Genomic DNA, 56122 nt, shown 5'->3' with positions numbered 1-56122 from the left:
GATAGGCCCAGCTGAACAGCAACCCGCCGACAAAGGTCATGATGGCGACAATCCAGCTCCAATACATCAGATGCGCGAAGGCGAAGATGGCCGCATTCAGCAGGTCTGCCCTGCGCCCGTCCGGCAGGATGGCGTGGTAGCGGCGGAAAACAGCGGGCGGAATAATAGCTCTTGCGGCAGGGCGGACAGAAGCGGATAGCCGATCCAGATGAAGGCCAGCATCTCGGGTCGGTTTCTCAGCAGAAAAAAGGCCGCATCTGGCCGGGTCAGGTAGATCAGCGCGGTACAGAATGCAGCAGTCACCAGTGTGAATACCGCCAGTTCGCGAAATGACCAGTTTGCCCATTCGTATCGCAGTTCCGCCCACTGAAAGCCGGGCGTTGCGTGCAGCAGAACGATGCCCAAACCGGTAAAGGCAAACAGCGCCGGGAACATCCAGTTGGGCGGAAAAAGCACCGCGATCACCAGCGGGGCAATGATGAAAAACAGGCCAAACTCAATCCGTAATCGCGCTGCCGCCACCGGCGGGGCGACCATCGTGCTGTCTTTGCTCACAGGTTCACCAACTCCACCGGTATCAGGCCGCGTAACGAATTTCCCATGAAAACAGATTGGGCCTCTTTCAGATCATTCAAGGTCAGAGCCGCCTCGGCAAACTCTTCTTGTTCCAGCAATTCTTCGCGCAGGATACCCGGCAAAAGCCCGCTGGACAGGGGCGGAGTCAGCCGTTGCCCTTCGCGCGTTTCGATAAACAGGTTGGTGATGGAGCCCTCGCACAGCTCATCCCGTTCGTTCAGGAACAATAATTCATCGACACCCTTAGGCATCGCAGCGCGGGCGGTGTCATAGAGATCACGCCGGGTGGTTTTGTGGCGCAGCCATATGTCGTCAGAGGTTAACCGGGTCTCCGACACCCCCAACCGCCAGATCGGCGGGCTGTCGGCCAGTGCCGCACTGGTCAATTCGAACTGACCCGCAACATCCATGGTCAGACGACAGCGCAAGGGGGCCTCACTGGCCCCTTCGGACAACATCGCCACAGCGGCAGATCGGTCGAAGGGCAGGTCCAAGGTCTTGGCAGTGCGCGCCATTCGGTTCAGATGCCGGTCCTGTCGGACAAACCCCTGCCCGGGCCTGAAGCCCAGCGTTTCAATCAGGCGGAAATCAGGCTCAACTGGTGGGCAAAGCGGGCTTTCCATAGGGCTTCCTCGTATTCAGACGGGGCCGTGCTGTCCCAGACCACCCCACCGCCGACATTCAGCGTTGCAGCGGCACCGTCCACCATCAGCGTGCGGATGGCAACGTTGAACTCGGACCGCCCGTCCGGCGCAGCCCAGCCGATCGTGCCGCAATAGATGTCGCGGGGCCAGGGTTCGAGGTCGGACAGGATCTCCATCGCGCGGATCTTGGGTGCGCCGGTGATGGACCCGCAGGGGAACAAAGCGGTCAGGATATCGGACAACCCGGCCCCGATCTGCAACTGCGCCCGCACCAGCGACACCATCTGATGCACGGTGGCATAGGTTTCGACCTTGAACAGTTCGGGCACATGAACCGATCCGGGCAAGGCCACGCGGCTGATATCGTTGCGCAGCAGATCGACGATCATCAGATTCTCGGCCCGGTTCTTTTCGTCGCTGGACAGGAAGTTTCGGCGGCGGGCATCCTCGGCCATATCCTCACTGCGGGGCTGGGTGCCCTTCATCGGTCGGGTCTCGATGCGCCCGGATTCATCCGTGCGGAAGAACAGCTCGGGCGAGCGGCTGAGCAAATCGGGCAACCCCTCTTGCTGGATCAAAGCGCCGTGGCCCACGGGTTGACCGGAGGTCAGGGCCGCGTAAAGCGCCACGCTGTCCCCTTCGACCTTTAGATCGATTGGGAAGGTCAGATTGGCCTGATAAATGTCCCCGGCCCCGATGGCATCATGCACGGCCTGAAACGCCCGACTGTATCGGGTCTCATCCCAGCGCGGCTGGAACTGGGCAATGCCGCCCGACGCTTTGGGCAGATCGCTATGATCCGGTTGGTCATAGACCCCGAAACACAGCAACGGCAGTGTCCGGTCGCCCGGCAGACGGGACAACAGGCGCGGCTCCAATGCATAACCAAGCTCGTAACAGGCGTACCCCGCCAGCCAGCCACCCGCCGCGCGCGCCTCATCCAATGCCGCCAGCGCCTGGGGCACCTCGTCCGCCGTGTCCGCGCGGATGATGTGGGATGGCCGGTCGAACCGGGTTCCCGGACCGGCTGGCCCCTGATCGAAACGAATACGCAAGTGCATCCTCATAACCCGTGCTGCGCGATATAGAGAATACGCCGCCAAGGGAAAGAGGGGAAAGCGGCAATTTCGCACCTGTTTCCGATACCTCTTGCACCTTTTCGCGCGGTCCCTATAACGCAGGACAATTTGGGCGCTGGGGCGGTGCCCTGACTCGCGGACAATCGAAGGAACAAGGCCATGCCGAGAAGAACCGACATCCAGTCGATCATGATCATCGGGGCGGGCCCCATTGTCATCGGGCAGGCGTGTGAGTTCGACTATTCCGGCGCTCAGGCCTGCAAGGCGCTGCGCGAGGAAGGTTATCGGGTCATTCTGGTGAACTCGAACCCCGCGACGATCATGACCGACCCCGGTCTGGCGGATGCCACCTATATCGAGCCGATCACGCCCGAGGTTGTCGCCAAGATCATCGAGAAAGAACGCCCCGACGCGCTGCTGCCCACGATGGGCGGACAGACCGGCCTGAACACCTCGCTGGCGCTGGAAGAGATGGGCGTGCTTGAGAAGTTCGGCGTCGAGATGATCGGCGCCAAGCGCGACGCCATCGAAATGGCCGAGGACCGCGCCCTGTTCCGCGAGGCGATGGACCGGCTGGGCATCGAAAACCCCAAGGCCGAGATCGTGACCGCCCCCAAGGACGAAGACGGCAAGAAAGACCTGGATGCCGGTGTCGCCTTGGCGCTGGAAACCCTGGAAACGGTGGGTCTGCCCGCGATCATCCGCCCTGCCTTTACACTTGGCGGCACCGGCGGCGGCGTGGCCTATAACCGCGAGGATTATATCCATATTTGCCGCTCGGGCATGGATGCCAGCCCCGTGGGTCAGATCCTGATCGACGAAAGCCTGCTGGGCTGGAAAGAATACGAGATGGAGGTGGTGCGCGACACTGCCGACAACGCCATCATCGTCTGTTCCATCGAAAACGTCGATCCAATGGGCGTACATACGGGCGACTCGATCACCGTGGCCCCAGCCGTGACGCTGACCGACAAAGAATACCAGATCATGCGCAATCACTCGATTGCCGTGCTGCGCGAGATCGGCGTGGAAACTGGCGGCTCGAACGTGCAATGGGCGATCAACCCGGTCGATGGTCGCATGGTTGTGATCGAGATGAACCCCCGCGTGTCGCGCTCTTCGGCGCTGGCGTCCAAGGCGACCGGTTTCCCGATTGCCAAGATCGCGGCCAAGCTGGCAGTGGGCTACACGCTGGACGAGCTGGACAACGACATCACCAAGGTCACGCCCGCCTCGTTCGAGCCGACCATCGACTACGTCGTCACCAAGATCCCGAAATTCGCGTTCGAGAAATTCCCGGGCTCGGAACCTTACCTGACCACCGCGATGAAGTCGGTGGGTGAAGCCATGTCCATCGGCCGCACCATCCACGAATCGATGCAAAAGGCGCTGGCTTCGATGGAATCCGGGCTGACCGGTTTTGACGAGGTCGAAATCCCCGGCCTGAATGTCGGTGTCTGGGACGAGGCCACCGACAAGGCCGCAGTGATCAAGGCGATCAGCAAACAAACGCCCGACCGCCTGCGCACCATCGCGCAAGCCATGCGCCACGGTCTGAGTGACGACGAAATCTTCGGTGTCACCAAGTTCGACCCGTGGTTCCTGGCCCGCATCCGCGAGATCATCGATGCGGAACGTCAGGTCCGTAAAGACGGCCTGCCCGTGACCGAGGATGGCATCCGCAAGCTGAAAATGCTGGGCTTCACCGATGCGCGTCTGGGCAATCTGACTGGCCGCGACGAAGACAACGTCCGCCGCGCTCGCCGCAATTTGGGCGTCAATGCTGTCTTCAAACGCATCGACACCTGCGCGGCCGAATTCGAGGCGCAGACGCCCTATATGTACTCGACCTACGAAGCCCCGATGATGGGCGAGGTCGAATGCGAAGCCCGCCCAAGCGACCGCAAAAAGGTCGTCATCCTTGGCGGTGGCCCGAACCGGATCGGTCAGGGCATCGAGTTTGACTATTGCTGCTGCCACGCCTGTTTCGCGCTGACCGAAGCGGGCTATGAGACCATTATGGTCAACTGCAACCCCGAGACAGTCTCGACCGACTATGACACCTCGGACCGGCTGTATTTCGAGCCGCTGACCTTTGAGCACGTCATGGAAATCCTGACGAAAGAGCAGGAAAACGGCACGCTGCATGGTGTGATCGTGCAGTTCGGCGGTCAAACCCCACTGAAACTGGCCAACGCGCTGGAGGCCGAAGGCATCCCGATCCTCGGCACCACGCCCGACGCCATCGACCTGGCCGAAGACCGTGAGCGGTTCCAGGCGCTGGTCAATGATCTGGGTCTGAAACAGCCCAAAAACGGCATCGCCTCGACCGACGCGCAAGCGTTGGAGATTGCCGACGAGATCGGCTTCCCGCTGGTGATCCGCCCCTCTTACGTTCTGGGTGGCCGAGCGATGGAAATCGTGCGCGATATGGATCAGCTGCGGCGCTACATCAACGAGGCCGTGGTGGTCTCGGGCGACAGCCCGGTTCTGCTGGACAGCTATCTGGCCGGTGCGGTGGAACTGGACGTGGATGCGCTGTGTGATGGCACCGATGTTCACGTTGCGGGCATCATGCAGCATATCGAAGAGGCGGGCGTGCACTCGGGCGACTCGGCCTGTTCGCTGCCGCCCTATTCGCTGTCGGATGAGATTCTGGAACAGATCAAGGATCAGACGTTCAAACTGGCCAAAGCGCTAAACGTCGTCGGCCTGATGAACGTGCAGTTCGCCATCAAGGATGATGAGATCTACCTGATCGAGGTGAACCCGCGCGCCAGCCGCACCGTGCCCTTCGTGGCCAAAGCGACCGACAGCGCGATTGCCTCCATCGCCGCGCGTGTCATGGCGGGTGAGAAGCTGTCGAACTTCCCGATGCGCCCGCCCTATCAGGAAGGTCAGGATACAAAAATTGCCGACCAGATGACGCTGGCCGACCCGAACATGCCGTGGTTCTCGGTGAAAGAGGCGGTCCTGCCCTTTGCCCGCTTCCCCGGCGTCGACACGATCCTGGGCCCGGAAATGCGTTCGACCGGCGAGGTCATGGGCTGGGACCGCGACTTCCCGCGCGCCTTCCTCAAGGCGCAGATGGGCGCGGGTATGGTCCTGCCGTCCTCGGGTCGTGCGTTCATCTCGATCAAAGATGCCGACAAGACCCCCGCGATGCTTGAGGCCGCACAGGTTCTGGCCGCGCAGGGCTTTGTCCTTGTGGCAACCCGTGGCACACAAAGCTGGCTGGCCGAACAAGGCGTTGCCTGCGATCTGGTCAACAAGGTCTACGAAGGCCGCCCGGATGTGGCCGACATGCTGAAAGACGGTCAGGTGCAGCTGGTGATGAACACCACCGAAGGCGCGCAGGCGGTCGAAGACAGCAAGGTCATCCGCTCCATCGCGCTCTATGACAAGATCCCCTACTTCACCACCGCCGCCGCCAGCCACGCCGCCGCGCTGGCCATCAAGGCGCAGGCCGAAGGGGATGTTGAGGTGATGTCGCTGCAGGGGTGATCCTTCACCCCAAAGGGAACAAAGCAAAACCCCCGGTCCGTGACCGGGGGTTTTTCAATTAAACAGCGGATTGCGCGGCCATTTGCCTTGCCTCCTCCCGCCTGAAGAACAGCAGGTAGAACACTGGCGCGGCGACCATGGTCAGGACTGTGGCAAAGGCCAGACCGCCCATGATCGTCACGGCCATCGAGACGAAGAACGCGTCTGTCAGCAGCGGGGCCATCCCAAGGATCGTGGTGATCGCGGCCAGCATGACCGGGCGCAGACGCGAGACCGAGGCTTCGATGATCGACTCTTGCAGGGGTTTACCGGTGGCCCGGACCAGATCGATTTCCTCGACTAGAACAATGCCGTTCTTGATCAACATCCCCGACAGGCTCAGCAGGCCCAGCAGGGCGGTGAAGGTGAACGGCAAGCCGGTTCCCAGCAGGCCAATCACCACACCGTTGACCGACATCGGCACCAGCAGCCAGATGATGATCGGCTGACGGATCGCATTGAACAGCAGGACCGAGATCAGCACCATGATCAGTAAGCTTAGCGGCAATTGCCTGCCCAGACTTTCCTGCGCGTCGCGCGAGTTTTCGAACTCGCCCCCCCACTCCATCTTGTAGCCGGGCGGCAGATCGATTGCCTCAATCGCGGCGCGCACCTCGGTATGGACCTGAGCGGCGGTAAAGCCCGCCGGGATGTCGGCTCCGACCGTGATGGTCAGAACCCGGTCGCGCCGGTGGACCAGCGTGTTCAGGGCCTGGTATTCAAACCCGTCCACCATCTGTTCGATGGGCACGAAACGTTGCGATTGATCCGAATAGACGACCTGATCGACGATTGAATAATCCCCGTCCGCCGGGCGGCGCAGGATGATCGGGATCAGGCGGTCACGCTCGCGCAGGACCCCGCCGGTGATCCCATCGGTCGAGAATTGCAGCGTGGCAGCAATATCTTCGCGGGACACGCCAGCGGTCTGGGCGCGTTCGGTCGCATAGATTGGCTGCACCGCCAGTTCCTTTTCACGCCAGTCGTGATGGACATGCAGCGCGTTGGGCGAGGCGGCGGCCATGCGCTGGACCGCCTCATCCGCCAATCGCCGCAGAACTTCCGGGTCGCTGCCCGAGAACCGAGCCTGGATCGGATCGCCGCCGCCGGGGCCAAAGACCAAGCGCCTGGTGCGGAACTCGCTTTCGGGAAACTGCACCGAGCCGAACGCCTCAAGATCCGCCTGCAAAGCAGGGATATCGTCCAGCGTTTCGGTGCGGATGATCATATGGCCGTAGCTGGGGTTCGGATCTTCGGCGGCATAGGTCAGCATGAAACGGGTGGCCCCCTGCCCCACGAAGGTGGTGACGGACACAACGTCGTCGCGGTCATTCAGCCACTCTTCAAACACGGCCATATCTTGGGCGGTGCGGGCGATGGTGGTGCCCTGAGGCAGCTTGTAATGCACAAAGAACAGGGGCGTGTTCGAGTCCGGGAAGAACTGCTGCTTCATCAGCCCGAAGCCCGCGTAGCAAACCACCGTAACCGCAGCCAGCCCCACGACCACCAGCCAGCGAAACCGCAACGCGCCGCGCAGAACCGAGCCGTAGATACGGAACAGAATGCCGCTATAGGCGTCCACTTCGCCTTCCTTGCCCTGTTTGAAGAAGTAGTGCCCCAGCATCGGCGTGACCGTGATGGCCAGCACCCAGCTCAGCAGCAGCGAGATGCCGATCACCGCGAACAGCGAGAACAAAAACTCGCCAGTTGCATCGGGGCTGAGACCGATGCCCGCAAAGGCCATGATACCGATCACCGTGGCGCCAAGCAGTGGAGTTTGCGTTTTCGAAGCCACATCTTCCGCCGCATCGCGCGAGGATTTGCCGCGCAGCATGGCGATCTGCATCCCTTCGGCCACGACGATGGCATTATCGACCAGCATCCCCATGGCGATGATCAGCGCGCCAAGCGAGATGCGCTCCATCTCAATCGAAAACATCGCCATGAACAACAGCGTTCCGACCACCGTCAACAGCAGCGTCGAACCCACGACAACCGCCGCACGCCAGCCCATGAAAAGACCCAGAACCGCGACCACGATGGCCACGGACATGGCCAGATTGACCAGAAAGTCGGTCGAGGCTTGTTCGACCACCACATGCTGCTGGTAAATCGGCAGGATTTCGACGCCAAAGGGAATCGCGGTGTCCAACTCGTCAAACTTGGCATCCACGCGCTTGCCGACTTCGACAATGTTCTCGCTCGACAATCCGGCGATGCCCAGGGTGAACGCCTCGACCCCGTCAAAGCGGATCATGATGTCCGGGTCGGTCTGGCGCGCGCGGTAGACGTTGGACATATCGAACAGGTTGATCACCTGCCCCTGAGAGCCGACCGAAAGCCCGGCAATGGCGGACACACTGTCCGAACCTTCGGCGGTCAGGATTGTGGTTCGATCATCAGCAGACCGCAGCGAGCCGGATGAATTCACCGAATCCGCGTTCGAGATCGCCTCGTTAATTGCCTGAATCGGCACGTTCTGATTCACCGAGATGGCAAGGTCGGGCTCGATAAAGATCGCCTCTTGCGGCAGGCCCTGAACCTCGACATCGGCGACGCCGCTGACGGTCAGCAGCTCACGCCGAAGAAACGTAGCCAGTTCGTGTTTTTCCGCGTCCGAATAACCCTCGGCCGTCACCGCGTAGAACAGGCCAAAGACGTCACCGAAGCCGTCATTCACGTAAGGCTGGCCGACGCCCGAGGGCAGGCCGCGCGCCGCATCGCGGATCTGGGCGCGCAAACGGGTCCAGATGGCGGGCAGTTCGTCACCGTCATAGGTGGACTTGATCTCGACCTCGATCAGCGACCGACCGGGTTGGTTGACCGAGGTGATCGTGTCCACCTCGCCCATTTGCTGGATGGCGGATTCAAGCGGTTCCGAGACCTCAAGCGCCACTTGTTCAGCTGTTGCGCCGGGATATTGGGTGATGATGACGGCGTTCTTGATGGTGAATGCCGGGTCTTCGAGACGACCCAGAGACAGAAAGCCCCAGATACCGCCAAACAGGGCAATCAGGATGATCAACCACGTATATAGTGGCCTGTCGATCGAGGCGCGCGCGATGTTCATATCTCAGCCCCTCAGTTCCCAAAGCCGGAAAACCGGCGCACGGTTTGACCGTCGGCCAAGGCGGCGCCACCTGCGACAACAATCTCTTCCCCGCCAGACAGGCCGGTCAACACCCGAACACCACCCAACTGGGTCGGCTCGATGGTCACGGGGACGCGGCGAACGGTGCCCTCTTCTGCACCAACCGGTGAATAGACCATGACGCCCAACTCTCCGCCCGCGTCTGCGACGATGGCGGTGGTGGGTACGATGATGCCAACGCGCTGGTCCTGAACCTGTACATTCACGGTGACGGATGATCCGGGCAGAATCTGCAGCCCTTCTGGCGGGGTCAGGCCGAACTGGATGCGGAAGGTCTGACCCACGCTGGAGGTTTCAGCATCGAATTCGCGGATTTCCAGCGGAAAGACCTCGTCACTGGCGGGAAACTTGGCAGTGATCGTGATGTCGTCCTGCTGGCCGGTGCGTTGGAACAAAATTTCAGGAACATCCACTTCGATCCGCAACTCGGACATATCGTGGATGCGCACGATTGGTGTGCCTGCAGAGACGGTCGTAAACGCCTCGACCGTACGGCTGGAGACCAGCGCATCGAACGGGGCGGTCAGCGTGGCGTGTTCCAGTTCGTATTCCGCATCGCGTACGGCGATTGCGGCCAGTTGCGCCTCGGTCTCGGCGTCATCCACGGCGACCTGGCTTGCCGTGGTTCCCCGCAGGCGCGACAATCGGGCCTCGGTCCGGTCTGCCTGTTCCTTTTGCAGGCGCGCCCGGTCCAGGCGCAGCTGGAACGGCTCGGAATCAAGCTGGGCGATCAGCCCGCCTTTGGGAATAACGAAGCCCTCGGTGACAGGCATTTCGATAATCTGGCCTGACACCTGAAACGCCAGATCAACTGTCTGTCGCGCCGCCACACGGCCAAAGAACTGGCGCGAAAACCCCGGCGTGGTTTCCTGCACAAGCATCAGTTTGACCGGTTTTGCAACCTCTTGCGCGGCCATCGGCGATGCCAGAACAGCCAAAGCAAGGCCCAGAGAAGTCAGCAGTTTCATTTCTTCAATCCCTCGGGAATTCCCGTTTTCAGAATGGTGTCACGTATCTTACACGCCAGATGCGCGAATTGAGCGGTTTCTTCTTCGTTCAGGCCAGACGCGCGATGAAACAGCGCCCCCGCTTCGGCCACAAGCATATTGCGGGCATCTTCGCCCTGTTGGGTCAGCACCAGCAACCAGGCCCGCCGATCCTGCGGGTCACGTTCGCGTGTCAGATACCCCGCCTTTTCCAGACCGTCCGCCGTCGCCGTAATGGTCGAGGGAACGGTCATCATGTCCGTGGCCAGCACCCCCATGCGCTTGGGCCGATCCAGTTTGATCAGCATATGGCATTCCGGATGGCTCAGATCGGTCTCCATCGAATCGAAGACTTCTTCGAGTTTCCAGTACAGCGCATAGACGCCCATGATCGCCTGTATCTCGGGGCTAAGGCGGCCCAACCTTGTGCTAATGTCGTCCTGCACGGTGCGTCTCCTGCGTGATTTTTGGCCATATACTTCAAAATTTGAACTATTCAAGATATGAAGTTGAAATCGACCCCTCAGAGTGTATTCCCTTAGGTTAACAACTCTTGATCAAATGCCGCTGTGACTGCATTTTAGGCGGATTCGAAACCTTCAGGACCCGTCATGTATACGCCCGCCATCACCGGTACCGGTGTTTTCACGCCAGAAAACGTCATCACAAACGCTGAGCTTGTGGAAGCATTCAACGCCTATGCCGATAAGCAGAATGCCGAAAATGCCGAGGCCATCGCCGCCGGTCAGATGGAACCGATGCAGCATTCCTCGGAAGAGTTCATCGTCAAGGCCTCGGGCATTCAAAACCGCTATGTGATGGACAAGACCGGCGTTCTGGATCCGGACATGATGTTCCCTGCCCTGCGTCAGCGCAGCGATGACGAGCCGGGGATCATGACCGAGATGGCAGTGGACGCCTGCAACAAGGCGCTGGCGCAGGCCGGTCGTACGGCCGCGGATGTGGATCTGGTCATCTGTGCCGCGTCGAACCACGAACGCGCCTATCCGGCGATTGCGATCGAGATTCAGCAGGCCCTGGGCATTGACGGGTTCGGGTTTGACATGAATGTGGCCTGTTCCTCGGCCACTTTCGGCATTCAGGCGGCGGCGGACATGGTGCGGTCCGGCTCGGTCCGGGCGGCGCTGGTGGTCAACCCCGAGATCTGCTCGGGCCATTTGGAATGGCGCGACCGCGATTGCCACTTTATCTTCGGCGACGTTGCCACCGCCACGCTGATCGAACGGATCGAAGACGCCCAAGGCCCGCATTTCGAGGTCCTGTCGACCCGTTGCGCCACCGCCTTCTCGAACAATATCCGCAACAATAACGGCTTCCTGCGCCGGTCGCGCCCGGCAGGCATGGTGGACCGTCGCGATATGCAGTTCATGCAGAACGGTCGGAAAGTGTTCAAAGAAGTGCTGCCGATGGTCAGCAAGCATATCGGCGACCACATGGACGCCGAGGGCGTCAGCAGCGATGACCTGAAACGCCTTTGGCTGCATCAGGCCAACAAGACGATGAATGATTTCATTGGCAAGAAAGTGCTGGGCCGCGAGCCGGAAGCCGGTGAGCAGCCGAACATCCTGCAGGACTATGCCAACACCTCATCCGCCGGATCGATCATCGCGTTCTCCAAGTATTCGGATGACTTGCAGGACGGAGACGTCGGGCTGATCTGTTCCTTCGGGGCTGGCTATTCGGTCGGATCGGTGATCGTGAAGCGGCACGTTTGATTGGCCTGACAGCGCGCCGTGTGCCCTTTGCACTCCGGGATGATGCGCTGACGCCAAAGGATCGCTGCGCATCCTCAGGTCAACTTGGCCAACGGCAAGCGCGCGAGACAAGGCGCAGATGAACGCCCGATTGGTTGAGCCTTAGCTGACGCTTTCTTCCTCGAGATGCAGTTTCATCTCGATCAGAACCTGTTGCAGCAGGCTGGTCTCTTTCAGCAAACGCTTGGCTTCGTTCACCGTGATGATGCCGTCTTCAATCGCGGCCTGATATTCTGTCATCAGCATCGCAAAGCGCTGGCTCAGGGCAATGACATCCGAATTCACGCCGCCGGTTCGTGGCTTGTCTGTGTTGCGCCCGTCATAGGACAGGGTGATGTTCTTGAGATCGGCCAAAGCCGAGGTCACATGCGGATAGGCCGCCGCATTCTCTAGCCGGGCCACGGCGTCAACTGGCATGAACCTGTCGGCATGTTCCGCATTGTCAGAATAATACCGGCCCAGAGTCGCCTTTGATTTACCCGTAATCTCGCACGCCGCTTCGATCCCGACGTCTTTGACAAGCGCCTCGGTGTGTTTCTTCAGATAAGCCCCGATCTCTGCCATTGTTTTACCTTTGTTACCTGCACGCGCTGTTCCACCCCTGTTGTTGGGGGAAAGCCTCGGGAAATTTCCCATAACAGAGTCATAATTGAAATGTCATACATTGGCTATCCCTCAGATATGCGAGGGATTTTGTGAGTGAGTGGCGGCAGTTCCTGCCGGTAATGAGTGATCGTGGGGCAGGATTGTTTAGCCTCACACCGTTAAGGCCGCATGTTGGCCGACGGCGTCGCTGTTGTGAGAGTGGTGGTTCCATCCCCAAAGAGCATGTGCTCGGCCTTCGCAACTGCAATGGCGACGTCGATTCTTTTCAGGCATTTTGAACCCTTGTCCGTTTGGCGGATGCGTTTTAGACCCGGCGCATGGCAAAGCTGTATTTCAACTACTCTACTATGAACGCGGGCAAATCGACCGTGTTGCTGCAGGCCTCGCACAATTATCGCGAGCGCGGCATGGACACCTACCTGATGACTGCCGCTGTTGACGGGCGCGCGGGAACAGGTCGCATCGCGTCACGTATCGGCATTTCCGAACAGGCCGACACGTTCCGGCCTGATACAGATGTGTTTTCCATGATCGATACGCGGCTGAAACAAGGCTCTGTCGCCTGCGTTTTTGTCGATGAGGCGCAGTTTCTGTCGGACGATCAGGTCTGGCAATTGGCGCGCGCCGTTGACGACCTGCGCGTCCCGGTTCTGGCCTACGGGCTTCGGGTGGATTTTCAGGGCAAACTGTTCCCCGGATCCGCCGCTTTGCTGGCGCTGGCCGATGAGATGCGCGAAGTCCGCACCATCTGCAAATGCGGGCGCAAAGCCACGATGGTGATTCGTCAGGATGAGAACGGCAGGGCCATCACCGAAGGCGCACAAGTTCAGATCGGCGGGAACGAGACCTATGTTTCACTCTGCCGCAAACACTGGCGCGAAGCCGTCGGCGACTAGACGCGATTGGGCAGGTCCCGGCCCGCAACAAACGCCGCCACGTTATCCAGCGCCATGTGCCCCATGTTGGTCCGAACCTCTTCGGTCGCAGTGCCCAGATGGGGCAACAGGGTGACGTTCTCCATATCGCGCAAGGCCTGAGGGACCGCAGGTTCGAATTCGTAGACGTCCAGCCCCGCCCCGGCGATCTGACCCGCCTGAAGGGCAGCGATCAGGGCGGCTTCGTCCACCACCTCTCCGCGCGCGATGTTCACCAGAATGGCTGCCGGGTTCATGGTCTCGAGCACCGTCGCGTTGATCAGATGGCGGGTTTCGGCCCCACCTGGCACGGCCAGAACCAGAAAATCGACCGACGCGGCCAGCGCAGGCAAATCCGCAAAGTATTCTGCATCGAACTCCAACTGCTTGGCGCTGCGGGACTGGTAGGCAATCTGCATCGCGAACCCGAAATGACACCGTCGGGCAATGGCCTGACCGATGCGCCCCATACCCACGATACCGACGCGCTTGCCGGTGACGTGATGCCCCAGCATCTGAGTGGGATGCCAGCCCTGCCACGCGTCGGACCGGACCAGACGTTCCCCTTCACCCGCGCGGCGTGCGGTGGACAGCAGCAGAGTCATCGCGATGTCTGCGGTGGCATCGGTGACGGCGCCCGGCGTGTTCGTGACCGTGACCCCCGCCGCGTTCGCCGCTTCGACGTCGATATGGTTGTAGCCCACACCGAAATTGGCCAGTAGCTTGCAGCGAAGCGCAGGCACATCCGCAAACACGGCGGCAGAGAATTGGTCGCCCAAAGTTGGCACGACCACGTCGTACTGCTCTAGCGCTCGCCTCATCTCATCCTGTGACAGTGGCGAGGTGGAACTGCGGATGTCGACCTCAAACTCAGCTTTTGCCCGCGCTTCGACCGCTGGCGTCATGGGGCGGGTGATCCACAGTTTCATCAGTGCATCCGCCCGCCCAGCGGAACCTTTCCGTCTGGCCCGATCAACACGATCTCGCCGTTTTCGTCGGGCAGGCCCAAGACCAGCACCTCGGACATGAACTTGCCAATCTGGCGCGGAGGGAAGTTGACCACAGCCATGACCTGCTTGCCGACCAGAGTTGCCGGATCGTAATGCGCAGTGATCTGGGCCGAGGTCTTACGCTCGCCAATCTCATCGCCGAAATCGATCCACATCTTGATCGCGGGCTTGCGGGCTTCGGGGTAGGGCTCGGCCCGGATGACCTCGCCAACGCGGATATCGACCTTCATGAAGTCGTCGAAGGAAATCTCACTCACCGGACAGTTCCTTGGATCGGTCGGTCGCGGCTTTGACCGCGCGTTGCAGCAGATCGGGGAACCCTTCCTTCTCGTGCATCAGAACCTCAAGCGCGGCCTGCGTGGTGCCGTTGGGCGATGTCACATTGACCCTCAGTTGCGAGGGGTCCTCTTCCGCCGCCATCGCCAAGGCCCCTGCCCCGGCCACGGTGGATTTGGCCAGTTTCATTGCCAGATCATGCGGCAGGCCCTGCGCCTGACCCGCGGCGGCCAGCGTTTCGATCAGGTGGAAGACATAAGCCGGGCCCGAGCCGCTGACGCCGGTCACCGCATCAATCTGCGCTTCGGCCGACAGGCGCACAGTCTCACCGATGGCCGAGAGCAGGTTTTCTGCCAGCGCCAGATCATCTTCGGATGCATGGGTGTTACCGATCATCGCCGTAATACCCTGACGGATCGCGGCAGGCGTGTTTGGCATCGCCCGCACAATCGGGGTGCCTGCACCCAGCACATCCTCGAACGTGGCAATCGATGTACCTGCCGCGACAGACACGAACAGGCTGCCGCCCCCGCCCAGCGCCTGTATGGCTGGCAGCGCGTCGCCCATCATCTGCGGCTTGACGGCCACCAGAACCACGGCGGGTGCTTCCGGCAATGTGGTATTGATATGGACGCCCTGCGCCTTCAGCCATTCTGACGGGTACGGATCGATCACCCAAACGGATGAGGCGGGCAGGCCGTGTTCCAGCCAACCCGCCAACATCGCGGACCCCATCTTTCCGCATCCCAACAGCACCAGGCCGTGTTCGGCCACGCGCGACATGTCCATGATTGCCCCTTCCCTGACGTAACGGTTCGGGGCAAAGCTTTACGCCCGGCCGTAAGCCTCTGCAATGGCAACCTGCATCGCATCTTCCGGGTCGCGATTGCCCCATGTCACCAGCTGGATCGCCGGGTAGTAGCGTTCGGCGCTCATGACGGCGGCGGTGATCATGGTATCGATCTGATCCGGGCTTGCCATCTGGCCACCGGCCAGCACCAATCCGTAGCGATAAACCATCAGCTTCTGGTTCGCCCAATATGTGAACGCCCCCGCCCAGCACTGATCGTTCATCCTGTTCAGCAACTCATAAAGCTCGCTCTCACGCTCGGACGGTGGCTCCATCTCGAACGAGCAGACCATGCGCAGCGTTTCATCATAGTTGGACCACGCCAGAGTAATGGAATACGTCCGCCACTGCCCCTCAACAGCCATGGCGATCTGATCGTCGCCGATGCGGTCAAAATCCCAGTCGTGATGTTCGGCCAGATGTTCAACAATATCGATCGGATGAAGGTCTTCTTCGAGAAACTGCTCAGAAAGGGCCATAATGCCACCTCACTAATCTCTAGCATTTCGGGGCTGGCAGCGCCCCAGCGCTAGTTGCCTGCTCTACAAGCCGGGCTTCCCCCATGGGCCTGTACTAAATATGGTGCGCCGCGCATGCGGTTCTGGCAACCCTATTTCTTGGGGATAACAGCAATAAGTTGTGGACAGTCGGCAACGGAGGTCAAAATATTGGCACTTGCGCCAGCTTTGTCTTGATTAATTCCTGCAAGACGGCAAGATACACTCCACCGCACAATCCGGACTTGGATTGCGCGGCGTTTGTTTTGTCTAAAAAACTTCGATTTGGACGTTACTTGTCCAGTTTCGCCTCAAGCGCGGCGATGCGCGCCTCAAGTGCTGCGTTCTCTTCCCGGGCCTTCTGGGCCATGGCGCGCACGGCATCAAATTCTTCACGGGTAACAAAGTCACGGTCGGCCAGCCAGCGGTCGATCATGGACTTCATCGCATTCTCGGCCTCTTCCCGCGCGCCCTGCGCCACACCCATGGCGTTGGTCATCAGCTGGGAAACATCGTCGAGGATCTTGTTGCGGGTCTGCATGGTTATTCTCCGATTGCGGGCTTTTCCCTATATGGGGAATGATTGGCGCAGGCTCAAGGTTGACTTGCCCCGTAAACCCCGGGCAATGAGACGCACATGCAGGCTGTTTTGAATTTCCCCGATCTGTCACCCGAATTGTTCTCGATCTCACTCTTCGGGATGGAGTTCGCCTTAAGATGGTACGCGCTGGCCTATATCGCGGGTATTCTGATTGCCTGGCGGCTGGCCATTGTCGCGCTGCGCCGCCCCGCGCTGTGGCCCAATGATACGCCGCCGATGAAGCCCGAACAGCTGGACGACCTGCTGACATGGATCATTGTCGGTGTCATCCTTGGCGGTCGACTTGGATTTGTGCTGTTTTATCAACCGGCTTACTACCTGTCGCACCCGACCGAGATTCTGAAGGTCTGGCAGGGCGGTATGGCCTTTCACGGCGGTTTGCTGGGCGTCATCCTTGCGTCTTATCTATACGGTCGGCGTCACAAAATCCCGATCCTGTCGCTGGGCGATCTGGTCGCCTACACGGTTCCGCCCGGCCTGCTGCTGGGGCGGCTGGCCAATTTCGTCAATGCCGAGCTTTGGGGCCGACCCAGTGAGCTGCCATGGGCCGTGATCTTCCCCGGCATGGCCGCGCAGGATTGCCCCGGCGTCGTCGCGGGAATGTGCGCCCGCCACCCCTCGCAACTTTATGAGGCCGCGCTTGAGGGCGTTTTGCTGGGCGCGGTCCTGCTGTGGCTGGTCTACCGTCGCGGGGCCTTTCACGCACCGGGCCGGATCATGGGGGTGTTTCTGGCCGGGTACGGTGCCTCCCGCTTTATCGTTGAGTTCTTTCGGCAACCGGACGCGCAATTTGTCTCGCCCGGAAATCCGCTGGGTCTGGCATGGCATGTCGGCGGCTATGGCCTGACTATGGGGCAGTTGCTGTGCCTGCCCATGATCGCGCTGGGCCTTTGGTTCATCCTGCGCGCCCGGCGCGCGGCATGAACTTGTCGGACCACCTGATCGCGCGCATCCGTCAGGATGGCCCGATCAGTATGGCTGAATATATGACCGACTGCCTGTTGCATCCCAAGCTGGGCTATTACAGCACCCGCGACCCGCTTGGGGCGCAAGGGGATTTCATCACCGCCCCCGAGATCAGCCAGATGTTTGGCGAACTGATCGGGTTGTCGCTGGCCCAATGCTGGATCGATCAGGGACGCCCCGTGCCTTTTACCCTTGCCGAACTTGGCCCCGGACGCGGCACGCTGATGGCCGATGCGCTGCGCGCCACGCGGCAAGTCCCCGGATTCCATGCAGCGGCTAAGATATGTCTGCTAGAGGCATCGCCTGCATTGCGGCAGGTTCAGGCCGAAATGCTGAACCAGTACACGCCCGAATGGATTGAAAACACCGCCGACCTGCCTGAACAGCCCTTATTCCTGATCGCCAACGAGTTTTTCGACGCCCTTCCCGTTCGTCAGTTCATCCGTGACGGCGACGGCTGGCGCGAACGGCTGATCGGAGAAACGGACGGCGCGCTTGCCTTTGGTCTGGGCCCGAATGCGCCTCAGGTCGCGTTAAAGGACAGGCTAGGCGACACCAAAGACGGTGATCTTGTCGAACTCTGCGCGGTTGCAATCCCGATCATGACGGTCCTCGCCAGTCGTATTGCAACCCATGGCGGGGCCGCATTGATCATCGACTATGGCGATTGGCATTCACTGGGCGACACCTTGCAGGCGTTAAAGGCCCATGAACGGTCTGATCCGTTGACCGATCCGGGGCAGTGCGATCTGACGGCGCATGTGGATTTTGAACCGCTGGCCATTGCCACACGCGCGGCAGGTTGCGCGCATACGCGGCTGACCCCTCAGGGGGTCTTCCTCGACCGGTTGGGAATCACGGCCCGGGCGCAGGCCTTGACGAAAGCTGTGGACGGTTCAACGCAAGAACAGGTGATTGCTGCACATCGCCGGTTGACGCATCCCGATGAAATGGGAAACCTGTTCAAAGTGCTGGGCCTGTATCCATCACATTCAGCGCCACCGCCGGGACTGGAGCCATGACACTGGAAATTCTGACCTCTGAAATGCTCGCCCCCGTGCGCCACGGCTTCTTTACCCGCCGGGGCGGTGCTTCATCCGGGATCTTTTCGGGGTTGAATTGCGGCCATGGGTCTTCGGACCAGACCGAGGTGGTCGCGCTGAATCGCAGACGTGTGGCCGAAGCCATGGAGGTGACGCCCGACGAACTGGTCGGCGTTCATCAGGTGCATTCCCCAACCGTTCTGACCATCGATGCCCCGATAAAAGGTGAGAAGCCCAAGGCCGATGCGGTCGTCACAGCAACGCCAAACCTTGCCCTGACGATTCTGACCGCAGACTGCCAACCGGTGCTGTTTGCCGATCCTGACGCCAATGTGATCGGGGCCGCCCATGCCGGGTGGCGCGGCGCGCTGGATGGTGTGCTCGAAGCCACTCTGGAAGCCATGGAATCACTCGGCGCGACACGCGAAAACACCCGTGCTGTCATCGGGCCGTCAATCTCGCAGCGCGCCTATGAAGTCGGGCCCGAGTTTCTGGACGACTTTCTGGCCGATTCCCCCGAAAACAGCCGGTTTTTCGCCAATGGTCACGAAGACAGGCTGCAGTTCGACCTGCCCGCGTTCGGCCTGCACCGGCTGCGACAGGCCGGTGTCGGGCACGCCGAATGGACCCGTCACTGCACCTATTCCGACCCGGATCGCTTTTATTCCTACCGCCGTGCGACGCATGCAAAAGAAGCCGATTACGGACGTCTGATTTCTGCGATCAGATTGTAGAATTGGCCTCGATTAAGGCAATTCCGCCACCTTTCCGCCACATTCATCATGTTTACCTGAAGGCAGAATCGTAGCGTAATTTTTTGCCAGTACTCAGATGGTTATCTGACTTTCAGACATGTGAATTCTGGCACCTCAACACGGAGGAACTGTCAAACTTCACCTTCTGTCCTGATATTTTCCCGGATACGTCACATCACTGCCGCAAATCTGCGTCACATAAGGGTTACAAAAGGAAAAAGGGGCGTCAGACCCCGCATCAGAGCAGGATCAGAAATGAAATCGAAGTCTCGTTTTCTCAGCGCGGTTGTTGCGGCCGCGCAGGACCAGAAACTGGAAATGCCGTGGAAACGAGTTTCTAGCAATTCTGTCAGGGTCGCCCGCCGGTTGGCAGCGCGTCGCTGAAAAAGAAGCCCTCGGGACCAAGCTGCCGGTCCTTTTGGGAGACACGTGTCAGGGATACTCCGACCTGATATGTGTTTGGTCGCATAACCCTATGCGGCCTTTGGTTCAGGAGTGTGTGTGCGGGCAATTTCAGCCTGCAAAGTACGAGTTTGTCTGGGGGGTCAATGTGTTGACCGATGGAATGCGACGTTTTTCTCGCTGTGCACTGCGATTACGAGTGCCCAAGGGTCTCTCATTTATTTCAAGGCAAAGAACTGTTCCGTCAGGCGGGACTGCACGGGGGTACGCCCCGTCTGTTCGGAGATTAGAGGGGAAGGAATATTAATGACTATTCCTAATTCACTGGCCCGCGCAGCCAGAAACGCCGTCGAAACGTCGGCTTTATTGCGCGAGGCTCCAAGACCAACCGCCAAACCCAAGGCGCAACTGCGCCGATACGAGGTTTGCACGCTGCTCGATAACGGGGATATCGCGCAGACACGCCACATCGCACCAGCTCTGCCCATGTTCGAAGACGCGTTTTGCGCCTTTTCGCGCGGCTCGCTGGTCGAGACAGAACAAGGACCGATGGCAATCGAAGATCTGTTGCCGGGGGATACGGTCCTGACGCAGGATGGCACATCGGAAACCATCGTTTGGAAAGGGTCTGTCACCCTGATCCCCGGACGCGAGGATTCGCGGGGGCGCACACGACCTCTGACGCGAATCATGGCCGACACGTTTGGAATGCAAAAGCCGATGTCAGGCGTTATCGCAGGCCCGGCGGCGCGTTTGCTGGGGACACCTGCGCATTTGCGACACCTGCATGGCGACGCGCCGGTTTTGACGCCAATTGCGGAATTTCAGGATGGGATGAGCGTGATTGAAACAATGCCGCCGACTCCGGTGGAACTGTTTCACATTTGCCTCAGAAAACATTCGGTCATTCGGGTTGATGGTTTACAGTTCGAAACCTATCACCCAGGAGTAAACGCGGTTCGGATGATCAGCCATTCCTTGCGGTCGATTTACCTGAACCTGTTCGCGCATATCGAATCGCTGAGCGATTTTGGCCCGTTGCTGATGCCGCGCGCCGGAGACGGAGAGGTGGACGCGATCACTGCGTAAACGTTAACGATTACTGCATCCTGGGGGCATTATGCAGATATTACTAAGTTGGATTGTATCCTTGGCGGTCGCAGCCATGCTGCCGCCCTGTCAAACACATCAGAATCAGATGCGGTTCACGCCGTCCGGTTCATGCGTTCTTCCAGAACGTCGAATGGCACGCCTGGTTCGTCTTTTGCGCCGCGGATAACAAGCGACGTTTTAACGCTGGCCACGTTCGGCGTGGTCAGCAACTCTCCGGTCAAGAACTGCTGAAAGTTGCTGAGATCGGGGGCCACGCATTTCAGAATGAAATCTACCTCGCCATTCAGCATGTGGCATTCACGGACCAATGGCCATTCACGGCACCGGTCTTCAAAGGCGCGCAGCTCGGCTTCGGCCTGACTGTCCAGACCGACCATTGCAAAAACCTGCACCTCAAACCCCAGTTCGCGCGCGCTGACTTCGGCGTGGTATCCGGTGATATAGCCGGATTCCTCCAGCGTGCGCACACGGCGCAAACAGGGCGGGGCCGAAATCCCGACGCGTTTGGCCAGTTCGACATTGGTCATGCGACCGTCTGCCTGCAACTCTGCCAGAATCTTACGATCAATCTCATCCAGCCGCGTCGTGACCATAAAATGCTCCTGATTTTTTCGGTTCTTATATCAGCACCCACCGAGTGCGCAATAATGTTTCGCAGGGGCGCAATATTATTCGGTGACGGGTCGCGAATTTGCCCGCGCCTGGGAAAATGAGCCCGGACAGGAAAGGGCTTTAAGCCCTGCCCCCGCGTCGCTATATCGGGGCGACGGGCAAACGGCCCAATTCAGGCAGTTCGAGCGGGGGTACAATGGCCGACACACGACACACCAAGGTTCTGATCATCGGATCTGGACCGGCAGGATATACCGCAGGCGTCTATGCCAGCCGGGCGATGCTGGAGCCCATTCTGGTGCAGGGAATCGAGCCCGGCGGGCAGTTGACCACCACGACCGAGGTTGAAAACTGGCCCGGCGATACCGAGGTTCAGGGCCCCGATCTGATGGTGCGCATGCAGGACCACGTCAAGGCGATGGGCTGCGAGGTGATCGGCGATATCATCAACGATCTGGATCTCAGCCAGCGCCCCTTCACCGCCAAGGGTGACAGCGGGACCACATACACGGCCGATGCCGTCATTCTGGCGACAGGCGCGCGCGCCAAGTGGCTGGGCCTGCCGTCGGAAGAGAAATTCAAAGGCTTCGGCGTTTCGGCCTGCGCCACCTGCGACGGGTTCTTCTATCGCGGGCAAGAGATCGTTGTGATCGGCGGCGGCAACACCGCCGTGGAAGAGGCGCTGTTCCTGACCAACTTCGCCAGCAAGGTGACGCTGATCCACCGCCGTGACGAATTGCGGGCCGAAAAGATCCTACAGGATCGCCTGTTAAAGAACGAAAAGATCGAGCCGCTGTGGTTTCACCAACTGGAAGAAGTGGTTGGCACCGATGCACCTTTAGGCGTCGAGGGTGTCCGCGTGAAAAACGTCAAGACCGGCGAGATCACCGAGATCCCCTGCAAAGGCGTCTTCGTCGCCATCGGCCACGCGCCCGCGAACGAGTTGGTCAAGGACACGTTGGACACCCATATGGGCGGCTATGTCGTGACCAAGCCGGGCTCAACCGAAACCTCCATGCCGGGCGTGTTTGCGGCGGGCGACCTGACCGACCACATCTATCGTCAGGCCGTGACCAGCGCCGGAATGGGCTGCATGGCCGCGCTGGATGCGGAACGTTTTCTGGCGGAACAGGAATAAGTCTGGGGCCAGGGGTGTGGCTGAACCCCACACCCTTGGCCGTTTTTCCCGCACCTATGCAGGTCGGCTTGACCCTTGCCGGGCGGCCCCGCACACTCGGCCCTGACGAAGCATTTGCGGGTACTGGCATTGGACAACGCACTCTGGCGCGGCGGGTGGGCAACCCGGCTCAGGATCGGCAGCGGTCTGGTTCTGTTCGTCTTTGCCTTCTTCCACTTCATCAATATCGGTCTGGGCCTGTTTCACACCGACTATCTGCACGGGATGCAGGATGGCCGAAAAGCGGTCACACGGCATGATGTCGTCAGCGTCTTGCTCTATGCGGCGCTGATCGTGCATGCGGGGTTGTCGCTGGCCTCGATCGCCCAGCGCAGAACGCTCAGGATGCCGCTCAGCACCGCGTTGCAGATCGTGCTGGGCCTGCTGATCCCGCTGCAACTGATTTCCCACATCATTCACACGCGCGTCGCCCACGAGATTTACGGCGTCAATGATGAGATGGGCTATATCATCATCCTGATGTGGCCCAGCTCGGCAGTCTGGATGCAAAGCCTGCTGCTGTTGATTGTATGGGTCCATGGTTGCATCGGGCTGCACATGTGGCTGCGCCTGACGTCGTGGTGGTCGAAGACCGTGCCCTACCTGATCGGCGTTGCGGTCTTTGTTCCGTCGTTCGCGCTGGCGGGCGTTCTGACCGAGGGCCGGCGCATCTGGGCCGATTTCGCGGATGAGTTTCTGCGACAGCAATATATCGAGCATTACAACTGGCCCTCACCCGAAGCCTTCCAGACCATGTTCACGGTCAAGGATAACGCGGTTCTGGCCTTTCTGATCACTCTGGGCGCTTGCGGGGCCATCTTTGTCGGGCGCAAGCTTTGGCGTCGCAGGCATTCGGTTCGCATCAAATATGCACGTGGACCCGAGGTCGTCGCAGAAAAGGGCATGACCTTGCTGGAAATCTCGCAAGCCAATGGCATTCCCCACACCGCGCTGTGTGGCGGCAAGGGGCGGTGCACCACCTGCCGCGTCATTGTCGAAGAGGGCGGCACCCAGCTTGAGGCCCCCAGCGATGTCGAGGCCCGCAGTCTGGCAGCGGTAGGGGCCTCTGCGCAAACGCGGCTGGCGTGCCAGATTCGCCCGACCGAGCCGCTGACCGTCTTTCGCGTGTTTCGCCCCGACGGCGGGCGCAATCGGGGCCATGCAAGCCAAGGGCAGGAACGGCAACTGGCCGTTCTGTTTTTGGACATGCGGGGGTTCACGGCCCGCACGACCGGCCAATTGCCCTATGACATCGTCTTTCTGTTGAACCGGTTTTTCGATGCCATCGTTCCCGCCATTACCGACGCAGGCGGCATTGTCGACAAATACATGGGCGATGGCCTGCTTGCGGTATTCAACAAGCCCGACGCGGCGGCGTCAGCGAAGGCCGGGTTGCGGGCGGCGATAGAGATCAGCCTGGCGCTGGACAGCTTCAATCAACGGCTAAAGGCTGAAGGCAGCCCCGGCATCCGCATCGGTATGGGCTTGCATCTGGGCGATCTGGTGTTGGGTGAGATCGGCGCGGCGGGCCATGCCTCGCAAACGATTATCGGCGATGCGGTCAACGTCGCCAGCCGCCTGGAAAGCGAAACCAAGGCGCTGGGCGTCGAGTTGTTGGTGTCGGACGAGTTGCTGCAAGCCGCTGACCTGACAATCAACCCCGACCGCATCCGCCTGTTCCAATTGCGCGGCGTCAGCCAACCCGTACCGGCGCTGCCGGTCACCCGTGCCGCCGACCTGCGCGAGGCATCGGTGACACAAGAACAGGCATACTCTGGCTGACCCGAAATCGCATTCGGTCCGGAACTGCGGTCGCAATCCGACGTAGCATATGGAAAATCCTTCCATTTCGGAGGAAATCAGCGCATATCGTCCTTTGTTTCACAACCGCTTGTGGACTTCGGGCCAAAGTCGGGGCAAACGCCCCTCAAAAGACCGAGAATCACCGGCAATCCAACACTGCGACAAGAGTATTCTGATGACGATGTTAAGTAATCTGGCCCCGATCCCTGAATTGTATGTGTCCTACGAGTCGGCACAGAAACTGAAGGTCGACGCCGCCGATCTGACCAGCTGGGATCTGAGCCCGCGCCAAATCTGCGATCTGGAACTGCTGATGAATGGCGGGTTCAACCCGCTCAAAGGCTTCCTGTCCGAGGCCGATTACGACAACGTCGTCGAGAATATGCGTCTGGCCGATGGCACCCTGTGGCCGATGCCAATCACGCTGGACGTCAGCGAGGATTTTGCAGACAACATCGAGCTGGGTCAGGATATTGCCCTGCGCGATCAGGAAGGCGTTATTCTGGGCACCATGACCGTGACCGACCGCTGGACGCCGGACAAGGCACGCGAGGCTGAAAAGGTGTTTGGCGCCGATGACGACGCGCACCCTGCGGTGAACTATCTGCACAACGTCGCCGGTAAGGTCTATCTGGGTGGTCCCGTTGTCGGCATCCAGCAACCGGTGCACTATGATTTCCGCGCCCGCCGCGACACCCCGAACGAGCTGCGCGCCTATTTCCGCAAGCTGGGCTGGCGTCGCATCGTTGCGTTCCAAACCCGCAACCCGCTGCACCGTGCACATCAGGAACTGACCTTCCGCGCCGCCAAGGAAGCGCAGGCCAACCTGTTGATTCACCCGGTTGTCGGCATGACCAAACCGGGCGATGTGGACCACTTTACCCGCGTCCGCTGCTATGAGGCGGTGCTGGACAAATACCCCGCATCCACCACCTCGATGTCGCTGCTGAATCTGGCGATGCGCATGGCTGGCCCGCGCGAGGCGGTCTGGCACGGCCTGATCCGCGCCAACCACGGCTGCACCCATTTCATCGTCGGCCGCGACCATGCTGGCCCCGGCAAGAATTCCGCCGGTGAGGATTTCTATGGTCCCTATGATGCACAGGACCTGTTCCGTCAGTTCCAGGATGAAATCGGCGTCGAAATGGTCGACTTCAAACACATGGTCTATGTGCAGGAACGCGCCCAGTACGAACCGAATGACGAGATCGCCGACAAGGATAACGTCACGATCCTGAACATCTCGGGCACCGAACTGCGCCGCCGTCTGGCTGAAGGGCTGGAAATTCCGGAATGGTTCAGCTTCCCTGAGGTTGTGGCCGAGCTGCGCAAGACCAAGCCGCCGCGCAGCCAGCAGGGCTTTACCGTGTTCTTCACCGGCTTTTCGGGCTCGGGCAAATCCACCATCGCCAACGCGCTTATGGTCAAGCTGATGGAGATGGGTGGCCGCCCGGTCACGCTGCTGGATGGGGACATCGTTCGTAAGAACCTGTCATCCGAGCTTGGTTTCTCGAAAGAGCATCGCGACCTGAACATCCGCCGCATCGGCTATGTCGCGTCCGAGATCACCAAGAACGGTGGTATCGCCATTTGTGCTCCGATTGCGCCCTACGCCACCACCCGTCGCGCGGTGCGCGAAGATGTCGAGCAGTTCGGTGCTTTCTGCGAGGTTCACGTGGCCACCAGCATCGAGGAATGCGAACGGCGCGACCGCAAGGGCCTGTATAAACTGGCGCGTGAGGGCAAGATCAAGGAATTCACCGGCATTTCAGACCCCTACGACGTGCCCCAGAACCCCGAGCTGACGGTCGAGACCGAGAATGTGGATGTGGACAACTGCGCCCATCAGGTTTTGTTGAAGCTGGAAAGCATGGGTCTGATCGCCGCGACCTGATCTAAAGGCATACTGAATGAAAAGCCCCCGGTTCGCCGGGGGCTTTTTTGTTTCCAAACTGTCACCGAGCCAAGTTTCGTTGAGCCTTAGCCCAAATCGACCTGCCCGCGCATCAGGATATGGCCGCACCCTGCGACCTTAATCCCGGTCATGGCGTCAGGTGGTCCAACACAGGTTACAGTCGCCTGTCCGGGACGGCCCATATCGTGGCCTTGTTCGGCAATGAAACTGTCCTTGCCCATCAAGCCGTATTTCCAAATATAAGCCGCCATCGCGCCGGTTGCTGATCCGGTGAACGGATCCTCGGGCGGGCTGGGCGGTGCCAGCAACAGGCGCGAGAACGTGTCCCCCGCAGATGTCGCGCCTTGCAGCGTCACCAGAAACGGTTCCGCCATATCCGAGCCCGAATAGCCAGCGGCGGCGGCTACTTCTCGCAATGGCCCTTCATCCAGCCGTGCCGCGCGCAGGGCATCGTGATCGCGCAGGACCGTGATACAGAACGGCAACCCGGTGGAAACCAGTTGCGGCGGCGAGATAATGGCGCTTTCCGGCAGGCTGATGGCCGAGGCCACCAATTCCGCTGGAACATGTACGCCGAACTGCGGCGCGACTTGCGTCATTTCGATCTGGTCCCCGATCAACCGGATCGACACAATCCCGGCCCCGGTTTCCAGGGTCAGCGCATCGCCCGAAATCATCCCGCGCGACCGCATCGCGGCAACTGTCGCAATTGTCGGATGCCCGGCAAAGGGAATCTCACGGCTGGCCAGAAAGTACCGGACGCGAATATTGGCCACCTCGGACGGGCCGGTAAAGGTGCATTCTACCAGCGAGGTTTCCCGGACATAGGCCATGCACACATTCTCGGGCAGTTCCGCGCCTTCGTGCACCACGGCACAGCCGTTACCGCCAAAGGCCCGGGCGCTGAACGCGTCTACCCAATCGAAGTCAAACCAGCTCATGCGAAAACTCCCTGACACAGATGATGCGGCGGCATCCGCCTGTGGTCATGTGTCGCGCGTGTCGCTGGGAATGTCACGCCCAATCGGGCGTGACGGGGCCGTTCAGTGAACGGCCACCGGGGACAGGTCATGCTGTCGGGCCAGCACAAAGGCCAGCTTGCGGTCGGCCACCAGCGCCAATTGCTGGCCATCCGAGTCATGGACCGCATAAAGCTGATCCAGATCGCCTGCCTGATCGCGCAGATCACGCGGTAGATCGGCCACCTCAACCGTTTTGACATAAACGATACGGTCGCCTTCGGTGTTGATCTCAATCGGTGTATTCATTGCTCTTACCCCTTCCGTATGTTGATTGTCTGAACCACGGTTTCCGGCACGGCGCGGGTCAAATCCACATGCAGCAGACCGTTTTCCATGATCGCCTCACCGACCTCGACACCGTCTGCCAGCACGAACATGCGCTGAAACTGACGCGCCGCGATGCCACGGTGCAGGAATATGCGCCCCTCGCTGTCGTCGCGTTGACGGCCCCGGATCACCAGTTGGCGATCCTCGATCGTGATCGACAGATCCTCTTCCGCGAACCCGGCCACCGCCAGAGTGATGCGGTACGAAAAGTCCGAGGTCTGTTCGATGTTGTAGGGCGGATACCCTTCATTACCAGCCTTTGCAGACCGTTCCAGAAGGCGTTCCAACTGCTCGAACCCCAAAAGATGCGGGTAAGAGCCAAGAGTAAGTTTTGACACGTTTTCTCGTCCTTTATTGCCAAAGCGACGTGTTGTGCGGCCCCGTTCCGGCAACCGCGCATAATAGAATATGGGAAGAAACCAGGATGTCCACAAGGTCTGGCGCGATAACGTCTGACACACTATCTTGTTGATGACGCACCACAACCAGCCCGAGTCGCCAATGAACGCGCCCACCGACCTTTCGATGAAAACAGATGACGTTCTGCGGGTTGAGCTTGAGGTTTTCCGACGACAGCACCGCGATCTGGACGAAGCTATCGAGGCGCTGCAATCCACCGGAACGGCGGATCAACTGACGATCAAACGGTTGAAAAAGCAGAAATTGCGGCTGAAAGACATTATCCGTCTGATCGAGGATCGCCTGACCCCGGACATCATCGCCTAACGCATTGCCACGAAGGCGGATTTGGATATAGTGCGCGCTCTGCAAACGGGCGGGGATTTAGCGGATGGGTAACGTCAAGGTCGGGATCATCATGGGGAGCCAGTCGGACTGGCCCACGATGAAAGAAGCTGCCGATATTCTGGACGAGCTGGGTGTGGCTTATGAAAAGCGCATCGTGTCGGCCCATCGCACACCGGACCGTCTTTGGGACTATGGCAAAACCGCCGTTGAACGTGGTCTGAGCGTGATTATTGCCGGTGCAGGCGGTGCGGCACATCTGCCGGGCATGATGGCGTCGAAAACCCGCGTGCCGGTGATCGGTGTTCCGGTGCAGACGCGGGCCTTGTCCGGCGTCGATTCGCTTTATTCCATCGTGCAGATGCCCAAGGGGTTTCCTGTTGCCACCATGGCCATCGGGTCCGCTGGCGGCGCAAATGCGGGGCTGATGGCTGCCGGAATTCTGGCCCTGCAGGATGACGCTTTGGCTGAACGGCTGGATGCGTGGCGCGCGGCCCTGTCGGCCTCAATCGCTCAAGAGCCCGAGGGATGAGCCGCATCGGCTTTGTCGGAACCGGGCACATCGCAGCGCCGATGGTGCGTTTTCTGGCAGCCAAGGGGCATGACATCTGGCTCACCCAACGCAACGCTGAGGTCTCGGCGAAACTGAAATCGGAACTCGGCGTGACCGTCACGGACCCGCAAACCGTCATTGACGCTTCCGAGATCCTCTTTCTGTGCCTGCGCCCGCATGTGGCCGCCGACATTCTGACCCCGCTGACGTTCCGCGCCGATCAGCAAATCGTGTCGGTCATGGCTGCAGTCCCTTCGGATCAACTGGCCGAGCTTTGCGCGCCTGCGAAGGATTTTGTTCAAACCATTCCTCTGGGCTTTCTGGAAACCGGTGGGTGCCCTTTGGCTGCATTGGGCAATGATCGCCTGCTGGCCGATCTGTTCGAGCCGGAAAACCCCGTGATCAAGGTCGAGAGTGAGGCCGCCCTGAACGCCCATTTCGCGATTTGCGCCATGGTGCCGGGCCTGCTGGATCTGATGGCAACCGGTTCGGAATGGCTGGCCGGGCAGACAGGCGACGCAGACAGTGCGGAATTTTATACAACACAGCTGTTCTCGGGCTTTCTTTCCGCGATGGAAAAAGGCAAAGCGGGGCGACTGGCGGCCGAACGAGATGCGCTGGCCACCGATGGAACGCTGAGCCTGCAAATGACCGAGAGTTTACGTTCGGGCAAAGCACATGACGCGCTGAACGCGGCCCTGGCGGCGATTGGCAAACGGTTGGAGACCTGATGATGACAAAGATGCTCGCCCCCGGCGCAACGATTGGAATTCTGGGCGGTGGTCAATTGGGCCGGATGCTATCGGTTGCGGCGGCACGGCTGGGCTTTGTCAGCCATATCTATGAGCCCGGCGCAAACCCGCCTGCGGGACAGGTCGCAGATCGGGTGACAACGGCGGCCTATGACGATGCCGAGGCGCTGAAAGCCTTCGCGGAATCGGTCGATGTCATCACCTATGAATTCGAAAACATCCCCACCGAGGCGCTGGACATTCTGGAAGCCCACCGCCCCATTCGCCCCGGACGCGAGGCACTGCGGGTCAGTCAGGACCGCCTGACCGAAAAGACATTTCTTCAGGATCTGGGACTGAACACTGCGCCCTTTGCGGACATCACCGATATGGCCAGCCTTGAGGCCGCGATTGACCAGATCGGCGCGCCTGCCATCCTGAAAACCCGCCGCTTTGGCTATGACGGCAAAGGACAGGCGCGCCTGAGCACGCCCGAGGATGCCGAGACGGCTTTGGCCGACATGGCCGGAGCACCTGCGATTCTGGAAGGCTTCGTCAATTTCAGCCACGAGGTATCAATCATCGCGGCGCGCGGTCTGGACGGTCAGGTGGCCTGTTTCGATCCCGGCGAAAATGTCCATCGCGATGGCATTTTGCGTACAACGACCATCCCTGCCCGACTGCGGCCTGCGCAACGCAGCGACGCGATCCTGCTGGCGGCCAATATTCTGAACGCGTTGGACTATGTCGGCGTGATGGGTGTCGAGCTGTTTGTGACGCCAGAGGGCCTGATCGTGAATGAAATCGCCCCGCGCGTCCACAACTCGGGCCACTGGACGCAGAATGGCTGCGCCGTGGATCAGTTCGAACAGCATATCCGGGCAGTAGCTGGCTGGCCTCTGGGTGATGGCCAACGTCATTCGGACGTGGTGATGGAGAACCTGATTGGTGACGACATGGACCGCGTACCTGAATTGGCGCAGGAACGGGATGTCGCCCTGCATCTGTATGGCAAGGCCGAGGTCAAGCCGGGCCGCAAGATGGGTCATTTCAACCGGATCGTTCGGGGCTGAAAATCGCGCTGACGCGCGATGCCTCCGGCGGAGGTATTTTTGAACAGAAGAAGGCGGGCCGGGATCAGGTGATGAACCGGGCCGCGATATCTCCGGACATGTAGCTGACGCGCCCTGCCGCCAGCGTCGCGGCGACACGGTAGGTTTGCGCGTCCAGAATGACCAGATCGGCGCGTTTGCCCGGTTCAAGCGTGCCGCGATCCGTCAGGCCAAGAACACTTGCGGGACCGGACGAGATCAGGCCCCACGCGCCTGCCAAATCCAGAACGCCGGACTTGGCCAGCATCAGCGCGGCACGGCGGGGGCTGGGATAGTGGTAGTCCGACGCCAGAGCGTCGCAAAGGCCCATCGCGACAAGTTCGACCGCGCTTGCATTCCCTTTGTGCGACCCACCGCGCACAACGTTCGGCGACCCGAGTATGACGTGATCACCGGCCAGGCGCGCGGCCTCGGCCGCCTCCAGCGTTTCCGGAAACTCGGCGATCAGGGCACCCTGATCCCGCCACCAGGCACGGGTCTCGGCGGTTGCGTCGTCATGGCTGCCCAGACGAACACCCATTTCCGAGAGCTCAGCGCTGAGCGCCTCAACCGCTGCGGGAACGTCACCCCGGCGCGCGTGCATGTCGAGAAGCAGTTCGAAATGCGCGTCAGGATTGCGTCCGGCTTTCAACGCCTGCCCGGTCAGGCGCGGCGGCTTTTTGCCCTGGGCCAGCCGGTCATGTGGCAAGTGGTCGTTGAACACCACGTAAGGGACCTGCCAATCGGCGATGCGCCGGGCCATACCAGCGTAATCGTCGAGCATATTGGTCTCGAACCGCAATTGCGGGATCAGATCGGTGACTGTGTCGGTTTTGACGGCCCGGATCGCCTCAAACACCTGCCCCGCGAACTCCGGGCCCCGCACACCGCCTTCCCAGCTGTAGAACTGGGCCAGCACGGCGGTCGTGATCCCGTTTGCGGCCAGTTCGGCCTCGACGGACAGGATGCCTTCGTTCATCTGCTTCATCGCACCACGACGCGGGGCGATGTGGCGTTCGAATCCGTCGCCGTGAAGGTCGATGATCCCCGGCAGAACGAGATAGCCGGACAGGTCAACCTCGCGCCCGACCTGCGTTTCCTGCACCTGCCCGTCGGCGATCGAAAGCGGCGCGCGAGACAGACCCTCTTGCGGCAACAGCACCTCTGCGCCGGTCAGCGTAAGGTTTAGGCGGGTCATCGCGTCGGTTCCGAGTCAGGCTCGGAACAATCTTCGCCGATACAGATTTCTTCGATGACGTCGAGCACGCTGTCGAGCCACGTGATTTGCGGATCAAACTGTCCGAATTCGATGAAATGCAGCGCCTGCGCCATGACGCGTGGGTTGTTCATCATGAAGGTATGCGTGACCGGCAAAACGATGTGATCTGCCATGCCGTCGACCTTCGTTGTCTCAACCGACACTTTGCCATCATCGGGACCGTCGATCAGCGATGAGAACAAAGGGTTCAGAGAATTCTCGCCCGCGATCACGCCCAGATCGAAATCCACGGCAGGCAGTTTGCGCGGGATGCCTTCCGGACCCGTTCCCAGTTGCAATCCGGCGGGGCCGTTCAGATAGCCGAACACTTCCCACGCACTGAGTTCGTCGACCAGTTGGCTGCCCTGATTGGGCGGGCCCAGCATGACTGCGCGACCCATGTTTTCGGGATGGTTGTCCTGCAACCAATAGCGCAACAGGATGCCGCCCATCGAATGCGCCACAACGTTGGCCTCGTCCTCACCACAGGCCGCAAACGCGTCCGGCAGGGTTTGTTCGGCCAGTTCGGGTATGCCCATGTCGGTCGACGGGTATCCGGGCCGAACGACCGTATAATCATGGGCCTTGAACAGCTGCTCCATCACCGAAAATGACGCCTCGGTCCGTGCCAGCCCATGCAGCAGGATCACGCATTTCGCACTTGCCGCGGCAGGCAGACACAGGAAAATCAGGGCGCACAGAAGTCTCATACCCGCCCAATAGCGCCGATCTGAAGCTGTGGAAAGACCTACCCTCGGGTCCGGCGCAGAACGGCCAGGGCGATTCCGCCCAGAACCAAAGCTGTCCCTGCCACCAGGCGCGGGCCAGCAACCTCGCCCAACAAGACAACACCTCCGACGATGGCGATCACCGGCACGCTGAGTTGAACCACCGCCGCAACCGACGGGGAAAGCTGCGGCAGCACACGGTACCAAAGCGCATAGCCCAGGCCCGATGTCACGCCCCCAGACAACGCGGCCAGCAGATACCCCAAACCGGTCATTTGCCAATTGCCACCCATACCGACCAGCACCAGCCCTGTGATCGGCAAGGCAACCACAAAGTTCGCAGCCGTGCCTGCCAGCGCGTCCGGTTCGGACCGTCCTGCCAAGGAATACACCGCCCAGCCCAACCCGGCCGCAACCATCAGCCCCGCGCCCAGCGCATCGACGTGAACCGAACCGCTGGGCCACAGCACATAGGTCAGACCCGCCAACGCAATCCCGGCCCCTGCGACCTGCCGCATGGTCGGCGTCGCCCCCATGATTGCGCCGACGGCAAACATGGTAATCTGCACAACCGCAAACAGGATCAACGCGCCCAGACCCGCGTCGAGGGTCAAATAGGCCAGCGAAAACCCGATCATATAGAGGGACAACGATCCAGCCCCCACAATCCGCCTGCGCGAACGCAGCGGTAGTGCGACGCCGCGCAGCAGTACCAACGCCCACAGAACCGCCGCACCGGACATCACCCGAAACACTGCGAAGCTGGCCGGGTCACTGGCGCCGCTGTCAATCGCCAGCCGGTTCAGGATCGAGTTCGCCGCAAAGGCGCACATGGTCAGGGCGGTCAGCAGAAGCAATCTCATTCCAACCGCATAGCCGGTTCCGCTGGGTTTGCACACTCACATTGCCTCAGCCGACCCAAATCTTCTTCTGTTCAAAAATACCTCCGCCGGAGGCATAGCCGCGCAGCGGCTATTCAAAAAGAAACGGGGCCGCCCGAAGGCGACCCCATAACTCAGTCTTCCAAAAAGACGACGTCTTACATCATGCCGCCCATGCCGCCCATGTCGGGCATGCCGCCACCGGGTGCTGCGCCTTCTTTGGCAGGCTTGTCGGCAACCATTGCTTCGGTGGTGACCAGCAGGCCAGCAACCGATGCCGCATCTTCCAGAGCGGTGCGGACAACTTTGGCCGGGTCGATCACGCCGAACGAGAACATGTCGCCATATTCTTCGGTCTGAGCGTTGAAGCCAAATGCAGCGTCCGACGATTCACGGACCTTGCCAGCAACAACCGCACCGTCAACACCTGCGTTTTCAGCGATCTGGCGCAGCGGCGCTTCGATGGCCTTGCGAACGATGTTGATACCCGCGTTCTGGTCAGCGTTTGCACCTTCCAAAGCTTCCAGTGCTTTACCGGCCTGAACCAGCGCAACACCACCGCCCACGACAACGCCTTCCTGCACAGCAGCGCGGGTCGCGTTCAGAGCATCGTCCACACGGTCCTTACGCTCTTTCACTTCGACTTCGGTCATGCCGCCGACGCGGATCACGGCAACACCGCCTGCCAGTTTGGCAACACGCTCTTGCAGCTTCTCACGGTCGTAGTCGCTGGTGGTTTCTTCGATCTGAGTGCGGATCTGGCCAACGCGGGCTTCGATCTCGGCTTTCTCGCCTGCACCGTCAACGATGGTGGTTTCGTCTTTGGTGATTTCGATTTTCTTGGCGGTGCCCAGCATGTCCATGGTGACGGACTCAAGCTTCATGCCCAGATCTTCGCTGATGACCTGACCGCCGGTCAGGATCGCGATGTCCTGCAGCATGGCTTTGCGGCGATCGCCGAAGCCCGGTGCCTTGACAGCAGCAATTTTCAGGCCGCCGCGCAGTTTGTTGACAACCAGAGTTGCCAGCGCTTCGCCTTCAACGTCTTCTGCGATGATCAGCAGCGGCTTCTGCGACTGGATTACCTGCTCCAGCAACGGAACCATCGGCTGCAGCGAGGACAGTTTCTTTTCGTGCAGCAGGATCATGCAGTCGTCGAGCTCTGCGATCATCTTGTCTGCGTTGGTGACGAAGTAGGGCGACAGGTAGCCGCGGTCGAACTGCATACCTTCGACAACATCGGTCTCGGTTTCCAGACCTTTGTTTTCTTCGACGGTGATAACGCCTTCGTTGCCAACCTTCTGCATCGCATCCGCGATCTGCTGGCCAATCTCGGCTTCGCCGTTGGCCGAGATGGTGCCAACCTGAGCAACTTCGGCCGAGTCTTTGACTTCACGCGATGCGTCTTTGATGCCCGCAACAACCTTGGCAGTTGCCAGGTCGATGCCGCGCTTCAGGTCCATCGGGTTCAGGCCAGCTGCAACCTGCTTGAGACCTTCGCGAACGATGGCCTGTGCCAGAACAGTTGCGGTGGTGGTGCCGTCGCCGGCTTCGTCATTGGTGCGGCTGGCGACTTCTTTCACCATCTGCGCGCCCATGTTTTCGAACTTGTCTTCCAGTTCGATTTCCTTGGCAACCGAAACACCGTCTTTGGTGATGCGCGGTGCGCCGAAGGATTTGTCCAGAACCACGTTGCGGCCTTTGGGGCCCAGGGTCACTTTGACAGCGTCGGCCAGGATGTTCACGCCTGCCAGCATGCGGTTACGGGCATCGGTGTCGAACTTGACGTCCTTTGCAGCCATGTCGTTTCTCCTTGAGAAATAAGTTGGAAATGAAGATCAGAGAAAGCGTTTGGGCTTACTCGATGATCCCCATGATGTCGCTTTCTTTCATCATCAGCAGCTCTTCGCCGTCGACCTGAACCTCGGTGCCCGACCATTTGCCGAACAGGATCTTGTCGCCAGCTTTCACAGCCATTGCGATCAGCTCGCCGCTGTCCTTGCGCGCGCCTTCGCCGGTTGCGACGACTTCGCCTTCGCTTGGCTTTTCTTTTGCGCTGTCAGGAATGATCAGGCCGCCTGCGGTTTTCTCTTCGCTTTCTGTACGGCGAACCAGCACACGGTCATGAAGCGGTTTCAATGCCATCTTTGCAGCTCCTTGGGCTCAAAGTTTATCTATCCTCCCCTCACCGGCTGGTGAGGCGTTAGCACTCGGGGTGTGTGAGTGATAACGACGCATAGCTAGGGGGTCTGAAACCCCGAGTCAACAAGCCGATACGGATTTTTTGCCACAAAGGATCAGTCGGCCTGTTCCCAACTGTAAGCCCAGTGTTTCAGGCCCTCGGACCCTGCATCCGACAATGCATAGATGCCTTTTTCGACCTTGTCGAACCAGCCGTAATGGTTTTCGCGCATCAAACGGGTGGCGGCGGGCACGCCGGTGGCCGATGCGACCGCAGCCCCCTTGGTGGCACCATGTTCAGCCAGATGGGCGGCGCATTTCAGCGCATCCTGCCGATAGGCCGTAACGATCCCATGACGGGTTGCGCCGCCCGCGTTTGGGTCCCCTTCCAACCGGTCAAATTCGCGCAACATCCGCGCGGCCTTGGCTTTGTTCTTGCGCGGCGCATACGGGCCGGGATCGCACTGAACCTCGACAACCCCATCCTTGCGAACAGTGATCAGGCCCAGCCCCAATCTGCGGCACAGGGCCAGATTGTCCCGCAAGGCACGCCGGGCCGTGCGTCCGGTCGGTTTGCTGACCCCCAGATACACCTGATCGCTAATCCGCAGCCGCGCGACAGCCTGATGGAACAAGGCCAGTGAGAACCGCAGTTTCAACTCGACGATCACCGGCTCGGACCCGTCGCGCATGGCGACAATATCGGCTGCGCCGACCTCACCTTTGACGGTATAGCCCTGCCCCTCCAACATTGCCTTGATCGGGGGGTAAAGATCCTGCTCGCGCTCCATGCGCCCATGCTATGCGTTTTGGGCTGAAATGCCAGACGGGTTGCCTTGAATATGCTGCATTTGCATGACTACATCCTTGGTCGTCCCGCCTGACAAATCTCTGAGGTTCATCCATGCGTCTGTTGGCCCTGTTCGGTTTTCTGCTACTCCCCATGACGGCCAACGCCGCCTGTGAGGGGCATGATCTGCGCCCGCTTATGTCCGAAGCGGACCGCTCGGAACTGCATCAGGCACTGGCTGACATCCCCTATCCGGAAGGAAACCACTGGATCGCCCGCAAGGGCGACACCACGCTGCATCTGATCGGCACATTGCACACAAACGACGCGCGCATGGATGCGGTGGTCGAACGGTTGGCGCCAACCTTGAGCCGGGCCGACGCCTTTTATTTCGAGGTCACTCAGGCCGAGATGAACACGTTTGAGCAGGGCTTGGCCAAGGACCTGAGCCCGGTAATGATCACTTCGGGGCCCACATTGATTGAGCTGATGAGTGCCGAGGATTGGGCCGCCCTGTCAGGGTCGCTGACGGAACGGGGCATTCCAAGCTGGATGGCCGCCAAGATGCGGCCCTGGTTTCTGAGCATGATGCTGGGCATTCCGCCCTGCCTGATGCAGAACCCCGACGCGAAATACGGCATGGACGCGCGTCTGACAGATCTGGCCGAGGCCAACGGCATCCCCCAGCACTCGCTGGAACGGATCGAAGACCTGATGACCATGTTCGACGATCTGCCGCTGGATCAGCAGGTGGACTCGTTGGTGCGACTGGCCGGGGCGATGCAAAGCGACGCCAATCATCTGACCACCATGGCCAATGCCTATCTGGAGGAACAGCACGCCCAGATCCTGCAACTGGCGCGGTTGCAGGGGCTTGAGGCCTCGGGCCTGTCCGAAACCGAATACAACGCGGAATGGGACCAGTTCGAACAGAAACTGCTGGTGACCCGCAACGCGAATTGGATGAGGCATATTCTCGCCATTCAGAATCAAACCGCCGTCATCGCCGTGGGTGCCGGGCATCTCAGCCATGATTTCGGTCTTCTCGCCTTGCTGGAACAGGAAGGGTATACGCTGACCCGCGCGCCGTTCTGACCCAGGCGCATAGCAGACCAACAGTCGCAGCAGGCCGCAACCGGGTGACAAGCGGTGCCTTGCACCCTATAAGGCGCGCAAATTTCCAATCCTCAGGATAGCTGACATGACAACCCTCGTATTTGGCCACAAATCTCCCGACACAGACTCGACCGGTTCTCCGATCCTGTGGTCGTGGTACCTGAACGAAGTGAAAGGCGAACAGGCCGAGCCCGTTCTGCTGGGCGAACCCAACACCGAAGCGGCCTTTATGCTGCAACGCTGGGACCTGCCCAAGCCGCGCATCATCGACGATGTCGAGGCCGACGCGCCGGTTGTAATCGTGGACACCAACAACCCGGCGGAACTGCCCGCGAGTGTCAACAGCGCCGATATCCGCGCGATCATCGACCACCACAAGCTGGTCGGCGGGCTGGAAACCAAGGGCCCGATCGACATCACCGTGCGCCCGCTGGCCTGCACGGCAACCATCATGGTTGACCTGATGGGCGACTATGCCGCCAAGATGCCCGAAGCCGTCAAAGGCGCGGCGCTGACCTGCATCTTGTCGGACACGCTGGAATTCCGCTCGCCCACCACCACCGCGCATGACCGCGCCGTGGCCGAGAAGCTGGCGGCTGAACTGGGTCTGGACGTCTCGGCCTATGCGGCTGACATGTTTGCAGCGAAGTCGGATGTGTCCTCGTTCTCGGACGCCGAACTGATCCGCATGGACAGCAAGGAATACGAGGTCGACGGCACCAAGTTCCGCGTTTCTGTTCTGGAAACCACCGCGCCGGGCGTTGTGCTGGACCGAAAAGACAGCTTGGCTGCATCCATGGTCGATGTGGCAAAGGAAGACAGCGTTGATCAGGTTCTGCTGTTCGTCGTGGACATCCTGAACGAAGAAGCCACCCTGCTGGTCCCGAACGATCTGGTCAAAACCGTTGCCGAGAAAAGCTTTGGCGCATCGGTCGAGGGCGACGCCGTTGTCCTGCCCGGCATCATGAGCCGCAAGAAACAGATCATCCCGAACCTGAAGGTCTGATCTTCTGTCATTCCCGTGTGAAAGGCGTCCGAACCGGGCGCCTTTTTCTTTTTGCGAGGCTCTGCCTCGCGCTCCGGGATATTTTTGGCCAGATGAAGAACGGATTCCTTGCTTCATCTGGCCCGAAATATCCCGGGGGAGACGCCCGGCACGGGCGGCGGGGGCAGAGCCCCCTCTGGCAAAACCCGTCAAGCTCTGCCATAGGCTTGGCAGACGCAGTTTATCGCCGAAAGAGACCCAATGACCCAGATTATCTCCTCTCTGACCGAGATTTCCGACCGGTATAAGGCGCTTTTTGTCGATCTCTGGGGCTGCGTTCACAACGGTATCACCGCCTCTCCCGAAGCGGTGGCAGCGTTGCAGGCCTACCGCGCCGCTGGCGGGGTGGTCGTGCTAGTAACAAACTCTCCCAAACCGCGCGCCGGGGTTGCATCGCAGCTGACCCAGTTCAACGTGCCTGCTGATGCCTATGACACGATCGCAACCAGCGGAGATTCCGCGCGGTCCGCCATGTTCCGCGGCGCGGTCGGGCACAAAGTGTATTTCATGGGAGAATGGCAGCGCGATGCGGGGTTCTTTGAGCCGCTGAAGCTGCTGCACCACCCCATCCACATCGAACGTGTTCCGCTGAAAGAGGCTGAGGGCATCGTCTGCTGCGGCCCCTTCGATCCGATGGCGGACCCCGATGTGAACCGGCCCGATTTCCTGTACGCCAAGCAGATGGGCATGAAGCTGCTCTGTGCGAATCCCGACATCGTTGTTGACCGGGGCGAGGTGCGTGAGTGGTGCGCGGGGGCTCTGGCAAAGCTTTACACCGAGATGGGTGGCGAGAGCCTGTATTTCGGCAAGCCCCACCCGCCCATCTACGATCTGGCCCGCCGCCGCCTTCAGGAATTGGGCGCGGATGTTGCCGACTCTGACATCCTTGCCATTGGAGATGGCCCCCACACCGACATCCTTGGCGGGATGGGAGAGGGAATCGATACCCTGTTCATCTCGGGCGGATTGGCGGCAGCGGAAACAAAAACGTCGCACCATCCGCACGCTGATTCTCTAACTGACTATATCCAAAGGGAAAAGATCAACCCGACATATACAATCGGTCGCTTGCGATAGTCATTTTTGACTTGATTTTCTGCAGTTGCGAAGTAATAAAGTTGCCAACCTAGGCCTGATGGTGGATTTTTCTTTCACGGCCGACTTCGAGTGAGGGCAACATGTTGGACAATCTTCCACGCGGAACGATCTGTATCGAAGACATCGAGATGGGCATGTCCCGCCACCTGCGCAAAGTGGTGACGGATGAGGATATCGAGATGTTCGCGCAGGTTTCGACCGACCGGAATCCGGTGCATCTGGATGACGATTATGCGCGTGACACGATCTTTGAAGGGCGCATCGCCCACGGGATGCTGACGGCGGGCCTGATCTCGGCCGTGATCGGAGAGCAGCTGCCTGGCCATGGCACCGTATACATGGGTCAGTCGCTGAAATTCCTGGCCCCCGTGCGCCCCGGCGACATGGTCTATGCCGAGGTGAAAGTCATCGACATCGACTTTGCCAAGCGCCGCGTCAAGCTGGATTGCCATTGCTCGGTCGACGGCAAGAAGGTCCTGATTGGTGAGGCAATGGTTCTGGCCCCGTCGCGCAAGTTCGACTGAGCTTTGGTCACATCACGTCGCAGCAAAGGCGCCCGGAATGGCGCCTTTTTTGTTGTCACCATGCAAGATCACGGGATCATAGCGGGATAGCTTTTCATCGGGCCGATGGGTCGATTAATGCCCCGCTTCAATTCCTATTTCACCTGCACCAGCCCCCGCAGTGGCAGTTCCCTGCTATGTCGATTGTTACGTGAAACCGGTTGTGCAGGTTGGCCTGACTCTTAATTTCACGCGCCATCCCCGTCGGATTGGCCTAGGTGATGCAAACCCTCGGTCTTGATCCGGATCTGGCGCAGGGCGTCGAAACGCCGACGGCCAAACTCTGGGACGCCACGAACAGGGACTGGGTTCGGCAATACGTGGCTGAGACGCAGCGCAAGCAAGACCAATCAGGTGCTTGAACCCGCCTGACAGTCCAGCTAGGCAAGCCATATGCACATCATCCGGGATTTTCAGTACATCGAGCCTCAGGACCGCGGCGCCAGTGTGGCGATCGGGAATTTTGATGGCGTTCATTTGGGGCACCAGTCGGTGATCGAACTGGCGCGCCGCGCTGCCCCTGATGCGCCTTTGGGTGTTTTGACGTTCGAGCCGCATCCGCGCGAGTACTTCGCCCCGGACGCCCCCCCTTTCCGGTTGATGCGGGGCAACGCGCGGGCGCACCGGCTTGAGAAGCTGGGCGTGCAGATGCTGTACGAACTGCCGTTCAATGCGGCGCTTGCCGGGTTGTCCCCGGAAGAGTTCGCCAGAAACGTCATTTGCGATGGGCTGGGCCTGTCCCATATCGTTGTGGGGGCAGATTTCTGTTTTGGCAAAGGTCGTGTCGGCACCGCGCAGGATATGGTCAACTTTGGCGAGCAGATGGGATTTGGCGTCACCATTGCACCACTGATGGAGCGGTCGGAAAACGTTGTTTCCTCGACCGCCATTCGCACCGCTCTCAGCGACGGGCGTCCGCGTGATGCGGCCGCCATGCTGGGCCATTGGCACCGGATCGAAGGCGTGGTGATCGGGGGCGAGCAGCGCGGGCGCGAGTTGGGCTTTCCAACCGCGAACATGTCCATCGAAGGTCTGCACCCGCCCAAATTCGGGGTGTATGCCGTGCTGGTCGACGTGTTGGACGGACCGCATCAGGGCAGCTATCACGGGGCGGCCTCGATCGGTGTGCGCCCCATGTTCCATGGCGAAGCCCCCAACATCGAAACCTTCCTGTTCGACTTTTCCGGTGATCTTTACGGCTCGACCCTGTCCGTCGGTCTGATCGACTTCCTGCGACCAGAGCTGACATTCGATGGGCTGGACGGCCTGATCGCGCAGATGGATGCCGATTGCGAAAAGGCCCGTGGCATTCTGGCCGCCCTATGACCACCGATCCGATTGAACGCACGGGCCTGCCGGCCCGGTTTTGGGAACGCAAGCCCTTGCGCAAGATGAACCAGCGCGAGTGGGAGGCCCTGTGCGACGGCTGCGGCAAATGCTGCCTGAACAAGCTTGAGGATGAGGACACAGGCGAGGTTGCCCTGACCTGCGTTGCCTGTCGCCTGCTGGACGATGAAAGCTGCCGCTGCACGCAATATGACATCCGGCACCAGTTCGTGCCCGAATGCATCGTCATGACTCCCGACAATATCGACGACCACGCCTATTGGTTGCCGCAAACCTGTGCGTATCGATTACTGTGGGAAGGCAAACCTCTTTACGACTGGCATCCTTTGATATCTGGTACGCCGGACAGCGTACACGCGGCGGGCGTCTCGGTTCAGGGCCGCACGGTGTCCGAGTTCGAAACCCCCATGGAAGAGTGGGAAGACCATATTATCGAGGAGCCAACCTGATGTATTTCGCGTCTGACAATTCCGGCCCGGTTCACCCGCAGGTCATGGCCAAGCTGGCCGAGGCCAATCAGGGGTACCAGATGGCCTATGGCGCGGACACGATGATGAACGAGGTGCGCGACCGTATCCGCAGCATCTTCGAGGCACCGGGCGCTGCGGTTTATCTGGTGGCGACGGGGACGGCGGCAAATTCGCTGGCCCTTGCGACGCTGTCCAACCCCTGGGAAACGGTCTTCTGTTCTCCGGTCGCGCATATCCACGAGGATGAGTGCAACGCGCCCGAGTTTTACAGCGGGGCCAAGCTGACACTGGTGCCGGGTGGCGACAAGATGACCCCCGACGCGCTGCGCGGCTCGATCCTGGGCGAAGAAACCCGTGGGGTGCACGGGCCACAGCGCGGGCCTGTATCGATCACTCAGGTCACCGAGCGCGGGTCAGTTTATTCGCTGGAAGAGTTGCAGGCCCTGTGCGGTGTGGCCAAGGAATACGGCCTGCCCGTCCATCTGGACGGGGCGCGGTTCACCAACGCGCTTGTTGCCCTAAATTGTTCCCCGGCCGAGATGACGTGGAAATCGGGTGTCGATGCGGTCAGCTTTGGCGGCACAAAGAACGGCCTGATGGGCGTCGAGGCCGTGGTGTTCTTTGACGAAAGCAAAGCGTGGGAATTCGAGCTGCGCCGCAAACGCGGGGCGCATCTGTTTTCCAAGCATCGCTACCTGTCGGCCCAGATGGCGGCGTATCTGGAAGATGATCTGTGGTTGAAAATGGCGCGTCAGGCCAACGACAACTGCGCCCGGCTGGCCGATGGATTGCGCGCCAAGGGGGCTGCGTTCCTGCACGAGCCGCAGGCCAATATGATCTTCGCCTCATTCCCGCGCGCCAAGCACAAACAATTGCACGAGGCCGGGGCGGTCTATCACCTCTGGGGTGCCGAGCTTGAGGGGGACGATGACGACGAAAACCTCGCCTGCCGATTGGTTTGCGACTGGTCGATTGGCGCGGCTGAAATCGACCAGTTCCTCAGCCTGCTGTAACGCCTGTCGCGGGGTTGGCTTTCCAGAACTCCTGAAGCAGCGCGCCTGTCTCATGGGGGTGCGAGATGGGCAACATGTGCCCCACGCCGCGTACCACCTTATGCCGCGCATTTGGCAGGCGCTGCCGCAAACCTTCGCAGATCACCGGCAGTGTCGGGTCGGTTTCTGATCCGCTCAGCAACAGGGTCGGCATCGTGACGCGCTTGCAGTTCTCCGGGTCCAGCAACCCGGCGCGGTCCTCGTACAGCACGGGATGGGAGGCAGGAACAACATGTATTCCCCGCACCATGCTGGCCCGCGTTCGTTCGGGCAGGTCAGGCCATTTCGGGCTGATGCCGGTGCTCCACATCCGGTTGAACAGCCGTGCGGCCAAAGCTGTATCGCCCGCCGCGAAGGCTGCATTGATCGGTTGGGACGCGTGGATGTGCTGGTCGAACAACTGGGGCGCATCCTGTTTTGCCACGGCAAAGAATACGGGTTCGATCAGGGTCAGGCTGCGCACGTATTGCGGGTTTACCATTGCCAGCCGCAGCGCGGCGATCGCCCCAAAGGAATGACCGATCAGATCCATGGGTTCGGTCAACTCCTGCGTCGCCTGCCCAGTCACCGCATCGAAGAAATCGCTCTGCCCGTCCCAATCCGGACTGCGCCCGTGCGACGGCATATCTGGGGCGATCAGAGACGCGCTGCCCTCCAGAACCTTGGCCAAACCGGACCACGCGCCGGAATGCGCAATGGTGCAGTGAAGGGCGAGCAATTTGCGCTCCCCCTTCCCCAAATGCCGGACGAAGGCCGCGTGTGACGCCGCAGCCAAGGCTGTCACCCGTTCATCCCTGCCAGATGCCGATCCAGATCGTCCAGCCGGTCCTGACCCCAGAACCGCTGGCCATCGGGCGTGAGGTAGAACGGCGCGCCAAACACGCCGCGATCCACGGCCTCTTCCAGATTGGCGGCATAGGTCTCGGCCCCGACCAGCAAGCCACTATTGGCCAGATCGGGGTCAAACCCGGCATTCGACAGACAGTCGCGGATCACATCATCCTGTGCCACATCCTTTTCCTCGGCCCAGCAGGCGCGCAGGATGGACTGGCACAGCTTGCCCACATCGCCCGAGCCATCCTTGATCGCGGCGATCACCGCATAGGACGACGGGGCCATATTGGTCGGCCAGTGTGCGGGCTGCAGATTGAACTCCATCCCCAGATCCCTGGATTGCCGCAGCAACTCCTGCGCGCGGTATTCGGTGCGCGAGATATGGCGGTCTTTTGGCGGCGTTCCCCCGGTGCGCGCGAACAAGGCCATGATATCCAGCGGTTTGTAATTGATCGTCGCGCCGTGCTTCGCCGCGATCTCTTCCAGCCGGGAACCGGCCAGATAGGTGTAGGGCGAAATTGTCGCAAAAAAGTAGTCAATCTGGGTCATGTGCACTTTCTCCGCAGCGTTATCTTTGCGGGACGGTAAGGCCATGCTAAGCGGTGTCAACATCACGAATCTGTCACATTGCCAACGCTGCCCGGGGATCTCAGCCAATGCCGACACTCCACGAACCCAAGCTTATTGCTGGGAACGCAAACCTTCCGCTTGCCGAAACCATCGCTCGCCGCATGAGCCTGTATCGCGGCGTTGACCAGGGTCTGGTCGATGCGCGGGTCGAGCGTTTCAATGACGGCGAGATCTTCGTCGAAGTCTTCGAGAACGTACGGGGCGAGGATATGTTCATCATCCAGCCGACCTCGAACCCGGCCAATGACAACCTGATGGAACTGCTGATCATCGCCGACGCGCTGCGCCGGTCGTCGGCCCAGCGGATCACCGCCGTGATCCCCTATTTCGGCTACGCCCGTCAGGACCGCCGCACCAAGGCCCGCACGCCAATCAGCGCCAAGCTTGTCGCAAACATGCTGACCGGTGCAGGGATCGAGCGGGTTCTGACCATGGACCTGCACGCAGCCCAGATTCAGGGGTTCTTTGATATCCCGGTAGACAACCTTTACGCCTCGCCGATCTTTGCGCTGGATGTGAAGCATCAGTTCAAGGACAATCTGGACGAAATCATGGTGGTCTCGCCCGATGTCGGCGGCGTGGCCCGCGCCCGCGAGTTGGCCAAGCGCATCAACGCCCCGCTGTCGATTGTCGATAAACGCCGGGAAAAAGCGGGTGAAGTGGCTGAAATGACCGTGATCGGTGACGTCAAAGACAAAATCTGCTTGATTGTGGACGATATGTGCGACACCGCCGGAACGCTGTGCAAGGCGGCTCAGGTCCTGCTGGATAACGGCGCGAAAGAGGTTCATTCCTACATCACCCATGGCGTCATGAGCGGCCCCGCGGTCGAGCGTGTGACCAATTCGGTCATGAAATCTCTGGTCCTGACGGATACAATCCAGCCGACCAAAGAGATCCTGAAGGCCAAGAATATCCGCATCGTTCCGACCGCACCGATCTTCACTCAGGCCATCCTGAACATCTGGAACGGCACCAGCGTGTCATCTCTGTTCGAAGACAAAACGCTGACGCCGATCTACGAATCCATGTACCAGATGGACTGAATGTGATGACTGCCAACAAACGTATTGTCCTGTCCAGCGACCACGCAGCGATCGATCTGCGTCAGGCCGTGGCCAACCACATCGCCCAGCAAGGCTGGGAGGTGGTCGATATCGGCCCGACGACCCCGGAAAGCACGCATTACCCCAAACACGGCAAAGCCGCAGCGCAGGCGGTGGCGTCGGGTGACTGTCAGCTGGGCATCATCCTTTGCGGCACCGGGCAAGGGATCATGATGGCGGCAAACAAGGTCCGCGGCATCCGCTGCGGCGTGTGCTCTGACGCCTTCTCGGCCCGGATGATCCGCCAGCACAACGACGCCAACATGCTGTCCATCGGCGCACGCGTCGTTGGCGAAGGTCAGGCACTGGACATCGTGAATGCGTTTCTATCCGCCGAGTTCGAAGGCGGCCGCCACGCGACACGGGTGGACATGATCGAGGCGCAGGACAGCTAATCCGCGCCCTGCTCCGATCAGGAGATATTCCAATCATCTGCGTGGGCGACTTCACCAATAGCCGTCCATGCAACCCGAATGCGGGCGATACGGGTATCCGACCAGGTGCGGAATACAGCCGTGAACCCCTGGGGCGTCACATCCTGCGCCTTCACCTCCGCCCGTAATGCCGAAGACGTGTCCACGTCCCACAGCGAAATGCCCACCTGTACAACCGGGATCGACCGAAAGGCTTCACTGAATCGAATCTGAGCCCGACGTTCGCGCGGGCCCTCTCCGGTCCACATATCGCCGCCCTCGGCGAACTCGGAAAACAGCACCTCTTCGCCCTGATCGATGCCGATGGGATGAGTAAGAAATTTCTTCATTCTGTCATCATTATTCTTGAATTCCCGCAACTTATCCCGGCTTTTCGGCAAAAGCACGACAAAAAAACGGCCCCGCAGGTGCGAGGCCGTTCAAATTTTCAGCTGTGATGCCTGTTACAGGCTCATATGCGTCCCAAGCGCTTCCATGTCGGCCAGCAGCTTGGCGGCATCATCGACGATGGTCTGGTCGTCACCGCCCTTGGCCGCCTCGTGCGAGGCGCGGGCGTCTTCGATCAGCTCGTCCAGATGTGCGCGGGTCACTTCGGCCACCGGGATCGCTTTTTCGGCCAGAACCGAAAGGCTGTCGCCGTTGATCTGGGCAAACCCGCCGGTGACCAGGTATTCGCTGGACCCTTCGGGTGCCTCAACCTTCAGCAGACCGGGGCGCAGCGTGGTGATGGTGGGGGCATGATCGGGCATCGCCGTCATGTCCCCGTCCGCGCCGGGAATCTGGACCGCGGTAGCGCTGAGCGAAGCAAGGCTCCGCTCGGGGCTGACGAGGTCGAATTGCATCGTGTTTGCCATCAGGGATACTCCTTAGGCGGCTTCTGCTGCCATCTTCTCGGCTTTGGCGATCACTTCTTCGATGCCGCCAACCATCAGGAAGGCCGCTTCGGGCAGGTGATCGTATTCGCCAGCCACAACGGCCTTGAACGACGAGATGGTGACATCCAGAGGAACCTGAACGCCCGGCGAACCGGTGAAAACCTCGGCCACGTCGAACGGCTGCGACAGGAAGCGTTCGATCTTACGGGCACGGGCCACGGTCAGCTTGTCCTCTTCCGACAGTTCGTCCATGCCAAGGATGGCGATGATGTCCTGCAGCGACTTGTAGCGCTGGAGGATCTGCTGAACGTCGGTCGCAACCTTGTAGTGCTCTTCACCAACAATCGCCGGGTCGAGCAGACGCGAGGTCGAGTCGAGCGGGTCAACCGCAGGGTAGATACCCTTTTCCGAGATCGCACGGTTCAGAACGGTTGTCGCGTCCAAGTGAGCGAACGAGGTTGCCGGCGCAGGGTCGGTAAGGTCGTCCGCAGGCACGTAGATCGCCTGCACCGAGGTGATCGAGCCCGACTTGGTCGAGGTGATGCGTTCCTGCAGCGCGCCCATGTCGGTGGCCAGTGTCGGCTGGTAGCCCACCGCCGAAGGAATACGACCCAGCAGAGCCGAAACCTCGGAGCCCGCCTGCGTGAAGCGGAAGATGTTGTCGACGAAGAACAGAACGTCGGTGCCGGACTGATCACGGAACTGCTCGGCCAGCGTCAGACCGGTCAGAGCAACACGCGCACGCGCACCCGGAGGTTCGTTCATCTGACCGTAAACCAGCGCAACCTGCGATTCCGACAGGTTGTCCGGCTTGATCACGTTCGATTCGATCATCTCGTGATACAGGTCGTTGCCTTCACGGGTCCGTTCACCAACACCCGCGAACACGGAAAAGCCCGAGTGCACTTTTGCGATGTTGTTGATCAGTTCCATGATCAGAACGGTTTTACCAACGCCGGCACCGCCGAACAGGCCGATCTTACCGCCTTTGGCGTAGGGGGCCAGCAGGTCAACAACCTTGATACCGGTGACCAGGATTTCCGACTCGGTCGACTGTTCGTCGAACTCGGGTGCAGGCTGGTGGATCGCGCGGGTCTCGGTTGCGACAACCTCGCCCTTTTCGTCGATCGGCTCGCCGACAACGTTCAGGATGCGGCCCAGGGTGGCGTTACCAACCGGAACCGAGATCGGCGCGCCGGTGTCGGTGACGGCTTCGCCGCGGACCAGACCTTCGGTCGCGTCCATCGCGATGGTACGGACGGTGTTTTCACCCAGGTGCTGAGCAACTTCCAACACCAGGCGCTTGCCGTTGTTGGTGGTTTCCAGCGCGTTCAGAATTTCAGGCAGCTGATCATCGAACTGCACGTCAACGACGGCCCCGATGATCTGTGTGACTTTGCCTTTTGCATTCGCCATGTTTCGTCTCCGGTTTTCTTACAGCGCTTCGGCGCCGGAAATAATTTCAATCAGCTCGTTGGTGATCACGGCCTGACGCGAGCGGTTGAACTGGATCGTCAGCTTGTCGATCATCTCACCCGCGTTGCGTGTCGCGTTGTCCATCGCGGACATCCGTGCACCCTGTTCAGACGCTCCGTTTTCGAGCAGGGCCGAGAAGATCGCGGTGGCAACCCCCTTGGGCAGCAGGTCGGCCAGAATGGCCTCTTCGCTGGGCTCGTAGTCGAATACGGCACCGCTGTCGTCACCTGCCGCGTCGTCCTCGAACGAGGCGGGGATGATCTGCTGTGCCGTCGGGATCTGTGTCACAACGTTGACGAACTTCGAGTAGAAGATCGTGGCAACGTCGAACTCACCCCCGTCAAAGCGGGACAGGATGTCCTTGGCGATGTCCTGCGCGTTGGTGTAACCCAGACGCTTGACCTCGCTCAGGTCGGTATGTCCAACGAACAGATCGCCAAAATCACGCTTGAGCGCGTCGCGGCCTTTCTTGCCGACGGTCAGAACCTTGACCGTCTTGCCTTTGGCACGCAGCTCGTCCGCCTTTTGGCGGGCCAGCTTGGCGATGTTCGAGTTGAAGCCGCCGCACAGGCCGCGTTCAGCCGTCATGACAACCAGCAGATGGACATCATCACTGCCCGTACCACGGAGCAGCTTGGGGGCGCTGTCGCTGCCCCCGACCGATGCCGCCAGCCCCGCCATCACGGCATTGAACCGCTCGGCATAGGGGCGCGAGGCTTCGGCAGATTCCTGGGCGCGGCGCAGTTTTGCAGCCGCGACCATCTGCATGGCCTTGGTGATCTTGCGGGTCGATTTGACCGACTCGATCCTGTTTTTAAGGTCCTTAAGATTTGGCATATGCCCGCCTCTCCCTTAAGCGAAGGTTGCGGCGTATTCGTCCAGCGCAGCCTTGATCTTGTCGGAAGCGTCACCCTTGATCTTGGGATCTTCGTCCGTGATCCACTGAAGCAGATCCGCGTGCTTGCCACGCAGGTGCGCCAGCAGGCCAGCTTCGTAACGGCCAACATCGGACACGTCGATCTTGTCGAGGTAACCGTTGGTACCGGCGAAGATCACACAGACGATTTCGGCGTTGGTCAGCGGCGAGTACTGCGGCTGTTTCATCAGCTCGGTCAGACGCGCACCACGGTTCAGCAACTGCTGGGTCGCGGCGTCAAGGTCGGAACCAAACTGCGCAAACGCAGCCATTTCGCGGTACTGAGCCAGTTCCAGCTTAACCGGACCGGCAACCGACTTCATCGAGTTGGTCTGAGCCGACGAGCCCACACGCGAAACCGACAGACCGGTGTTCACAGCAGGACGGATACCTTGGTAGAACAGCTCGGTTTCCAGGAAGATCTGACCGTCGGTGATCGAGATCACGTTGGTCGGAATAAACGCCGAAACGTCACCACCCTGAGTTTCGATAACCGGCAGAGCAGTCAGCGAGCCTGCGCCGAAATCTTCGTTCAGCTTCGCCGAACGCTCCAGCAGACGCGAGTGGAGGTAGAAAACGTCGCCGGGATAGGCTTCACGTCCGGGCGGGCGGCGCAGCAGCAGCGACATCTGACGATAGGACACAGCCTGTTTCGACAGGTCATCATAGATGATCAGCGCGTGGCGCCCGTTGTCACGGAAGTATTCGGCCATCGCGGTCGCGGCATAGGGTGCCAGGAACTGCATCGGCGCCGGGTCGGACGCGGTTGCGGCCACAACGATCGAGTATTCAATCGCGCCGGATTCTTCCAGTTTCTTCACCAGCTGCGCAACGGTCGAACGCTTTTGACCGATCGCAACGTAAACGCAGTACAGTTTCTTCGACTCGTCGTCGCCTGCTGCGTCGTTGTAGGTTTTCTGGTTCAGGATCGCGTCCAGAGCAACGGCAGTTTTACCGGTCTGACGGTCACCAATGATCAGCTCACGCTGGCCACGGCCAATCGGGATCATCGCGTCAACCGATTTCAGGCCGGTTGCCATCGGCTCGTGCACCGATTTACGCGGGATGATGCCGGGGGCTTTCACGTCAGCAACACCACGCTTCGACGCGTTGATCGGGCCTTTGCCGTCCAGCGGGTTGCCCAGACCGTCAACAACGCGGCCCAGCAGCTCGTCACCGATCGGAACGTCCACGATCGAGTTGGTGCGCTTGACGGTGTCACCTTCTTTGATGTCACGGTCGGAACCAAAGATAACGACACCGACGTTGTCGCTTTCCAGGTTCAGCGCCATGCCCATGATGCCACCGGGAAACTCGACCATTTCACCCGCTTGCACGTTGTCCAGGCCGTATACACGGGCAATCCCGTCACCGACGCTCAGCACGCGGCCGATTTCGGCCACTTCGGCTTCCTGACCAAAATTCTTGATCTGGTCCTTCAGGATTGCAGAAATCTCTGCAGCTTGGATTCCCATTTATCCGACCTCTTTCATTGCATTCTGTAGGGAGTTCAGCTTCGAACGGATCGAGCTATCGATCATTTTCGAGCCCACTTTAACGACAAGACCGCCGATGAGGCTTTCATCCACGGTCGCATTGATTGTCACGGTCTTGCCCACACGCTCGGACAGCGTCTTGGACAGTTTTTCCATTTGCGTCTTGGTCAGCGCCTTGGCCGAGGCGACATCGGCGGTCACTTCGCCACGCTCATCTGCCAGCATGTCGCGCAGAACCTGCACCAGCTGCGGCACCACGAACAGGCGGCGTTTCTGCGCCATCAGGCCCAGCGTGTTGCCCAGAATGGTGTTCAGACCCATTTTCGCGGCGATTGCGGTGATTGCGCCTTCTTGTTCAGCGCGGGAAACCAGAGGCGAAGCGATCAGGTCGCGCAATTCGGCGCTGTCGCCCAGTGCTGCTGCCAGATCATTGATGCCGGTTTCCAGACCTGCGAGGTCATTATTCTCTTTCGCGATCTCGAAAATCGCGGTGGCATAGCGCTCGGCGATGCCTGTGGAAATCGAAGCTGGTTCGGACACGTCCACCCTTCCGATATTTTGGGCCCCGAATTCGCGTTGCGGCAGCTACCCCGGGGGCGTGAAGAAACCCCGTCCATAAAGGGCGGGGATCAAAATCACCGGGGATGTAGCAGAGCCGAACCAAGCTAGCAATATATTATCACGGCCAGCGCCTTATCCACAAAACGTTGAATTTCATACACTTACGCAAAGTGCGACCCTTTTGACCGGCTGGCTTGAGATAAAAATGTTACCAAACTGTAGGTTTTTGCGATTCCTGTGGCCGATTTTCATCAATTTCGGGCGGTAAAAACGCCCCGCAGGTTTCGCGGTTACGCGGGCTTGAGCAGCCCGTCCAGTGCCTTGATCGGCCGTTTTGCGGTATCTTTCGTCACACTGCCGCTGGGTGGGCGGATATGTTTGCTGACCTCGACCATCAAAACGCCACCGGCCATGACTGTCGGGATCCGCTGGCCCGTCTTTTCGATCAGACTGCCGGATTTCAGCCAGAAACGCCGGAATGACGGCGGCAGATAAAGCGCCGAGCAATGGTTTTCACGCTTGAAATGATGCGCCTTCAACTGGTTTTCCAACTGTGTCGCCGAATACGGACGCCCAAAGCCAAAAGGCGTGCGATCGGTTCGGGACCACAACCCGGCCCGGTTCGGTACGACGAACAGGGCCTTGCCACCCGGCCCCAGAACCCTCCAGCATTCGTCCAGCAACTGGCTCGGGCGTTCCGAGGTTTCCAGCCCGTGCATGACCACCAGTTTGTCGACATGACCGGTTTCGATGGGCCACAGCGTCTCTTCGGTCAGGACCGAAACATTGGGCATGCCGGCAGGCCAGGGCATCACGCCCTGCGGACCGGGCATAAGGCCGATCACGCGGCGCGCATCGGCCAGATAGGGGCGCAGCAAAGGCACCGCGAACCCAAAGCCCGCAACCGTTTGGCCCTTGGCTTCGGGCCACAGATCGACAAGCCGCCCACGGATCGCCGCCTGCGCCGCACGGCCCAGCGTGCTGCGGTAGTAAAAGTTCCTCAGATCCTGCACATCAAGATGCATTGCGGATACCCGGTCAATCGGCTTAGCTGGGCGCAGTCTAGCAATGAAAGGGCAAAAGGCCATGCCTCTTGAGATCGTAACCATCCCATGTCTCAGCGATAATTACGCATTTCTGGCGCATGATGCCGCAACCGGCCAGACGGCCCTTGTCGATGCGCCCGAGCCCGGCCCGATTCTGGCCGAACTGGACCGCCGCGGCTGGAGCCTGAGCCATGTGTTGCTGACCCATCATCACTGGGATCACGTCGATGGCCTGCCCGGCATCCTGGAAAAGCATCCGGCCAAGGTGATCGGGGCCGCTGCAGACGCCCATCGCCTGCCCCCGCTGGACCTGCAAGTGTCCGAAGGCAACGGCTTTGAGATCGGAGGAGAGCCGGTCGAGGTGCTGGACGTTTCGGGCCATACGGTTGGTCATATCGCATTTTATCTGCCCCAAAGCGCCGTGGTCTTTACCGCAGACAGCCTGATGGCCCTGGGTTGTGGTCGCCTGTTCGAAGGCACGCCGGATCAGATGTGGGCCTCGCTCAGCAAGCTGGCGGCGCTGCCCGACGATACTCTGGTGTGTTCGGGCCATGAATATACCCTGTCGAACGCCAAGTTTGCCGTCACGGTCGATCCCGATAACGCCGCCTTGCAACAACGCGTTGCGGAGACCAAACGCGCCCGCACAGCCGGAGAACCGACAGTTCCGTCAACTTTGACCCTTGAGAAAGCAACAAATCCATTCCTGCGGGCCTCTGATCCCGCGATTCAGGCGCATCTTGGCATGGTGGGGTCTGACCCAGCCGCTGTTTTTGCCGAGATCAGGGGTAGAAAAGACCGGTTTTGATGCCTATTTGCCCCTCTTCACGGACACGGTCACAACAAATGTGACTGTCAAGTGAAAGAAAACCCTTGAAGCCGGGCGTCGATCAACCAAACTCTAATAGTATGAGGACATGGTTGGGATGGGGTTCCGGCCGAAAGCCCGCCCCCTTCTGACCCAAGACAGAGGAGCACCCGCGTGCCTTCATTCTCGAGCACATTGGAACAAGCCATCCACGCGGCCCTTGCAGCTGCGAATGAACGGCGACACGAATTTGCAACGTTGGAGCATCTGCTGCTGGCGCTGCTGGAAGAACCCGATGCCATTCGGGTCATGAAGGCCTGCAGCGTCGATCTGGACGAATTGCGCAGCACCTTGGTCGAATTTATCGACGAAGACCTGTCTAATCTGGTCACTGACATAGATGGGTCCGAAGCAGTGCCCACTGCAGCCTTCCAACGTGTTATCCAGCGCGCCGCGATCCATGTTCAAAGCTCGGGACGGACCGAAGTGACCGGGGCCAATGTGCTGGTCGCCATTTTTGCCGAACGCGAAAGCAACGCGGCCTATTTCCTGCAAGAACAGGACATGACCCGTTACGATGCGGTGAATTTCATCGCCCATGGCGTTGCCAAGGACCCGGCCTATGGCGAAAGCCGCTCGGTCTCGGGCGCGGATCAGGTCGAGGAAGAGGTGCAGTCCAGCGCTGGCGATGGTGAGCAGAAAGAAAGCGCTCTGGGCAAATACTGCGTCGATCTGAACGCGAAATCGCGGGCCGGAGACGTTGACCCGCTGATCGGCCGCGCGGATGAGGTCGAACGCTGCATTCAGGTGCTGTGCCGTCGCCGCAAAAACAACCCGCTGTTGGTGGGGGATCCGGGCGTGGGTAAAACCGCCATTGCCGAGGGTCTGGCCCATAAGATTGTGGGCGGCGAGGCCCCGGATGTGTTGTCTAACACCACCATCTACTCGCTGGATATGGGCGCGTTGCTGGCCGGAACCCGCTATCGTGGGGACTTTGAAGAACGGCTCAAGGCGGTTGTGACCGAATTGGAAGATCACCCCGACGCGGTTCTGTTCATCGACGAGATTCACACCGTAATCGGTGCCGGTGCCACATCAGGCGGGGCGATGGATGCCTCGAACCTGCTGAAACCTGCCTTGCAGGGCGGCAAGCTGCGCACCATGGGCTCGACCACTTACAAGGAATTCCGTCAACATTTCGAAAAGGACCGCGCGCTGAGCCGCCGGTTCCAGAAGATCGACGTGAATGAGCCTTCGGTAGAGGACAGCGTGAAGATTCTGCGCGGTCTGAAACCCTATTTCGAAGAACATCACGAGATCAAATATACCGCAGATGCCATCAAGACAGCCGTCGAACTGTCGGCGCGCTATATCAACGACCGCAAGTTGCCGGACAAGGCCATCGACGTGATCGACGAAGCCGGTGCCGCGCAGCATCTGGTCGCCGAAAGCAAGCGTCGCAAGACCATCGGTGTGAAAGAGATCGAAGCGGTCGTCGCCAAGATCGCCCGCATCCCGCCGAAAAACGTCACCAAGGATGATGCGGCGGTTCTGAAAGACCTCGAAGCCTCGTTGAAACGCGTGGTGTTCGGACAGGACCTAGCCATCGAGGCGCTTGCCAGCGCCATCAAACTGGCCCGTGCCGGTCTGCGTGAACCTGAAAAGCCAATCGGCAACTACCTGTTCGCCGGTCCGACCGGTGTGGGCAAGACCGAGGTGGCGAAACAGCTGGCCGACAATCTGGGCGTGGAATTGCTGCGCTTTGACATGTCGGAATACATGGAGAAACACGCGGTTTCCCGTCTGATCGGTGCCCCTCCGGGCTATGTCGGGTTCGATCAGGGCGGTCTGCTGACCGACGGTGTCGATCAGCATCCGCATTGCGTGCTGCTGCTGGACGAGATCGAAAAGGCCCACCCGGATGTGTTCAACATCTTGTTGCAGGTGATGGACCATGGCGAGTTGACCGACCATAACGGTCGTACGGTGAATTTCCGCAACGTGGTGCTGATCATGACCTCGAACGCGGGCGCGCAGGAACAGGCCAAGGCCGCCATCGGCTTTGCCCGCGACCGCCGCGAGGGCGAGGATACCGCCGCAATCGAACGCATGTTCACGCCGGAATTCCGCAACCGTCTGGACGCCGTGATTTCCTTCGCGCCGTTGCCGAAAGAGGTCATCCTGCAAGTGGTCGAGAAATTCGTCCTGCAGCTTGAGGCGCAATTGCTGGATCGCGGCGTGACCATCGACCTGACCCCCAAAGCCGCCGCGTGGCTGGCCGACAAGGGCTATGACGACAAGATGGGCGCGCGTCCGCTGGGCCGTGTCATTCAGGAGCACATCAAGAAACCTTTGGCCGAGGAATTGCTGTTCGGCAAACTGGCCAAGGGCGGCGTGGTGCGCGTCTCGGTCAAGAAGGGCGAGTTGGATCTTGAAATCCTAGGCCCCGATCAACGCCGCATTCCGGGTGATAAGCCGCCGTTGCTGACTGCCGACTGATCGGTGAAAATACGAATGAGAAAACCCGCCAGTCTTTGGCGGGTTTTTTCGTTTCATAGCATTCTCGCGATGAGAACATACTGGGCAGTACCCAACCAAGTCACCGGTTGCGTGAGCGGAAACTGGTCACGTGGCATGGCACGGGCAAAA

Annotated in this window: 60 protein-coding genes (2 of these 60 cut by a window edge); 27 read left to right on the top strand and 33 right to left on the bottom strand. The window is 60.1% G+C overall.

Annotation, left to right across the window (positions count from 1 at the left end; all coding sequences use genetic code 11):
* The 4 genes in view from ACR0MO_RS15160 to ACR0MO_RS15145 are tightly spaced (each overlapping or abutting the next) and all read right to left on the bottom strand, a layout consistent with a single transcriptional unit that may run on beyond the window.
* Positions 1-127: the 5' portion of a CPBP family glutamic-type intramembrane protease gene (locus tag ACR0MO_RS15160; protein ID WP_480892149.1), read on the bottom strand. Its footprint begins 116 nt before the window's first position; only the first 127 of its 243 coding nucleotides appear in the window; the start codon lies at positions 125-127; its stop codon lies off the left edge, out of view.
* Positions 97-555, bottom strand: a complete 459-nt coding sequence (locus ACR0MO_RS15155; protein ID WP_480892154.1) for a hypothetical protein — start codon at positions 553-555, stop codon at positions 97-99. Before ACR0MO_RS15155 ends, ACR0MO_RS15160 begins: the two co-directional genes overlap by 31 nt.
* Positions 552-1199 (bottom strand): aminotransferase class IV family protein, encoded by a 648-nt coding sequence (locus tag ACR0MO_RS15150; protein WP_170452619.1) that lies wholly within the window; start codon positions 1197-1199, stop codon positions 552-554. The genes ACR0MO_RS15155 and ACR0MO_RS15150 overlap by 4 nt, the downstream gene beginning before the upstream one ends.
* A complete protein-coding gene (locus ACR0MO_RS15145; protein WP_170453143.1) occupies positions 1154-2281 on the bottom strand; it encodes an aminodeoxychorismate synthase component I in 1128 nt (375 codons plus the stop codon). The genes ACR0MO_RS15150 and ACR0MO_RS15145 overlap by 46 nt, the downstream gene beginning before the upstream one ends.
* 177 nt (positions 2282-2458) lie before the next feature.
* Here ACR0MO_RS15145 and carB point away from each other — a divergent pair, with 177 nt between their 5' ends.
* Complete coding sequence (carB, locus tag ACR0MO_RS15140; protein ID WP_480892097.1) at positions 2459-5803, top strand: carbamoyl-phosphate synthase large subunit; 3345 nt, start codon at positions 2459-2461, stop codon at positions 5801-5803.
* A 58-nt stretch (positions 5804-5861) separates the two neighbouring features.
* Here carB and ACR0MO_RS15135 read toward each other — a convergent pair whose 3' ends face one another.
* From ACR0MO_RS15135 to ACR0MO_RS15125, 3 genes are read right to left on the bottom strand one after another with little or no spacing between them, the layout of a single operon-like run.
* Entirely contained in the window at positions 5862-8912 is a 3051-nt protein-coding gene (locus ACR0MO_RS15135) for an efflux RND transporter permease subunit (protein WP_480892094.1), read from the bottom strand.
* 11 nt (positions 8913-8923) lie between these two features.
* Positions 8924-9961: an efflux RND transporter periplasmic adaptor subunit gene (locus ACR0MO_RS15130; protein WP_170452633.1), complete on the bottom strand. Its 1038-nt coding sequence runs from the start codon at positions 9959-9961 to the stop codon at positions 8924-8926.
* Positions 9958-10425 carry a MarR family winged helix-turn-helix transcriptional regulator gene (locus tag ACR0MO_RS15125; RefSeq protein WP_480892093.1) on the bottom strand — a complete coding sequence of 156 codons (468 nt, stop codon included), beginning with the start codon at positions 10423-10425 and terminating at the stop codon, positions 9958-9960. The genes ACR0MO_RS15130 and ACR0MO_RS15125 overlap by 4 nt, the downstream gene beginning before the upstream one ends.
* Before the next feature lie 165 nt (positions 10426-10590).
* On the opposite strand from ACR0MO_RS15125, the gene ACR0MO_RS15120 reads away from it, so the two are divergent.
* Positions 10591-11715: a beta-ketoacyl-ACP synthase III gene (locus ACR0MO_RS15120; protein WP_170452635.1), complete on the top strand. Its 1125-nt coding sequence runs from the start codon at positions 10591-10593 to the stop codon at positions 11713-11715.
* 141 nt (positions 11716-11856) lie between these two features.
* On the opposite strand, the gene ACR0MO_RS15115 is transcribed toward ACR0MO_RS15120, so the two are convergent.
* A complete protein-coding gene (locus ACR0MO_RS15115) occupies positions 11857-12318 on the bottom strand; it encodes a hypothetical protein (protein WP_170452637.1) in 462 nt (153 codons plus the stop codon).
* Between the two features lie 359 nt (positions 12319-12677).
* Between ACR0MO_RS15115 and ACR0MO_RS15110 the strand changes: the two genes are divergently transcribed.
* The gene (locus tag ACR0MO_RS15110; protein ID WP_170622878.1) at positions 12678-13256 is read left to right on the top strand and encodes a thymidine kinase; all 579 of its coding nucleotides are present in this window, start codon (positions 12678-12680) and stop codon (positions 13254-13256) included.
* Here the strand turns inward: ACR0MO_RS15110 and ACR0MO_RS15105 are convergent.
* The 5 genes from ACR0MO_RS15105 to ACR0MO_RS15085 form a co-directional block, all read right to left on the bottom strand.
* Positions 13253-14203: a 2-hydroxyacid dehydrogenase gene (locus ACR0MO_RS15105; protein ID WP_170622876.1), complete on the bottom strand. Its 951-nt coding sequence runs from the start codon at positions 14201-14203 to the stop codon at positions 13253-13255. The genes ACR0MO_RS15110 and ACR0MO_RS15105 overlap by 4 nt on opposite strands.
* Entirely contained in the window at positions 14203-14541 is a 339-nt protein-coding gene (locus ACR0MO_RS15100; protein ID WP_170521714.1) for a tRNA-binding protein, read from the bottom strand. The genes ACR0MO_RS15105 and ACR0MO_RS15100 overlap by 1 nt, the downstream gene beginning before the upstream one ends.
* Positions 14534-15349, bottom strand: a complete 816-nt coding sequence (gene proC / locus ACR0MO_RS15095) for a pyrroline-5-carboxylate reductase (protein WP_170452645.1) — start codon at positions 15347-15349, stop codon at positions 14534-14536. The genes ACR0MO_RS15100 and proC overlap by 8 nt, the downstream gene beginning before the upstream one ends.
* A 39-nt stretch (positions 15350-15388) precedes the next feature.
* Complete coding sequence (locus ACR0MO_RS15090) at positions 15389-15889, bottom strand: YbjN domain-containing protein (protein ID WP_170452647.1); 501 nt, start codon at positions 15887-15889, stop codon at positions 15389-15391.
* Between the two features lie 310 nt (positions 15890-16199).
* Entirely contained in the window at positions 16200-16448 is a 249-nt protein-coding gene (locus ACR0MO_RS15085) for an accessory factor UbiK family protein (RefSeq protein WP_050604795.1), read from the bottom strand.
* A gap of 96 nt (positions 16449-16544) precedes the next feature.
* Here ACR0MO_RS15085 and lgt point away from each other — a divergent pair, with 96 nt between their 5' ends.
* The 4 genes from lgt to ACR0MO_RS15065 all read left to right on the top strand — a co-directional run bounded on the left by lgt (position 16545) and on the right by ACR0MO_RS15065 (position 20763).
* Positions 16545-17432 carry a prolipoprotein diacylglyceryl transferase gene (lgt, locus tag ACR0MO_RS15080; RefSeq protein ID WP_480892091.1) on the top strand — a complete coding sequence of 296 codons (888 nt, stop codon included), beginning with the start codon at positions 16545-16547 and terminating at the stop codon, positions 17430-17432.
* Positions 17429-18496: an SAM-dependent methyltransferase gene (locus tag ACR0MO_RS15075; protein WP_170521708.1), complete on the top strand. Its 1068-nt coding sequence runs from the start codon at positions 17429-17431 to the stop codon at positions 18494-18496. Before lgt ends, ACR0MO_RS15075 begins: the two co-directional genes overlap by 4 nt.
* Positions 18493-19251, top strand: a complete 759-nt coding sequence (gene pgeF, locus ACR0MO_RS15070) for a peptidoglycan editing factor PgeF (protein WP_170452652.1) — start codon at positions 18493-18495, stop codon at positions 19249-19251. The genes ACR0MO_RS15075 and pgeF overlap by 4 nt, the downstream gene beginning before the upstream one ends.
* A 729-nt stretch (positions 19252-19980) precedes the next feature.
* Positions 19981-20763, top strand: a complete 783-nt coding sequence (locus tag ACR0MO_RS15065; RefSeq protein ID WP_170452653.1) for a Hint domain-containing protein — start codon at positions 19981-19983, stop codon at positions 20761-20763.
* A 116-nt stretch (positions 20764-20879) separates the two neighbouring features.
* Here ACR0MO_RS15065 and ACR0MO_RS15060 read toward each other — a convergent pair whose 3' ends face one another.
* Positions 20880-21380: an Lrp/AsnC family transcriptional regulator gene (locus ACR0MO_RS15060; RefSeq protein WP_170452655.1), complete on the bottom strand. Its 501-nt coding sequence runs from the start codon at positions 21378-21380 to the stop codon at positions 20880-20882.
* A gap of 215 nt (positions 21381-21595) precedes the next feature.
* On the opposite strand from ACR0MO_RS15060, the gene trxB reads away from it, so the two are divergent.
* The 3 genes from trxB (at position 21596) to ACR0MO_RS15045 (ending at position 26273) form a co-directional block, all read left to right on the top strand.
* Positions 21596-22537 (top strand): thioredoxin-disulfide reductase, encoded by a 942-nt coding sequence (trxB, locus tag ACR0MO_RS15055; protein WP_480892087.1) that lies wholly within the window; start codon positions 21596-21598, stop codon positions 22535-22537.
* Positions 22538-22666: 129 nt separating this feature from the next.
* Positions 22667-24358 (top strand): adenylate/guanylate cyclase domain-containing protein, encoded by a 1692-nt coding sequence (locus ACR0MO_RS15050; protein WP_480892085.1) that lies wholly within the window; start codon positions 22667-22669, stop codon positions 24356-24358.
* Between the two features lie 196 nt (positions 24359-24554).
* Entirely contained in the window at positions 24555-26273 is a 1719-nt protein-coding gene (locus tag ACR0MO_RS15045) for a bifunctional sulfate adenylyltransferase/adenylylsulfate kinase (RefSeq protein ID WP_170452661.1), read from the top strand.
* Positions 26274-26359: 86 nt separating this feature from the next.
* Here the strand turns inward: ACR0MO_RS15045 and ACR0MO_RS15040 are convergent, their stop codons facing one another.
* The 3 genes from ACR0MO_RS15040 to ACR0MO_RS15030 form a co-directional block, all read right to left on the bottom strand.
* Positions 26360-27235 carry a PhzF family phenazine biosynthesis protein gene (locus tag ACR0MO_RS15040; protein WP_480892082.1) on the bottom strand — a complete coding sequence of 292 codons (876 nt, stop codon included), beginning with the start codon at positions 27233-27235 and terminating at the stop codon, positions 26360-26362.
* Between the two features lie 102 nt (positions 27236-27337).
* A complete protein-coding gene (locus ACR0MO_RS15035) occupies positions 27338-27562 on the bottom strand; it encodes a DUF1150 family protein (protein ID WP_050604806.1) in 225 nt (74 codons plus the stop codon).
* Between the two features lie 5 nt (positions 27563-27567).
* Positions 27568-27981: an Hsp20 family protein gene (locus tag ACR0MO_RS15030; protein ID WP_058275530.1), complete on the bottom strand. Its 414-nt coding sequence runs from the start codon at positions 27979-27981 to the stop codon at positions 27568-27570.
* 163 nt (positions 27982-28144) lie between these two features.
* Between ACR0MO_RS15030 and ACR0MO_RS15025 the strand changes: the two genes are divergently transcribed.
* From ACR0MO_RS15025 to ACR0MO_RS15010, 4 genes are all read left to right on the top strand, one after another.
* Entirely contained in the window at positions 28145-28369 is a 225-nt protein-coding gene (locus ACR0MO_RS15025; RefSeq protein WP_170453145.1) for a DUF465 domain-containing protein, read from the top strand.
* A 64-nt stretch (positions 28370-28433) separates the two neighbouring features.
* Positions 28434-28919 carry a 5-(carboxyamino)imidazole ribonucleotide mutase gene (gene purE / locus ACR0MO_RS15020; RefSeq protein ID WP_170452665.1) on the top strand — a complete coding sequence of 162 codons (486 nt, stop codon included), beginning with the start codon at positions 28434-28436 and terminating at the stop codon, positions 28917-28919.
* Positions 28916-29671 (top strand): NAD(P)-binding domain-containing protein, encoded by a 756-nt coding sequence (locus tag ACR0MO_RS15015; RefSeq protein ID WP_480892079.1) that lies wholly within the window; start codon positions 28916-28918, stop codon positions 29669-29671. The genes purE and ACR0MO_RS15015 overlap by 4 nt, the downstream gene beginning before the upstream one ends.
* A 2-nt stretch (positions 29672-29673) precedes the next feature.
* Positions 29674-30744 (top strand): 5-(carboxyamino)imidazole ribonucleotide synthase, encoded by a 1071-nt coding sequence (locus tag ACR0MO_RS15010; RefSeq protein ID WP_170736465.1) that lies wholly within the window; start codon positions 29674-29676, stop codon positions 30742-30744.
* Positions 30745-30808: 64 nt separating this feature from the next.
* Here the strand turns inward: ACR0MO_RS15010 and ACR0MO_RS15005 are convergent, their stop codons facing one another.
* From ACR0MO_RS15005 to ACR0MO_RS14980, 6 genes are all read right to left on the bottom strand, one after another.
* Positions 30809-31960: an alpha-D-ribose 1-methylphosphonate 5-triphosphate diphosphatase gene (locus ACR0MO_RS15005; protein ID WP_170452670.1), complete on the bottom strand. Its 1152-nt coding sequence runs from the start codon at positions 31958-31960 to the stop codon at positions 30809-30811.
* A complete protein-coding gene (locus ACR0MO_RS15000) occupies positions 31957-32730 on the bottom strand; it encodes an alpha/beta fold hydrolase (RefSeq protein ID WP_170452672.1) in 774 nt (257 codons plus the stop codon). Before ACR0MO_RS15000 ends, ACR0MO_RS15005 begins: the two co-directional genes overlap by 4 nt.
* Before the next feature lie 38 nt (positions 32731-32768).
* The gene (locus ACR0MO_RS14995) at positions 32769-33611 is read right to left on the bottom strand and encodes a DMT family transporter (protein WP_170452674.1); all 843 of its coding nucleotides are present in this window, start codon (positions 33609-33611) and stop codon (positions 32769-32771) included.
* A gap of 176 nt (positions 33612-33787) precedes the next feature.
* Positions 33788-35431 (bottom strand): chaperonin GroEL, encoded by a 1644-nt coding sequence (gene groL / locus ACR0MO_RS14990; RefSeq protein ID WP_170452676.1) that lies wholly within the window; start codon positions 35429-35431, stop codon positions 33788-33790.
* 55 nt (positions 35432-35486) lie between these two features.
* Positions 35487-35774: a co-chaperone GroES gene (gene groES / locus ACR0MO_RS14985; RefSeq protein ID WP_170352338.1), complete on the bottom strand. Its 288-nt coding sequence runs from the start codon at positions 35772-35774 to the stop codon at positions 35487-35489.
* Positions 35775-35926: 152 nt separating this feature from the next.
* Positions 35927-36601, bottom strand: a complete 675-nt coding sequence (locus ACR0MO_RS14980) for a DUF2161 family putative PD-(D/E)XK-type phosphodiesterase (RefSeq protein ID WP_170452677.1) — start codon at positions 36599-36601, stop codon at positions 35927-35929.
* Between the two features lie 113 nt (positions 36602-36714).
* Between ACR0MO_RS14980 and ACR0MO_RS14975 the strand changes: the two genes are divergently transcribed.
* From ACR0MO_RS14975 to ACR0MO_RS14935, 9 genes are all read left to right on the top strand, one after another.
* Complete coding sequence (locus ACR0MO_RS14975; protein WP_170452679.1) at positions 36715-37695, top strand: TraB/GumN family protein; 981 nt, start codon at positions 36715-36717, stop codon at positions 37693-37695.
* A gap of 106 nt (positions 37696-37801) precedes the next feature.
* Entirely contained in the window at positions 37802-38722 is a 921-nt protein-coding gene (locus ACR0MO_RS14970) for a manganese-dependent inorganic pyrophosphatase (RefSeq protein ID WP_170452681.1), read from the top strand.
* Between the two features lie 240 nt (positions 38723-38962).
* Positions 38963-39838: a TIGR01459 family HAD-type hydrolase gene (locus ACR0MO_RS14965; RefSeq protein WP_480892076.1), complete on the top strand. Its 876-nt coding sequence runs from the start codon at positions 38963-38965 to the stop codon at positions 39836-39838.
* 101 nt (positions 39839-39939) lie between these two features.
* Entirely contained in the window at positions 39940-40383 is a 444-nt protein-coding gene (locus ACR0MO_RS14960) for a MaoC family dehydratase (protein WP_170452686.1), read from the top strand.
* Between the two features lie 105 nt (positions 40384-40488).
* Positions 40489-40608 carry a Stf0 family sulfotransferase gene (locus ACR0MO_RS14955; RefSeq protein WP_480892074.1) on the top strand — a complete coding sequence of 40 codons (120 nt, stop codon included), beginning with the start codon at positions 40489-40491 and terminating at the stop codon, positions 40606-40608.
* Between the two features lie 35 nt (positions 40609-40643).
* Positions 40644-40784 carry a sulfotransferase family protein gene (locus ACR0MO_RS14950; RefSeq protein WP_170452689.1) on the top strand — a complete coding sequence of 47 codons (141 nt, stop codon included), beginning with the start codon at positions 40644-40646 and terminating at the stop codon, positions 40782-40784.
* Between the two features lie 31 nt (positions 40785-40815).
* Positions 40816-41748: a bifunctional riboflavin kinase/FAD synthetase gene (locus tag ACR0MO_RS14945; RefSeq protein WP_170452691.1), complete on the top strand. Its 933-nt coding sequence runs from the start codon at positions 40816-40818 to the stop codon at positions 41746-41748.
* Positions 41745-42218, top strand: a complete 474-nt coding sequence (locus tag ACR0MO_RS14940) for a YcgN family cysteine cluster protein (RefSeq protein ID WP_170631967.1) — start codon at positions 41745-41747, stop codon at positions 42216-42218. Before ACR0MO_RS14945 ends, ACR0MO_RS14940 begins: the two co-directional genes overlap by 4 nt.
* Positions 42218-43252, top strand: a complete 1035-nt coding sequence (locus ACR0MO_RS14935; protein ID WP_480582646.1) for a threonine aldolase family protein — start codon at positions 42218-42220, stop codon at positions 43250-43252. The genes ACR0MO_RS14940 and ACR0MO_RS14935 overlap by 1 nt, the downstream gene beginning before the upstream one ends.
* Here the strand turns inward: ACR0MO_RS14935 and ACR0MO_RS14930 are convergent.
* Together ACR0MO_RS14930 and ACR0MO_RS14925 are read right to left on the bottom strand one after the other, a co-directional pair.
* Entirely contained in the window at positions 43239-44009 is a 771-nt protein-coding gene (locus tag ACR0MO_RS14930) for an alpha/beta fold hydrolase (RefSeq protein ID WP_480892071.1), read from the bottom strand. The genes ACR0MO_RS14935 and ACR0MO_RS14930 overlap by 14 nt on opposite strands.
* A 62-nt stretch (positions 44010-44071) precedes the next feature.
* Entirely contained in the window at positions 44072-44674 is a 603-nt protein-coding gene (locus ACR0MO_RS14925) for a 2-hydroxychromene-2-carboxylate isomerase (RefSeq protein ID WP_170452697.1), read from the bottom strand.
* A gap of 107 nt (positions 44675-44781) precedes the next feature.
* Here ACR0MO_RS14925 and ACR0MO_RS14920 point away from each other — a divergent pair, with 107 nt between their 5' ends.
* Both ACR0MO_RS14920 and rpiB read left to right on the top strand, forming a co-directional pair.
* Entirely contained in the window at positions 44782-45801 is a 1020-nt protein-coding gene (locus tag ACR0MO_RS14920) for a ribose-phosphate pyrophosphokinase (RefSeq protein WP_170452698.1), read from the top strand.
* A 5-nt stretch (positions 45802-45806) separates the two neighbouring features.
* Complete coding sequence (rpiB, locus tag ACR0MO_RS14915) at positions 45807-46256, top strand: ribose 5-phosphate isomerase B (RefSeq protein ID WP_480884281.1); 450 nt, start codon at positions 45807-45809, stop codon at positions 46254-46256.
* 17 nt (positions 46257-46273) lie between these two features.
* On the opposite strand, the gene ACR0MO_RS14910 is transcribed toward rpiB, so the two are convergent.
* The 7 genes from ACR0MO_RS14910 to ACR0MO_RS14880 all read right to left on the bottom strand — a co-directional run bounded on the left by ACR0MO_RS14910 (position 46274) and on the right by ACR0MO_RS14880 (position 52644).
* Positions 46274-46624: an H-type lectin domain-containing protein gene (locus ACR0MO_RS14910; protein WP_170452701.1), complete on the bottom strand. Its 351-nt coding sequence runs from the start codon at positions 46622-46624 to the stop codon at positions 46274-46276.
* A 114-nt stretch (positions 46625-46738) separates the two neighbouring features.
* Positions 46739-47149: a F0F1 ATP synthase subunit epsilon gene (locus ACR0MO_RS14905; RefSeq protein WP_050604827.1), complete on the bottom strand. Its 411-nt coding sequence runs from the start codon at positions 47147-47149 to the stop codon at positions 46739-46741.
* Positions 47150-47161: 12 nt separating this feature from the next.
* On the bottom strand, positions 47162-48586 hold the full coding sequence (gene atpD / locus ACR0MO_RS14900; RefSeq protein ID WP_170521672.1) for a F0F1 ATP synthase subunit beta: 1425 nt from the start codon (positions 48584-48586) through the stop codon (positions 47162-47164).
* Positions 48587-48604: 18 nt separating this feature from the next.
* Positions 48605-49483, bottom strand: coding sequence for a F0F1 ATP synthase subunit gamma (locus tag ACR0MO_RS14895; RefSeq protein ID WP_170521669.1), 879 nt, complete (start codon positions 49481-49483; stop codon positions 48605-48607).
* Between the two features lie 15 nt (positions 49484-49498).
* Entirely contained in the window at positions 49499-51037 is a 1539-nt protein-coding gene (gene atpA, locus ACR0MO_RS14890) for a F0F1 ATP synthase subunit alpha (RefSeq protein WP_170736488.1), read from the bottom strand.
* Entirely contained in the window at positions 51038-51598 is a 561-nt protein-coding gene (locus ACR0MO_RS14885; RefSeq protein ID WP_170736489.1) for a F0F1 ATP synthase subunit delta, read from the bottom strand.
* Between the two features lie 311 nt (positions 51599-51909).
* Complete coding sequence (locus tag ACR0MO_RS14880; protein ID WP_170622838.1) at positions 51910-52644, bottom strand: methyltransferase domain-containing protein; 735 nt, start codon at positions 52642-52644, stop codon at positions 51910-51912.
* 61 nt (positions 52645-52705) lie between these two features.
* Between ACR0MO_RS14880 and gloB the strand changes: the two genes are divergently transcribed.
* Complete coding sequence (gloB, locus tag ACR0MO_RS14875) at positions 52706-53473, top strand: hydroxyacylglutathione hydrolase (RefSeq protein WP_480892065.1); 768 nt, start codon at positions 52706-52708, stop codon at positions 53471-53473.
* Positions 53474-53647: 174 nt separating this feature from the next.
* Positions 53648-55972 (top strand): ATP-dependent Clp protease ATP-binding subunit ClpA, encoded by a 2325-nt coding sequence (gene clpA, locus ACR0MO_RS14870; protein WP_170452709.1) that lies wholly within the window; start codon positions 53648-53650, stop codon positions 55970-55972.
* A 100-nt stretch (positions 55973-56072) separates the two neighbouring features.
* Here the strand turns inward: clpA and ACR0MO_RS14865 are convergent, their stop codons facing one another.
* Positions 56073-56122: the end of a phosphotransferase gene (locus ACR0MO_RS14865; protein WP_480626368.1), read on the bottom strand. Its footprint extends 607 nt past the window's final position; only the last 50 of its 657 coding nucleotides appear in the window; the start codon falls outside the window, past its right edge; the stop codon is at positions 56073-56075.

This window comes from Ruegeria sp. K5 (genome assembly GCF_056531805.1).
Note: the sequence above shows the minus strand (reverse complement) of the source record. Positions and strands in the feature narration are given on the sequence as shown.

Bases quoted from the DNA above. Each gene is read 5' to 3' on its own strand.
- ACR0MO_RS15150 (WP_170452619.1), bottom strand. From the start codon at position 1,199: ATGGAAAGCCCGCTTTGCCCACCAGTTGAGCCTGATTTCCGCCTGATT.
- ACR0MO_RS15145 (WP_170453143.1), bottom strand. From the start codon at position 2,281: ATGCACTTGCGTATTCGTTTCGATCAGGGGCCAGCCGGTCCGGGAACC.
- carB (WP_480892097.1), top strand. From the start codon at position 2,459: ATGCCGAGAAGAACCGACATCCAGTCGATCATGATCATCGGGGCGGGC.
- ACR0MO_RS15135 (WP_480892094.1), bottom strand. From the start codon at position 8,912: ATGAACATCGCGCGCGCCTCGATCGACAGGCCACTATATACGTGGTTG.
- ACR0MO_RS15130 (WP_170452633.1), bottom strand. From the start codon at position 9,961: ATGAAACTGCTGACTTCTCTGGGCCTTGCTTTGGCTGTTCTGGCATCG.
- ACR0MO_RS15120 (WP_170452635.1), top strand. From the start codon at position 10,591: ATGTATACGCCCGCCATCACCGGTACCGGTGTTTTCACGCCAGAAAAC.
- ACR0MO_RS15115 (WP_170452637.1), bottom strand. From the start codon at position 12,318: ATGGCAGAGATCGGGGCTTATCTGAAGAAACACACCGAGGCGCTTGTC.
- ACR0MO_RS15110 (WP_170622878.1), top strand. From the start codon at position 12,678: ATGGCAAAGCTGTATTTCAACTACTCTACTATGAACGCGGGCAAATCG.
- ACR0MO_RS15105 (WP_170622876.1), bottom strand. From the start codon at position 14,203: ATGAAACTGTGGATCACCCGCCCCATGACGCCAGCGGTCGAAGCGCGG.
- proC (WP_170452645.1), bottom strand. From the start codon at position 15,349: ATGGACATGTCGCGCGTGGCCGAACACGGCCTGGTGCTGTTGGGATGC.
- ACR0MO_RS15090 (WP_170452647.1), bottom strand. From the start codon at position 15,889: ATGGCCCTTTCTGAGCAGTTTCTCGAAGAAGACCTTCATCCGATCGAT.
- ACR0MO_RS15085 (WP_050604795.1), bottom strand. From the start codon at position 16,448: ATGCAGACCCGCAACAAGATCCTCGACGATGTTTCCCAGCTGATGACC.
- lgt (WP_480892091.1), top strand. From the start codon at position 16,545: ATGCAGGCTGTTTTGAATTTCCCCGATCTGTCACCCGAATTGTTCTCG.
- ACR0MO_RS15075 (WP_170521708.1), top strand. From the start codon at position 17,429: ATGAACTTGTCGGACCACCTGATCGCGCGCATCCGTCAGGATGGCCCG.
- pgeF (WP_170452652.1), top strand. From the start codon at position 18,493: ATGACACTGGAAATTCTGACCTCTGAAATGCTCGCCCCCGTGCGCCAC.
- ACR0MO_RS15065 (WP_170452653.1), top strand. From the start codon at position 19,981: ATGACTATTCCTAATTCACTGGCCCGCGCAGCCAGAAACGCCGTCGAA.
- ACR0MO_RS15060 (WP_170452655.1), bottom strand. From the start codon at position 21,380: ATGGTCACGACGCGGCTGGATGAGATTGATCGTAAGATTCTGGCAGAG.
- trxB (WP_480892087.1), top strand. From the start codon at position 21,596: ATGGCCGACACACGACACACCAAGGTTCTGATCATCGGATCTGGACCG.
- ACR0MO_RS15045 (WP_170452661.1), top strand. From the start codon at position 24,555: ATGACGATGTTAAGTAATCTGGCCCCGATCCCTGAATTGTATGTGTCC.
- ACR0MO_RS15040 (WP_480892082.1), bottom strand. From the start codon at position 27,235: ATGAGCTGGTTTGACTTCGATTGGGTAGACGCGTTCAGCGCCCGGGCC.
- ACR0MO_RS15035 (WP_050604806.1), bottom strand. From the start codon at position 27,562: ATGAATACACCGATTGAGATCAACACCGAAGGCGACCGTATCGTTTAT.
- ACR0MO_RS15025 (WP_170453145.1), top strand. From the start codon at position 28,145: ATGAACGCGCCCACCGACCTTTCGATGAAAACAGATGACGTTCTGCGG.
- purE (WP_170452665.1), top strand. From the start codon at position 28,434: ATGGGTAACGTCAAGGTCGGGATCATCATGGGGAGCCAGTCGGACTGG.
- ACR0MO_RS15015 (WP_480892079.1), top strand. From the start codon at position 28,916: ATGAGCCGCATCGGCTTTGTCGGAACCGGGCACATCGCAGCGCCGATG.
- ACR0MO_RS15010 (WP_170736465.1), top strand. From the start codon at position 29,674: ATGACAAAGATGCTCGCCCCCGGCGCAACGATTGGAATTCTGGGCGGT.
- ACR0MO_RS15005 (WP_170452670.1), bottom strand. From the start codon at position 31,960: ATGACCCGCCTAAACCTTACGCTGACCGGCGCAGAGGTGCTGTTGCCG.
- ACR0MO_RS15000 (WP_170452672.1), bottom strand. From the start codon at position 32,730: ATGAGACTTCTGTGCGCCCTGATTTTCCTGTGTCTGCCTGCCGCGGCA.
- ACR0MO_RS14995 (WP_170452674.1), bottom strand. From the start codon at position 33,611: ATGAGATTGCTTCTGCTGACCGCCCTGACCATGTGCGCCTTTGCGGCG.
- groL (WP_170452676.1), bottom strand. From the start codon at position 35,431: ATGGCTGCAAAGGACGTCAAGTTCGACACCGATGCCCGTAACCGCATG.
- groES (WP_170352338.1), bottom strand. From the start codon at position 35,774: ATGGCATTGAAACCGCTTCATGACCGTGTGCTGGTTCGCCGTACAGAA.
- ACR0MO_RS14980 (WP_170452677.1), bottom strand. From the start codon at position 36,601: ATGGAGCGCGAGCAGGATCTTTACCCCCCGATCAAGGCAATGTTGGAG.
- ACR0MO_RS14975 (WP_170452679.1), top strand. From the start codon at position 36,715: ATGCGTCTGTTGGCCCTGTTCGGTTTTCTGCTACTCCCCATGACGGCC.
- ACR0MO_RS14970 (WP_170452681.1), top strand. From the start codon at position 37,802: ATGACAACCCTCGTATTTGGCCACAAATCTCCCGACACAGACTCGACC.
- ACR0MO_RS14965 (WP_480892076.1), top strand. From the start codon at position 38,963: ATGACCCAGATTATCTCCTCTCTGACCGAGATTTCCGACCGGTATAAG.
- ACR0MO_RS14960 (WP_170452686.1), top strand. From the start codon at position 39,940: ATGTTGGACAATCTTCCACGCGGAACGATCTGTATCGAAGACATCGAG.
- ACR0MO_RS14955 (WP_480892074.1), top strand. From the start codon at position 40,489: ATGGGTCGATTAATGCCCCGCTTCAATTCCTATTTCACCTGCACCAGC.
- ACR0MO_RS14950 (WP_170452689.1), top strand. From the start codon at position 40,644: ATGCAAACCCTCGGTCTTGATCCGGATCTGGCGCAGGGCGTCGAAACG.
- ACR0MO_RS14945 (WP_170452691.1), top strand. From the start codon at position 40,816: ATGCACATCATCCGGGATTTTCAGTACATCGAGCCTCAGGACCGCGGC.
- ACR0MO_RS14940 (WP_170631967.1), top strand. From the start codon at position 41,745: ATGACCACCGATCCGATTGAACGCACGGGCCTGCCGGCCCGGTTTTGG.
- ACR0MO_RS14935 (WP_480582646.1), top strand. From the start codon at position 42,218: ATGTATTTCGCGTCTGACAATTCCGGCCCGGTTCACCCGCAGGTCATG.
- ACR0MO_RS14925 (WP_170452697.1), bottom strand. From the start codon at position 44,674: ATGACCCAGATTGACTACTTTTTTGCGACAATTTCGCCCTACACCTAT.
- ACR0MO_RS14920 (WP_170452698.1), top strand. From the start codon at position 44,782: ATGCCGACACTCCACGAACCCAAGCTTATTGCTGGGAACGCAAACCTT.
- rpiB (WP_480884281.1), top strand. From the start codon at position 45,807: ATGACTGCCAACAAACGTATTGTCCTGTCCAGCGACCACGCAGCGATC.
- ACR0MO_RS14910 (WP_170452701.1), bottom strand. From the start codon at position 46,624: ATGAAGAAATTTCTTACTCATCCCATCGGCATCGATCAGGGCGAAGAG.
- ACR0MO_RS14905 (WP_050604827.1), bottom strand. From the start codon at position 47,149: ATGGCAAACACGATGCAATTCGACCTCGTCAGCCCCGAGCGGAGCCTT.
- atpD (WP_170521672.1), bottom strand. From the start codon at position 48,586: ATGGCGAATGCAAAAGGCAAAGTCACACAGATCATCGGGGCCGTCGTT.
- ACR0MO_RS14895 (WP_170521669.1), bottom strand. From the start codon at position 49,483: ATGCCAAATCTTAAGGACCTTAAAAACAGGATCGAGTCGGTCAAATCG.
- atpA (WP_170736488.1), bottom strand. From the start codon at position 51,037: ATGGGAATCCAAGCTGCAGAGATTTCTGCAATCCTGAAGGACCAGATC.
- ACR0MO_RS14880 (WP_170622838.1), bottom strand. From the start codon at position 52,644: ATGCATCTTGATGTGCAGGATCTGAGGAACTTTTACTACCGCAGCACG.
- gloB (WP_480892065.1), top strand. From the start codon at position 52,706: ATGCCTCTTGAGATCGTAACCATCCCATGTCTCAGCGATAATTACGCA.